Annotated in this window: 36 protein-coding genes and 5 tRNA genes; 32 read left to right on the top strand and 9 right to left on the bottom strand. The window is 39.9% G+C overall.

Annotated features, from left to right (window positions below):
* Positions 1-80: 80 nt before the first annotated feature.
* Genes LBH98_01245 through LBH98_01215 form a run of 7 tightly spaced genes read right to left on the bottom strand, consistent with a single transcriptional unit; the run spans position 81 to position 7,484 of the window.
* Positions 81-398 (bottom strand): hypothetical protein, encoded by a 318-nt coding sequence (locus LBH98_01245; GenBank protein ID MDR0303382.1) that lies wholly within the window; start codon positions 396-398, stop codon positions 81-83.
* A 3-nt stretch (positions 399-401) separates the two neighbouring features.
* A complete protein-coding gene (locus tag LBH98_01240) occupies positions 402-2,327 on the bottom strand; it encodes a hypothetical protein (protein ID MDR0303381.1) in 1,926 nt (641 codons plus the stop codon).
* 1 nt (position 2,328) lies between these two features.
* Positions 2,329-2,928, bottom strand: coding sequence for a V-type ATP synthase subunit D (locus LBH98_01235; GenBank protein MDR0303380.1), 600 nt, complete (start codon positions 2,926-2,928; stop codon positions 2,329-2,331).
* 21 nt (positions 2,929-2,949) lie between these two features.
* Complete coding sequence (locus LBH98_01230) at positions 2,950-4,266, bottom strand: V-type ATP synthase subunit B (protein MDR0303379.1); 1,317 nt, start codon at positions 4,264-4,266, stop codon at positions 2,950-2,952.
* A 4-nt stretch (positions 4,267-4,270) separates the two neighbouring features.
* Positions 4,271-6,049, bottom strand: coding sequence for a V-type ATP synthase subunit A (locus tag LBH98_01225; GenBank protein MDR0303378.1), 1,779 nt, complete (start codon positions 6,047-6,049; stop codon positions 4,271-4,273).
* A gap of 31 nt (positions 6,050-6,080) precedes the next feature.
* A complete protein-coding gene (locus tag LBH98_01220) occupies positions 6,081-6,878 on the bottom strand; it encodes a DUF2764 domain-containing protein (protein MDR0303377.1) in 798 nt (265 codons plus the stop codon).
* Between the two features lie 6 nt (positions 6,879-6,884).
* Complete coding sequence (locus LBH98_01215) at positions 6,885-7,484, bottom strand: hypothetical protein (GenBank protein MDR0303376.1); 600 nt, start codon at positions 7,482-7,484, stop codon at positions 6,885-6,887.
* A 269-nt stretch (positions 7,485-7,753) separates the two neighbouring features.
* Between LBH98_01215 and LBH98_01210 the strand changes: the two genes are divergently transcribed.
* The 9 genes from LBH98_01210 (at position 7,754) to dusB (ending at position 17,614) form a co-directional block, all read left to right on the top strand.
* Positions 7,754-8,176 (top strand): PilZ domain-containing protein, encoded by a 423-nt coding sequence (locus tag LBH98_01210; protein ID MDR0303375.1) that lies wholly within the window; start codon positions 7,754-7,756, stop codon positions 8,174-8,176.
* 14 nt (positions 8,177-8,190) lie between these two features.
* Complete coding sequence (locus LBH98_01205) at positions 8,191-8,340, top strand: hypothetical protein (protein ID MDR0303374.1); 150 nt, start codon at positions 8,191-8,193, stop codon at positions 8,338-8,340.
* A gap of 164 nt (positions 8,341-8,504) precedes the next feature.
* Positions 8,505-12,026 carry a CotH kinase family protein gene (locus tag LBH98_01200; GenBank protein MDR0303373.1) on the top strand — a complete coding sequence of 1,174 codons (3,522 nt, stop codon included), beginning with the start codon at positions 8,505-8,507 and terminating at the stop codon, positions 12,024-12,026.
* A 144-nt stretch (positions 12,027-12,170) separates the two neighbouring features.
* Positions 12,171-13,373: a hypothetical protein gene (locus tag LBH98_01195; protein MDR0303372.1), complete on the top strand. Its 1,203-nt coding sequence runs from the start codon at positions 12,171-12,173 to the stop codon at positions 13,371-13,373.
* 110 nt (positions 13,374-13,483) lie between these two features.
* Positions 13,484-14,713, top strand: coding sequence for a beta-ketoacyl-[acyl-carrier-protein] synthase family protein (locus tag LBH98_01190; GenBank protein ID MDR0303371.1), 1,230 nt, complete (start codon positions 13,484-13,486; stop codon positions 14,711-14,713).
* Positions 14,714-14,716: 3 nt separating this feature from the next.
* A complete protein-coding gene (locus LBH98_01185) occupies positions 14,717-15,913 on the top strand; it encodes a hypothetical protein (protein MDR0303370.1) in 1,197 nt (398 codons plus the stop codon).
* A 27-nt stretch (positions 15,914-15,940) separates the two neighbouring features.
* Positions 15,941-16,192, top strand: coding sequence for an acyl carrier protein (locus LBH98_01180; protein ID MDR0303369.1), 252 nt, complete (start codon positions 15,941-15,943; stop codon positions 16,190-16,192).
* A gap of 74 nt (positions 16,193-16,266) precedes the next feature.
* A complete protein-coding gene (locus LBH98_01175) occupies positions 16,267-16,659 on the top strand; it encodes a hypothetical protein (GenBank protein ID MDR0303368.1) in 393 nt (130 codons plus the stop codon).
* A gap of 4 nt (positions 16,660-16,663) precedes the next feature.
* Complete coding sequence (gene dusB, locus LBH98_01170; GenBank protein ID MDR0303367.1) at positions 16,664-17,614, top strand: tRNA dihydrouridine synthase DusB; 951 nt, start codon at positions 16,664-16,666, stop codon at positions 17,612-17,614.
* On the opposite strand, the gene LBH98_01165 is transcribed toward dusB, so the two are convergent.
* On the bottom strand, positions 17,589-19,808 hold the full coding sequence (locus LBH98_01165; GenBank protein MDR0303366.1) for an NADP-dependent isocitrate dehydrogenase: 2,220 nt from the start codon (positions 19,806-19,808) through the stop codon (positions 17,589-17,591). The two genes, dusB and LBH98_01165, sit on opposite strands and share 26 nt — an antisense overlap.
* Before the next feature lie 120 nt (positions 19,809-19,928).
* On the opposite strand from LBH98_01165, the gene LBH98_01160 reads away from it, so the two are divergent.
* The 23 genes from LBH98_01160 (at position 19,929) to LBH98_01050 (ending at position 40,538) form a co-directional block, all read left to right on the top strand.
* Entirely contained in the window at positions 19,929-21,758 is a 1,830-nt protein-coding gene (locus LBH98_01160; protein MDR0303365.1) for a tetratricopeptide repeat protein, read from the top strand.
* 3 nt (positions 21,759-21,761) lie between these two features.
* A complete protein-coding gene (locus LBH98_01155; protein ID MDR0303364.1) occupies positions 21,762-22,283 on the top strand; it encodes a DUF4416 family protein in 522 nt (173 codons plus the stop codon).
* A gap of 170 nt (positions 22,284-22,453) precedes the next feature.
* Complete coding sequence (locus LBH98_01150; protein MDR0303363.1) at positions 22,454-23,737, top strand: O-acetylhomoserine aminocarboxypropyltransferase/cysteine synthase; 1,284 nt, start codon at positions 22,454-22,456, stop codon at positions 23,735-23,737.
* 370 nt (positions 23,738-24,107) lie between these two features.
* Positions 24,108-24,275, top strand: a complete 168-nt coding sequence (locus LBH98_01145; protein MDR0303362.1) for a hypothetical protein — start codon at positions 24,108-24,110, stop codon at positions 24,273-24,275.
* A gap of 194 nt (positions 24,276-24,469) precedes the next feature.
* Complete coding sequence (locus LBH98_01140) at positions 24,470-25,075, top strand: ATP-dependent Clp protease proteolytic subunit (GenBank protein MDR0303361.1); 606 nt, start codon at positions 24,470-24,472, stop codon at positions 25,073-25,075.
* A gap of 82 nt (positions 25,076-25,157) precedes the next feature.
* Positions 25,158-25,230: transfer RNA gene (locus LBH98_01135), tRNA-Thr, on the top strand.
* Between the two features lie 23 nt (positions 25,231-25,253).
* Positions 25,254-25,339, top strand: a tRNA-Tyr gene (locus LBH98_01130).
* Between the two features lie 4 nt (positions 25,340-25,343).
* Positions 25,344-25,419 (top strand) — tRNA-Gly (locus LBH98_01125).
* A gap of 5 nt (positions 25,420-25,424) precedes the next feature.
* A tRNA-Thr gene (locus LBH98_01120) sits at positions 25,425-25,496 on the top strand.
* Between the two features lie 66 nt (positions 25,497-25,562).
* Entirely contained in the window at positions 25,563-25,715 is a 153-nt protein-coding gene (gene rpmG, locus LBH98_01115; GenBank protein MDR0303360.1) for a 50S ribosomal protein L33, read from the top strand.
* A 9-nt stretch (positions 25,716-25,724) separates the two neighbouring features.
* Positions 25,725-25,797 (top strand) — tRNA-Trp (locus LBH98_01110).
* Between the two features lie 31 nt (positions 25,798-25,828).
* Entirely contained in the window at positions 25,829-26,008 is a 180-nt protein-coding gene (gene secE / locus LBH98_01105; GenBank protein ID MDR0303359.1) for a preprotein translocase subunit SecE, read from the top strand.
* Between the two features lie 30 nt (positions 26,009-26,038).
* Positions 26,039-26,611: a transcription termination/antitermination protein NusG gene (gene nusG, locus LBH98_01100; GenBank protein ID MDR0303358.1), complete on the top strand. Its 573-nt coding sequence runs from the start codon at positions 26,039-26,041 to the stop codon at positions 26,609-26,611.
* A gap of 35 nt (positions 26,612-26,646) precedes the next feature.
* Positions 26,647-27,069: a 50S ribosomal protein L11 gene (rplK, locus tag LBH98_01095; protein ID MDR0303357.1), complete on the top strand. Its 423-nt coding sequence runs from the start codon at positions 26,647-26,649 to the stop codon at positions 27,067-27,069.
* 21 nt (positions 27,070-27,090) lie between these two features.
* Positions 27,091-27,780, top strand: a complete 690-nt coding sequence (gene rplA, locus LBH98_01090) for a 50S ribosomal protein L1 (GenBank protein ID MDR0303356.1) — start codon at positions 27,091-27,093, stop codon at positions 27,778-27,780.
* Positions 27,781-27,797: 17 nt separating this feature from the next.
* Complete coding sequence (rplJ, locus tag LBH98_01085) at positions 27,798-28,325, top strand: 50S ribosomal protein L10 (protein ID MDR0303355.1); 528 nt, start codon at positions 27,798-27,800, stop codon at positions 28,323-28,325.
* Between the two features lie 30 nt (positions 28,326-28,355).
* Positions 28,356-28,742, top strand: coding sequence for a 50S ribosomal protein L7/L12 (gene rplL / locus LBH98_01080; protein MDR0303354.1), 387 nt, complete (start codon positions 28,356-28,358; stop codon positions 28,740-28,742).
* 141 nt (positions 28,743-28,883) lie between these two features.
* Positions 28,884-32,687, top strand: coding sequence for a DNA-directed RNA polymerase subunit beta (gene rpoB, locus LBH98_01075; protein ID MDR0303353.1), 3,804 nt, complete (start codon positions 28,884-28,886; stop codon positions 32,685-32,687).
* A 12-nt stretch (positions 32,688-32,699) separates the two neighbouring features.
* Complete coding sequence (gene rpoC / locus LBH98_01070; GenBank protein ID MDR0303352.1) at positions 32,700-36,905, top strand: DNA-directed RNA polymerase subunit beta'; 4,206 nt, start codon at positions 32,700-32,702, stop codon at positions 36,903-36,905.
* 78 nt (positions 36,906-36,983) lie between these two features.
* Positions 36,984-37,382, top strand: a complete 399-nt coding sequence (gene rpsL / locus LBH98_01065) for a 30S ribosomal protein S12 (GenBank protein MDR0303351.1) — start codon at positions 36,984-36,986, stop codon at positions 37,380-37,382.
* Positions 37,383-37,394: 12 nt separating this feature from the next.
* Positions 37,395-37,865, top strand: coding sequence for a 30S ribosomal protein S7 (gene rpsG / locus LBH98_01060; protein ID MDR0303350.1), 471 nt, complete (start codon positions 37,395-37,397; stop codon positions 37,863-37,865).
* Positions 37,866-37,984: 119 nt separating this feature from the next.
* On the top strand, positions 37,985-39,667 hold the full coding sequence (locus tag LBH98_01055; protein MDR0303349.1) for an ABC transporter substrate-binding protein: 1,683 nt from the start codon (positions 37,985-37,987) through the stop codon (positions 39,665-39,667).
* 7 nt (positions 39,668-39,674) lie between these two features.
* Positions 39,675-40,538, top strand: coding sequence for an ABC transporter permease (locus LBH98_01050; protein MDR0303348.1), 864 nt, complete (start codon positions 39,675-39,677; stop codon positions 40,536-40,538).
* A 9-nt stretch (positions 40,539-40,547) separates the two neighbouring features.
* Here the strand turns inward: LBH98_01050 and dnaE are convergent, their stop codons facing one another.
* Positions 40,548-44,348 carry a DNA polymerase III subunit alpha gene (gene dnaE / locus LBH98_01045; GenBank protein ID MDR0303347.1) on the bottom strand — a complete coding sequence of 1,267 codons (3,801 nt, stop codon included), beginning with the start codon at positions 44,346-44,348 and terminating at the stop codon, positions 40,548-40,550.
* Positions 44,349-44,660: the final 312 nt, after the last annotated feature.

Raw genomic sequence — 44,660 nt, 5'->3', positions numbered from 1 at the left:
AGTATAGTTTCATCTGGTTTGGGGGTGGGGAACGGGGGGGGGTGCGAATCTTAATAGAAAATAAATTTGTGTTTCTTTATTCATTTTATGTCCTTTATCGGCTTAATTTTTTCGATAATTTCATAAGCGGCGTCAAATCCCGCATCAATCGCTTTTACATTAGTTATTCCGTCATAATATCCGTCCAAATGCAAAACATTATAAGCGGCATGCAAAAAAGAAGCCGGTTTTTTGTCCGTATAAAACGAACTCTCTTTTTTTGCCTTTTGCAAAAATTCTTTTGCGTTATCCATATAACGAATCGCTTCCGCGTATTCTCTTTTTAAAAAAATCTGCCGCTCGTCAAACGACATAAAAACGTCTCCTATAAAATCCGGCGGAAAACCCGCCGGATTCAAAAACTATGTTTCCGCTTTTGCAAACGGCTTATACTCCCTTGCTCCGCCTTGGAATTCAAGGTGTTTGTAAAACTCGACAAACGTCAAACGAAGCGGATGCACAAACGCGCCCAAAGCGGCAAGCGCTATGTTTATTACATGTCCCAAAATCAAAATAAGTATCGTAAAAATGACAAGCGGCGTGGAAAAATTGAACTCTCCTCCGCAAACCATAAGCGCTATTTTGTTGAAAGACGCGCCCAAAAGTCCGCCGGCAAGTCCAAGCGCAAACAAACGAATATACGAAAGCACATCGCCCATAAGCCCCGTTACGAACTGATACAATTCCCAAAGACCAAGCGGCAGACGGATAAAAACGGATTTTGACGGATTGTTGAAAAAAAACAGCAAAATAAGTCCTACAATCGCCGGATACATTATCATTTTCATAGTAATCAACTCCGCAATTTGCGGTGCGGTAATATTGAAACATACTTCAAAAAAAGAACCCATATCCAAAAAGTTCATTTGAGTTACCGCAAGGGTTGCCGAAACCGTTAAAAACACTGTGCCGATTGGAAATAAAGCGTATTTTATTTGCCCGTTGTTTTGTATGATTTTGTTGATTATCTTGAGAAACATTCCGAATAAAATTTGAATTACGCCCAAAAACAACGCAAAAGGAATCATAGGCATAATGACTTTTTCCGTCAATTTTCCATTTTCCATCACATGCACCGAAGCGGATTTCAAAAGCGAATACATTCCCAATCCTCCGGCGTCGCCAAGCAATCCGCTTCCATCAGCCGAATTAAAAATCGGTATGCTGAAAAATCCGTTGAGTAAAAATCCGCCGATAATTGTGGAAAATCCAAGCATCATTCCCAAAACCGCTATCGGTTTGAAACTTCCGCTCGCTTTGACGTAAGCCGCAACCGCCGCTGTCAAAATAAGCATTCCGTAACCCACGTCGCCTACGCAAAGTCCAAAGAAAAACGCATAAAACGGCGCAAAAAACGGCGTCGGATCAATTTCACAGTATTTTGGAAGCGTAAAAAGTTTTGTAATCGCTTCGTACTTTTGTGCAAAAGCGTTATTGTTGAATTTCACGGGAACGTCATCGCCGTCTTTTGGTTCGCTAAATTCATATCCGCAAGGAATTTCATCAAATAATTTTTGCAAGTTTGATTTTTTCTCGTCCGGAATCCAACCGTTAATTAAAAGCAATTTTCCTCTTGCCGCTTCATGCATAGAGGAATTCGCCAATTCAAAGTTAAGCGAATCTTGAATTTTCAGTTTATATTGTTCGATTTTTCTGACTTGCGCCGCAATTTCCTTTTGCTCGTTGGTCAATTTATATTTTTCGGCATTCAGAAGCGACTCTTGATTGTTGATTTCCGTAAGTGAAATCTCTGGAAGAACAGAAGGTTCTTTTCCGTCAATTATAATCGGTTCGTTTAATCCGACAATCGCAACCCACAAATTAGACGGCGTTTCTTTTACTGTTTCATAAGTAAAATTTTCTATAAGCGGCTTTTCTTTTGCCGATAATTCGTAAAGCGAAACATAAACGCCGCTCTCTTTGAGCTTTAAAAGCGTTTCGTTTGAAACGTCGCCCCAGGGCTCAAATCGTTTTTTTTCTTTTTCAATTGAAGAAATCTCGTTGTTTATAGAATCGATTCTCGCCGAATTAGCAATATATTTCTTTATCGCCTCGGCCGCCTGAAAATCCGACGCTTCGTTTGTCGGCGATTCTTTGAATAAACGTTTAATTTCCGTAATAATTTTTTCGGCTTCCGTAAGCGTACCGCTCAAAGATAACGCTTTTGCACTTAATTCTTTGTCGGAACTTTCAATATGAACGACTCCGACGTTTCGTAATTTGTTAAGAAAATCTTCCTTTTCACCGTGATACAACAAAACAGAAAGACGGCTCATTTTACTGACCATTTTATGCCGCCTCCTGCTGAGTTAATTTTCCTTTAAGAATTTTCTGCGCCGATTTTTCAAGGTTTTCCTGATCTTCCATAAAGCGCTTGATTTTCAAAATCCCCTCGTTATATTCGGGAATCTGTACTTTTTCGTAAAGATTGACCTTTTGAGTCGTCTTTTTTCGAGCATATTCCAAAATTGAAAGCCGCTGTTTCGCAACATCTATTTCTATTGCCAAACGCGCGGATTCTTTTAGCAGTTTTACTCCGGCGGCAGTCCATCCGGCTCCTCCGAAAAAAGAATCTAATGTTAAAACAAAATCAATATTCTCCAAAATCGGGATTTTCACTCCGGCGATTTTTTTGAAAGACGTTTCGACACCTTTAATTTGCAATATTTCGTTTGGAAATTCCTCCCAAAGTTTCCCATATTTATTCATGGTGTCAGTATGTTCGCCGAAAACTTTTTGAGCGGCGACAAGCTCTTCTTTTGCCTTTTTGACTTCAAGCCGAAGAGCCGTCTCTTTCGCTTTTAGTGTCGGCAAAGCCTTTTGTCTAACTTTCAACTCTTTTTTGAGTTGGGCTAGAGCGGTCTTATTGAACTGAAATTTTAATGCCACAAACCACCTCTTTTGAAAAGATTATTTGCCTTTCCAATATTTGTCCATAAGGACTTTTTTCATAGCGACTTCATCACGGGTAAAGTATTTTCCAAGGATTTCCCAACCCGTATCCAACATTTTTTCGGCGTTGATATTAACGTCAATCGCCAAAAGTTCTCTTGAATAGTCTCGTGCATACGACAAACATCTTTCGTCGTAATCCGTCAAATCAAAACCGTTTTCCTGCTTGGTTTTCGCGTTTGCGGCGTCTGCGAACAAACGAACGCAGGTATTCATCACTTGAGGATGATCTTCGCGAGTCTTTTTCCCTATAACAAGTTGTTTTAAGCGCGATAAAGAGCGAAACGGGTCAATTATGACTTTTCCAATGTCGGTATCCCTTCTTAAATATAGCTGACCTTCCGTGATATACCCGGTATTATCGGGAATCGCGTGAGTTATATCGCCGCCGGAAAGCGTAGTGACGGCAATAATCGTTATTGAACCGCCCTCGGGAAACTGCACCGCTTTTTCATAAATTTTTGCCAAATCCGAATAAAGCGAACCGGGCATACTGTCTTTACTGGGAATTTGGTCCATACGATTCGACACAATCGCCAAAGCGTCGGCGTAAAGCGTCATATCAGTAAGAAGCACAAGCACCTTCATATTTTTCTTTACGGCAAAATATTCCGCCGTAGTAAGCGCCATATCCGGAATAAGCAGCCGCTCGACCGGAGCGTCTTCGGTAGTGTTAATAAAACTTATAATTCTGTCAAGCGCGCCGGCGTTATCAAATGTTTGCTTGTAATATAAATAATCGTCGTTAGACATTCCCATACCGCCCAGAATAATCATATCCGCTTTCGCCTTAAGTGCTACGTCCGCCATAACCATATTGTAAGGTTGATCGGGATCGGCAAAAAACGGAATTTTTTGCCCTGTGACCAAAGTATTGTTCAAGTCGATGCCCGCAATGCCCGTAGGAATAAATTCGCTGGGTTGTTTCCTGCGTACCGGATTAACCGACGGACCGCCGATTTCTTGCTCTTCGCCGTCAATTTCCGCGCCGCCGTCAATCGGTTCGCCGTAAGCGTTAAAAAATCTTCCGCGAAGATCGTCGGAAAGTTTTATCGTCGGCGCTTTACCCGTAAATTTTACTTCTGCGTTCGTGTAAATACCCTGCGTTCCCGGAAATATCTGAAGAGTTACTTCATTCCCTTTAATTTTCACCACCTGCGCCGGACGCCCATCGACGTACGCCATTTCATCGTTTGAAACACCATCGGCTTTCACCGTAATCGTAGCCTTGGTAATATTCTCAACTTTTGTGTAAATTTTCTGAAATGCGCTCATTTATTTACTCTCCTTCTTTCTGATTAAAAGCAACTTTTTTGGCGGATACGAACTCTTTAAGCTCTTTTTCGGCGGCATAAAATTCCTGACTCTCAAAATGCGAATATTTCATTTGGTTTATCAAATTTATAGTCTTTCTGAAAAATCTGCTTACTTCTTCAAAATCTTCAAAGGAATAATTACTTTGACAAATATCCAAAACTATATTCGTAAGTTGCTTTTGACGATGCATAGGCGTTGTTCCGTCGATTTTGTCAAAAGAATCCTGTTGCAAGATTGCAAAATCCACAACCTCAGACTTATTGTATGCCACATGATAATCAAGCGGCACTCCGTCATCCCCCAAGATATTTATTTGATCTTTCGCTTCTTTTCCTCTAAGCAGTATATCTTTGAGGAATTGAACGCCTTTTGCCCAATCCTTTTGAACGTGTTCGTCAAGATACTCTATCAGTTCGGGATATTCGATGTATTTGGAATAACTCTCAATCGGGTCAACCGCGGGATAACGTTTTGAATCCGCACGCGCCTGTTCCAACGCATAAAAGCATCTCGCCGCTTTTTTAGTCGATTCCGTTACGGGCTCTTTAAGGTTTCCGCCTGCGGGTGAAACCGCCCCAAGAAAAGTTATTGAGCCGGTTTTACCGTTATTAAGTTCTACGTATCCGTTTCGAGCATAAAATTGCGCGATGATCGCCGACAAATCCATCGGAAATGCGTCCTGTCCGGGCAATTCTTCAAGACGGTTCGACATTTCGCGAAGCGCCTGCGCCCAACGAGAAGTCGAATCTGCAAGCAAAAGCACTTTCATTCCCATAGAACGATAATATTCAGCGATCGTCATACCCGTATAAACAGACGCCTCACGGGCTGCGACAGGCATATTCGACGTATTAGCGATTATAACGGTTCTTTCCATAAGTTTTCTGCCTGTGCGCGGGTCTTCAAGTTCCGGGAATTCCGTAAAAATTTCTACGACTTCGTTCGCTCTTTCGCCGCAGGCGACCATAACGATAATATCGGCGTTCGCGTTTTTGGAAAGCGAATGCTGCATAACGGTTTTTCCAGCGCCGAAAGGTCCCGGCATAAATCCTGTGCCGCCCTCCGCAAGCGGGTTAAGCGTGTCTATCGTACGGACGCCGGTTTCAAATAATTTGAACGGACGCGGTTTGTGTTTATACGCGGAAACTTCACGTTTTACCGCCCATTTCATTTCCATAGACACCGAAATATCGTTTCCGTCCGCATCGATTAAAATCGCTATTTCACTGTCGGAAGCATAAGAACCTTCAGAGACTATCGATTTAACTTTAGCCGTCCCTTTAAGGTCAAACGGAACCATAATTTTATGATTAAGCCAATTTTCTTTCACTTCGCCAAGCCATGCCGCCGCCTCGACTTCGTCGCCGATTTTCGCCGTAGGCTTAAAATCCCATTTTTGACCCGGATTAAGCGGATGAGTATATTCTCCCCTTTTGAGAAAAACATCTTCCATTTTATGCAAATCGTTCTGCAGTCCGTCGTATGTTTTCGAAAGCATTCCCGGACCAAGCGTTACCTCAAGCATTCGTCCGGTAAATTCGGCCGTTTCTCCGATTCTGAGCCCTCTTGTGCTTTCAAATACCTGAACCGCTACTTTGTCGCCCGTAACTTTAATGACTTCCGCCATAAGTTTTGTTCCTTTAAGGTCGATATAACAGATTTCGTTCTGCCCAACCGGTCCATCAACTTCCAATGTTACCAAGTTTGCGACAACACCGGCAACTTTCCCTTTTGTGCTCATTTATATGTCTCCTCCGTAAGTTATTTTTACTTTATCTTTGACTTTGCACGGATGATTTGAGTTTTTCAATCAAATTATTCGCTCGTGCGATTCCTTTTTCCGTATCCAAACGCAGCCAACGTTCAATACTGTTCGCTTTCACCATAAAACCCAACACGCTTTCGATTCCAAACGTTCTGCTTTCCGAAAGTTCGTCCGCTTTTCTCCAATAAATTGCGTCAATCGCTTCTTCAAGAGCGACGGGATCGTTAATATTTTTGGCAATTTGTTCCGTCCAGGGCAAAGAGTTGCCAAGTCCGAAATCCGTAGCTCTGCTTTTTACTATTTTTTCCGCATTATCATTAAAAGGAATCACGCTTTTTTCTGCGGAAACGCCTAATTCCCTCGCATTTGACGCAGCAACTACATTTTGAATATCAACGGCAAAATCCGTCCAGTTTGCAAACCATTCGTTTTTACTTGAAATTTCACTATAATAAAGATATGACAATTGCTCCAAAAGCCCAAGCCCCGAAACGCTTTCCTTGTCTTCTTTGTAATTTTGCAAAAAAGTTTGAAGATATTGAGGAAGCGTATCGATGTCGTTTACGGCATCCTCGATTTCGGACGGCGAAAACCATCCGCGGGAATCAAAATTTTGCTTTTTATTGAGAAAATTCACGATATTCGCATTGTCAAACTGCAACAAAAACGCTTTAAGCAAGCCGCAGTCGTCGACAGATAATTCTTCAATAATTTCCTGTCGAATCTTTGCGTAATCAAAACCTTTTCCGCCGCCTTCTACAAGATCGGGAAGCCCTGTTACAAGATAATAATAGTTTTGACTCATCGGAAATTATTCCCCAAAAAGAATTGATTTTACTTTTGGACGCAGATATTCTTTAAAATATTCCGCAAAATCGCTGTCGGTAAACGATATTTTGTATGAACCGTCCTTACGACCGATTTGAAAACCGTTTTTTACGCTTTTGGACGCCGAAATAGCGACGCCGCCGTTCATAATTCCCTTTACCGCGGATTCCACGTCTTTGGCAAGAGTGGTTTTTTGTTCCTGCGAAAGCAGAATTTCAATCGCGGAATCATTGCCTTTCCAATTTGATAAAACAGATTTTATATAATCCGGAATATTCTTGGTAAGGGTGTCGCTAACCGCACAATCTACCGCTTTTGCCAAAACCATATCCGTAATTTTGCTTTTCAACGCACTCAACGCCTGCTGTCCAGAAAGATTTATTTCAGAATCCGCATTTTTCTTTGTATCTTCAGCTTTTTGGTTTGCTTGGAAAATAATATTTTCTGCTTCTTTTTTTGCTTTGGCAATAATTTCTTCCGCTTTCTGATTTGCCTCCGCAATAATCTCTTCTCTTCTCTTTTCTCCTTGTTCAACACCTTCTTTGAGCAATTTTTCCGCCAATTGTGAGACTTTTCCTTCCATTGAACCTCCAAAAATAAAATTTTTACGCAAATTAAAAATTTACGAACAGACAACAAAAATATTAGTAAAAATATATTTAGTACAAAATAAATAGGAATTTTTATTATTATTATTTTTTATTTCGTATGTATTTCAAGAGATATAAAACTTCCGTTATTTATACAAAAAACACGATTAAATCAATATATATACACTTATTTTATGCTCAATATTATTTTCTATAGCGCGTTTATAACGCATTTTTGGAAAAGTAAAAATCGGAGGGTTTAATGATCGAAGGTTCTATTCCTGATAAACGACGGCTTATACGAAAAGTTTTGTGCTACTATCTTAAAGTGATAGACCTTGAAAACGGGAAAGAAATAGGGAGAGTCGCCGATATCACAAGTGAAGGTATGATGATTTTCGGCGGTACCGTTTTGGACAAAGAAAAAATCTACCGCGTTCGCGTGATTTTAGGAAAGGATTTTTTTAACGCCGCACTCGGAAATCTTGATGTGAGCGTTCAAATTCGTTGGAGCAAGCCGGACGCAAATCCGTCTATTATTTTGACTGGAACGCTTTTTCAAGATTTAGATGAAAAAGGTAAAAAAATAGTTAAAAATCTCGTATATAAAATTGGAATGAAACGTCGTTTAGATATTACCGAAGAAGATATTGAAGCCGGAATCTTAGACGAAGAAACGTATTGAGATAAGACGCAAATATGGACAAATCGATAATTCTCTCTTTGCTTTTCGTAGCGACGCGAACCGTTTACGCAACAATATCGGCGATGTTTAACGGGCATTGGCATACTTTCGCTTTCGATTCCGCATCCCGAATTATGATTTCGCCCCCCCCCCCCCCCGAATAAGTCGTTATTTTTCAGGGACTTACGTAGGTTCGTCTAATGCGAAACGTTGTCCTTTCCGCTTTTTCGATATTCAGAATTTTACCTTGTCTATGAACAATAAGTCATTGTCCATTCATTACAATATATCGGAATATAAATTCTTATTGAAGGAGTAATTATATATTATGGTAAGAAAAAATAAATTTCTAAAAACGGCGACAGCGATGATTGTCACGCTGTTTTTATCAGGGAATGTGTTGGCGCAGGAAAACGAGGGCGTACTTTTAATTTTGCAGATTGGAGCCGGCTCCGACGGCAACATTTCTCACAGTTTTGTGGAACTGTATAACGCCACAGAATCGCCGATAGATTTGAACGGTTATTCGCTGCAATACGCAGCAGGAACGAAAGTTACAAACGGCGCAACCCAAGACGGAGAATGGAAAACGATAGACTTGTCGGGGAAGATTATCGAACCGAAACATTCGTTTCTTATTCTCGGCAAGAAAGGTACTATGGTTACTCCCGCGTTACTTATTGAAGATGATTGCGGAGATATAAACGATACCGCTTTTGAACTTAGCAATAAGGCTGTAAAGGTTGCGCTTATGAGCGATACGAACTTGCTTAATATGAATAATCCGTTTGATACCGACGGTTCAGGTACAAAAGCGAGCGGTTATATTGATATGATAGGCGTAACCAATGATGCGACCGACCAAATATTGGGACAAGAGGGTAGTATTTCATTTATTGACGGCGAATATCGCATTAGCAAACAGGTGGGCGTTCGTAGAAAGTCTCTTGTCGATACGGATAATAATTCGGCGGATTTTGAAATTGTAACCTACGCCAGCGTTAGTAGTGAAGAAAAGGAACTCAAACGTCCTAAGAACCACAGTTACGGCGCTTGGGAACCAATTCCTGAAAAAGCAGAGCCGGTATTAGACCCGACAGAAGCAGGTCCGGCGGACATACTTGCGGGCAAACTGCTTATTTTGCAGGCAGGCGCAGCTACCGACGGCGCGATTTCTAACAGTTTTGTAGAAATTTATAACAATACCGACCAAAAAGTCAGTTTAACCGGCAAATATTCGCTGCAATACGCAAACGCCACAGGAACGGGTTGGAATGTAATTAAACTTACGGGAACAATTCCCGCCAAAAGTTCGTTTCTTATTCGCGGAAAAACAGGAACGCCGACAGGTTCCCGAACTATTGTCGATTATGACCAGGATGTAGCCGATTTTACCTTAGGTAACAAAAATTTTAAGGTGGTTCTTATGGGAAATCAGAACAAATTGACCGTCGCCAATCCGTTTGATATGGATGAACAGATCGCCATGGATTATGTGGACATGTTAGGTGCGGTCGATACGGCAGGCGCAGATAATATTGACGGTTATGAGAATGAACTTGTAGTAGGAATGACCAAGAATTTTGCCGTCCGCCGCGTATCTCTTACTGATAGCGACAACAACAAAAATGACTTTGAAACAGTTGATTATCGTCCCGCAAATACTAACGATGACAATTACGCCAAATACAAACCTAAAAGCCGCTGTTACGGTGCGTGGGATCCGGTGAGTGGCGAAGGTTCGCTGACAAGCGGTTTGCCGATTATATGGATTGATACGCAAAACGAGGCAGCGATATTGGACAAAATAAATTATGTACCGATGAATTTCGTTTTAACCGACCCGAATAATCCGAACAACAATACTTCTCTTACCGCCGACAACTTTTCTGCCGGAGGAATTAGAGGGCGGGGAAATGACAGTTGGGGTAATCCTAATGCTTATAAGAAGTCGTACAGAGTGAAATTCGACAAAAAGCAAAGTTTGTTCGGTTTGGAATTGGCGAAATCGTGGGTGTTGATTGCTCAATACAGAGACCCTACATTGATGTTTAATACAATCGCATTTGAGTATGGAAATCGTTTTGGTTTGCCATTCAACCATTCTTTTAATTTTGTAGAATTGTATTTGAATGGGGAGTATAAAGGAAATTACCTTTTGACGGAACAAAACCAGGTAAATCCGGGAAGAGTTGATATAAACGAAACAGAAGGATGGTTTGTTGAAATGGACGGATATTATGACGAAGAGCCAAAATTTAAGACTGCCAATTACAATCTGCCCGTGATGATCAAATCGCCTGAATTTGAACCTGCTAATATTAGCAATCCGGCTTTTGATTTTGTCCGAAAAGATTTGAACGAATTGTGCGATTTTATGGCTTCGGTGAATTTTCCAGAAAACGGATACAGAGATTTGATAAATATGAACACATTTGTTGATTTTATTATGATACAGGAAGTAACTCACAACAGAGATGTTCTTGAAGGACCAATGAGTACATATTTATACAAAGATAATAACAATGCAAAAGAGGAATTGAACAGAATTAATATGGGTCCCTTATGGGACTTTGATTGTGGGTATGGTTATGATTATAATTACAATCATTTTAATAATCCAAATAAAGCGTCGTCCAAAATACAATTTTTCAAAAGATTTTTTGATGACCCAATATTTCTTGTAAAATATAAGGAACGGTGGAATGAAAAATATCAAGATATTATTTCTATAAATGATTTTATAGATGCAACAGCCGCTCAAATTGAAATTTCGGCGATTAAAAATTTTGATTCGTGGTGGTATAGAACTTTTCCTGAATGGACAAGAAACCATCCGTACGAGAAAAACGATTTTTGGGAACAAATAGAAAAAATGAAAGATTATTTAACTCTGCGTATTGCTTATCTTGACGTAGAGTTGAATAAAGTCGACGTTATTCCGGCAAACAAAACATTTGCAAGTCAAACATTTCTTTATTCAGAAATTCAGCCACAAAAATTTACTCTTGTCGCATACGACGATATGACCGAATTGTCGGCAACGTTAAAAAATGAGAATCTGTCGGATTTTGAGATTTCAACCGAACTAAGCAAAACCGAAGCAACGGGAGACGGCGGATATTTGGCGACAATAAACGTTAACCCTAAGAATTCACTTTCGGCAGCGACGCATATTGATACGCTTATATTGAGCGGAGAAAATCAAGGAAACCCGTTTACGATTAAAGTACCGTTGAGTTTTGTTGTGAATAAAGAGACTGGTGCGGCAACTGCCGTTCCTGTTTTGGCAAACAAAACGCACAACAGCATAACAATAGAAGCGGTAACCGCTCCCGAAAACGGACAGACGGTAGAATTTGCAATAAATACCGCTAACACTACTCTTGTCGAAGCGAGTGCGTGGAAAACCGATTTGACGTTTACGGGACTTCTTCCGGCAACGAATTATTATATATTCGCCCGTACTGCTGAAAACTCAAATTACAATACGGGTATTGCTTCTTTGTCCTTGCACGTAATAACCAATCAAGAATATTCAAATCCGATTTCTAAAGATAAGAAATCAGACAAGAAGTACGGAATACCGCTTGAAAAGGCAATTGTTTCTCAGACAGCAAAGATTTTGGTGAGAACGCCTGAGCAAGCGCAAGTTACCCTTATTATTTATGATAACATCGGTAATGTGGTATTTGAATCGAAAAGTAGAAATAACAAAGAGATATTATGGGATTTGACGAATAACGCGGGCAGAAATGTGGCGAATGGAACATATCTGATTGTTGTCGAAGCCAAAGGTGCAAGCGGAAAGACATATAAGTATTCGACGAAGTTGGGCGTTAAGAGATAATATGATGATTGGATTGCTATCTAAATATACATTGAATAATTTCTCCGATTCAGTTTTCTTTGAGCGACACAGATTCGGCAAGCAAAAACTTTAGGCGCAAAATTTGCTCCCTTTTGTTTTAGTGAAAATGGTATTTTACTGTGTATGAAAAAAATTATAATTATTACGATTACCATAATTTTTAGCGCTTTTGCCGAGACGCAGGATTGGGCGGCGCAAAGCGGATTTCAACTTCTAAACATTTCGTCCGGCACAAAATTAACCGCTCTTGGCGGCGCGGGAGCGGCTGTTCCGGCAGATTTTTCTATGCATTCAAACCCTGCGAACTACGGAAATTTCAGCCAATATAGATTGTCGTTTGAGCACTTGTGGAAAATAAAATATTCCGATTTGAACGTGAATCGCCTCGAAATCTTTATGCCTGTAAAAAAAACGTTTATGGCGGTTTCGGTACAAAACCATACGGTTGACGACATTTACATACGCGATATTTTTCCGGAAAGTCCGCCGGCGCCCGGCGATTTGTCGTCGAATTGGCAGTTTAGCGAGTTTTCTTATACAATAGGTTTGCATAGAAATAAAAATTTCGACTGGGGGATTAGTTTTGGATTCGCTTTCGATAAATTTATTGATGAAGTAGCATACGCGTTCGTTATGAACGGCGGATTTTTGTGGAAGCTTATTGATGAAAATTTACGGATAGGACTCGCTTTCAACAATTTCGGAACAACTACTCCCATGATTAACGAAAACGGTGAAAAATGGGGTGACGGCGAGAAACTTCCAACTTCAATGAAGACAGGTGCGGCGTATTTTTGGAAAATAAAATCGCTTGATTTTTGCGTTGCCGGCGATATCTTGTATTGGCATATTTACGACCCTAACGGTTCCAAAATAAAAAATGTGAACAAGCGCCTGCAATTTCCTTTGGGTTTTGAATTTTCTCCGACAAATTGGTTAGACTTACGAGCCGGAAAGACCATAAAAGCTGACTATAACGTCATAAATTTTGGGTTCGGATTAGACGTACAATATGTAAATTTGGATTTTACTGCGGCGGTGAACAAATACGAAACAAGTGTCGAATGGGAATTTCTGGCGGGCGTATCGCTTAATTTCGGGACATCAAAAAAGAGTGAAATTAAGGCTAAAAATTCGCTTGAAATAAACGCACAAGAAAAAACCTTACCGCTAAAAGAGATTAAGAAAGAAGCCAAAATAAAAGAAATTCCGGTAGAAATAGATGCGGAAACTATCACAACAGAGGAAATTCAAGACGGAAACAATGAAAAAACAAAAGTTGAAGAAATTATTGAAAGTATACAGGAAGAGTTTGAAGTTTGGTGAGACAATCGCGAATAAACGGGAATAAGTGATAAGTAAAGGAATTTTTTGTTTTTAAGGCGTTTAGTTATTTATATTACAACTATTATTAATTACGAATCTGAGGATGGTTTATGCCAAAAAGAGTTGTCGTAAGCGGTATTGGATTGATAACTCCTATCGGGACCGGAAAAGATAAATTTTGGGCGGCGGCAAAAAAGGGGACTAACGGAGTTCTTCCAATAGTTTCTTTTGATACGACAGATTACAGAAGTAAAACGGGTGGAGAAGTAAAAGATTTTACGGCTAATGATTATCTTCGCGATGAAGAAATAAATTCTATGGGTAAAGCGGGACAGTTCGCTGTGGCGGCGGCAAGAATTGCATTAGACGATGCGAAATTGATTGTTAAAGACGTTAATCCTTATCGTCTCGGAGTTTCGATGGGAACGACGATGGGTGAGCCGCAAGTTATTCAGCATATTTTGGCAAGGCATTCCAAAGACCAAAGACTTATAACCAAATTAGAAAAAAACGAAGCAAGGAAGTATCCCGCAAATACAATTCCTGCGAATGTTTCAAGGTTTATAGGTGCGAAAGGACAAACAATGCTTATTCCTACTGCTTGTGCGGCGGGGAATTACGCATTAGGATATGCGATGGATTTAATTAGAATGGGACGATTAGATTATGCCGTTGCCGGCGGGAGCGATCCTTTCGCTTCAATCGCTTTCTGCGGATTTAATCGCTTGCTTGCGACTACGATGGATGTTTGCAGACCGTTTGATTTGAATCGTGACGGAATGGCTGTTGCGGAAGGCGCAGCCGTATTGGTAATGGAAACTTTAGATAACGCTTTGGACAGAGGCGCACAAATTTACGGAGAAGTTCTGGGTTACGGGCTTGGATGCGACGCTTACGACATGACCGCTCCTCATCCTGAAGGTAACGGAGGAATTTTGGCGATGGAGAGAGCGATTTCACATTCAAAAATAAATAAAAAAGATGTCAGCTATATATGTGCGCACGGAACCGGAACGCCTGCAAACGATGCCTCTGAAACCAAAATAGCAAAATATGTATTTGGCGAAGACGCTTATAAAATTCCTATGAGTTCGCTGAAATCTATGATGGGGCATACTATGGGTGCGGCAAGCGCCATTGAGGCGGCGGCAAGTTTGCTTATGATGAAAAATAACACGATTCTTCCGACAATAAATTATGAAAATCCGGACCCTGAATGCGACTTGGATTATGTGCCTAATATCGCGAGAGAGGCGGAATTAGACATAATTATTTCAAATGCTTACGCATTTGGCGGAAATACGTCTGCAATCGTTCTCAAAAAATTCAGGGGAGAATAAAGAATGTCAAAAGCGGTGATTACAAAAGTCAATACGGTTTGCAGCTGTGGAATAGGTTTTGACGAACTGAAAAAAAATATCGTAAAAGAAATAATGCCGTCAAAAATTCGAGAATTTGATATGTATGATTTGCCGAATGAGCAATATGTTTTTACGATTCCTGATTTTGAGCCGAAAGATATTTTAGGGAAAAAAGGTCTTCGAACGTTAGACAAAGCGACAAAAATATTGATGACGGCGATTGAAACCGGTTTCAAAGAATATTTAGATACGCTTTCTGATGAAGAAAAACCCGGGCTTGTTGTCGGAACGGCGTTCGGTTCGCTTGAGTCCATAGGTAATTTTATTACGGATTCTATTCGTTATGGCGTAAGGGCGGTAAATCCGGCGCTTTTTGGAAACACCGTTATAAATTCGCCGGCAGGAAATGCAAATATACGTTACAATCTTAAAAATCTTTCCGGAACTGTTACTACCGGGGCGACTTCAGGACTTGAAGCGTTGATTTATACCTGTGACCATATTGCACAGGATTATTTGCAATCGATTTTGTATGCCGGTATTGAAGAGGTGTCGTCATATCAATTTATAGCTGCGATTAACAACAAAAATTGTTTGGCAAAAGATAATAAAATACGTCCGTTCGCACAAATTCCGCAGGGACATATTTTAGGAGAAGGCGCTGCCGTAATGCTTGTTGAAAATGAAAATTATGCCAAAAAACAAAATAGAGAAATTATAGTTTCAATAGAAGGATTCGCAAACGGATTTGATCCTAACAATGGAAATTTCGGTTACAACCCAGACGGCGATGTTATGGAATATGTTATTAGAGAGGCGATAAAAAATGCAAAAATTTCGCCTGAAGATATAGCTTTTGTTTCATCGAACGCAAATGGAAGCGATGGTGATTTAATTGAAGCGAGAGTTATTTCTCGTATATTCGGGGATAAAGTTCCCGTAGCATGTTACAAGCAAAAATTTGGAGAAACGTGGGGGGCAGGCGGTGCGTTGGCGGTTGCTGCGGCAATCGCCGATTTACAAAAGAAAAGCGTGTCGCCGATTTTTACGGACGGGTATTCAAAAATTGACGGAATAAACGTTGTAAGGAAATCGGAATTTGCGATAGACAAAAATTATGCAATAGTTTTGTCTTTTTCACATGATGGAAATTGTGCGGCGGTTGTTATAAAAAAATAGGGTAAAATTTAACAAAGGAAGGTTCTTATGGTTTCAATGGAAGAAATTAAAACTAAAATTCGCAGAATCATTCTAAATATCGCAGAAGATATGGAGATTGAAGAGGAAACGGTTACGGACGATGCGCATCTAATTAATGATTTAGGGATGGATTCAATGGCGTTGCTTGAAATTTTAGCCAACATTGAAAAAGAGTTTGGAGTTAAAATTCCGGAATCTGAATTTCCAATGCTTGTTTCCGTAAACGCCAGCGTTGCAATTGTAAAAAAGTACATATAATTTTTACATTTTATAAATAATGGGTGTCAGGAATATTATTTTCCTGGCACCCATTATTTATTGAGAGGTGTTTTATGATTAAAAAATTAACTGTTTTATTATGTGGTTTTTTATCTGTAATTTTGTTCGCACAGGATTCTACCGATGAGTTTATATATCGCGAATCAAAACGACTCAAATCGGCGGGAATTGCCACTGTTATCATCGGAACTGTAACTACTGCGTCGGGCGCTGTCACTATTTTGCAGACTTATAAGGATTCTCACCGAACAAATCGGGCTAACGACGGGAATTCAAACGGCGGGTACGTTGCGGGAGGACTTATTTGCGCGTTAGGTATTGGCATGGATTTGCTTTCTATTCCGATTTTTAAACATAGAAAAGAAATTGTTGATTACACACGTCAAAACGCCAGAATTTCGCTGATTGTCAAACCGAACGGGCTTTCATTTGTTGCAGCGTTTTAACTAAATGATTGATATTTCAGGTAAAATATTTGTTGCTCCTATGGCAGGAGTCGGAGATGCGGTATTCAGAAGAATGTGCAAAGAGTTCGGCGCAGATATATGCGTAAGTGAAATGATCAGCGCGGACGGCTTGTATTATATGAACGCTAAAACAAAAAAAATGATGATGCTTCAGGAATGGGACAGACCAGGCGGGGTGCAAATTTTCGGCAGTAATCCGGACAAAATGGTTGACGCGGCAAAGCAAATTTGTGAAGAAATAAATCCGGATTTTATTGATATAAATTCAGGCTGTCCTGTGAGTAAAGTCGTTTCAAAAAACGGCGGCGCGGCGCTTCTTAGAAATCCGCTTTTGTTCGGACAAATAATGCAAAAAACAGTAAGGGCAAGCAGTATTCCTGTATTTGTAAAAATTCGTGCGGGTTGGGATAGCCAAAATTTCATTGAAAAGGAATTCGGAAAAATTGCGGAAAACAGCGGTATTTCGGCGATTACGATTCACGCTCGAACCAAAACTATGGGATATTCGGGAAATGCGATTTGGGAGAGAATAAAAATTCTCAAAGAGTCGGTGACAATTCCGGTTATAGGAAACGGCGATATTTGTTGCGGAAAAGATGCAGAAGAAATTTACAAACAAACGTTTTGCGATGCGATAATGATTGGACGGGCGGCTTTAGGAAATCCGTTCGTTTTTGCAGAAATAAAACAACATTTGAACGGCGGCAAACCGAAAATCATTACTTTGAAAGAAAAAATTTCAGCGGCAAAAAAACATTTACAATATTTTGAAGAATTTTATGGCAAAAATGCGGTTTTGAGTGAAATGAAAAAACATCTTTCTTGGTATATAAAAGGTTTTGATGGCAGTTCGCAAATTCGTGCGGACATTGTGAAATGTAAAACCGTGAATGAGGTTAGACAAATTTTCAAAAGTTATCAATTATTTCATTAAAAATTTTGCTTGGGCGCATTGCGTTTTTTATTTTTTCGTGATCGCAAAAATAATATCCACCCAAATCAACCGGATTATTTTGAACGGAAAGTAAATCGGAACATATTTCTTTCTCGTTTTGTGATAACTTTTGGGCAATCTCAGCAAAAACTTTTGCAAGTTCGACATCTTTTTCCTGATTTGCAAGCGCCCGCGCCCAATACAAAGCCAAATAAAAATGCGATCCGCGATTATCCAACGAAATAGGTTCTCGATTAGGCGATTTTTGGTTTTCAAGAATTTTTTCAACCGCCTCGTCAAGCGTTTCCGCAAGGATTTTCGCTTTTTCATTTCTATGTACGTGCGCGTATTTTTCCAAAGATGGAACAAATGCCATAAATTCGCCAAGAGAATCCCATCGAAGAAAATTTTGCTCAATAAACTGTTGAACGTGTTTTGGAGCGCTTCCGCCCGCACCAGTTTCAAAAAGTCCGCCGCCTCCCATAAGCGGAACTATCGACAACATTTTTGCCGAAGTGCCGAGCTCAATTATCGGGAACAAATCCGTTAAATAGTCGCGAAGGACGTTTCCCGTTGCCGAAATCGTATCTAATCCCGCCGTCATTCTTTCCACAGAATAAATACATGCGTCTTTCGGCGACATAATTCGAATATTTAAACCTGAAATATTGTAAGTTTTTATTTCTTCTACAATTTTTCGAATAAGTTCTCTGTCGTGAGAACGATAAGCGTCTAACCAGAAAATTGCCGGAACTCTTGTTGTTTTTGCTCTTTCAACAACTAATTTAACCCAGTTTACGACTACGTCGTGCTTTGTTTGACAGGCACGGAAAATATCGCCTTTTTGAACTTTTTGTTCGATGAAAACATTGCCGTTTTCATCAATTATTTTAACGGTTCCGTCGTTTTCAATTTTGAATGTTTTGTCGTGTGAGCCGTATTCTTCCGCTTGTTTTGCCATTAGCCCTACGTTTGAAACGCCGCCCAGTTTTTGCGGATCAAATGCGCCGTTCTTTTTACAAAATTCTACAATCGCCTCATAAACCGCCGAATATGATCTATCGGGAATTATTGCGAGTACGTCGCAAAGTTTGCCGGTTTTGTCATACATTTTTCCGCCGGTTTTTATCATAGCAGGCATAGATGCGTCGATTATAATGTCGCTTGGAACGCTGAAATTACTTATGTTTTTACCGCTATCGACCATTGCGACCGAAATTTCGTCGAACCGTGAATTTATGTCGGCGACAATTTGCTCTTCAAATCGATTCCCTTTTATTTTGGAAAGTAAATCCGAGAGCCCTAAGTCGGCGCAAACTCCGAGATTTTCAAATATGTCGCGGTATTTGTCGAAAACTCGCTCAAAAAACGTTTTAAATATTGTTCCGAAAATTATCGGGTCGCTGATTTTCATCATCGTCGCTTTTAAATGAAACGAAAAAAGCAAATTCTCATTTTTGGCGGCATTAATACAATCTCTCACAAAATTTTCCAACGATTTTGCAGACATAACCGAACAGTCAAGCACTTCAAACGGAAGAAGTTTAAGGTTTTCGCGAAGATATTTTTGCGATTTATTTGTATCGTTTTCAAAAACAAAACCGATTGCCGTTTCTTTGTTCGCGTTTGTCATGGATTTTTCGGAAGCGAAAAAGTCGCCGTATGACATAGAAACTACCTTTGTTTTGGAATTTTTATCCCAAGCGTCCATTTTATGAGGATTTCTTTTGGCATAATTTTTGACAGATTTCGCCGCCCGCCTGTCGGAATTTCCTTCGCGAATTACGGGATTTACAGCCGAACCTAAAACAAGCGAATACATTTTCTTTACGTTTTCTTCCGTTATGTTTCGCGGATTTTCAGGATAGTCCGGGATTGCATATCCTTTTTTTTGTAACTCCAAAATCGCTGCTTTGAGTTGCGAAACAGAAGCCGAAATATTAGGAAGTTTTATTATGTTCGCTTCGGGGTTTAGGCACAATTTTGCCAAAAATTCAAGATCGTCGCTAACTTTTTGCTCTTTGGAAAGGTAATCGCTTGTCGCAGCGAGTATTCTATTAGATAAAGATATGTTTTTCAAAGAAATTTTAATATCGGCTTTTTTAGTGAAACTTGAAAAAATAGGCAGTAAAGATTCTGTTGCCAATGCCGGCGCTTCGTCTGTTTTCGTATATATTATTTCGTTTCTTTCCATCAAATTCTCTCTTGTAGTCTCTCTTATAGTTTCCAAAACTGTGTATTAAAATAATAATTGCCGTTTTCCAAATATTATTTTAACATTTGGATTTCGTAATTTTTGATGAAATTGATTATAATGAAAATCAAATTTATAATTTTTTGTTTTGTGTTGTTGATATTTGGCGGATGTGCGTATGTAAATACTCTTTACAACGGCGGTTATGCGTACAAAAAAGCGCAGCGATTACAAAAACAATATGAAAGAATGTCTAAAGATTCTTTAGACATTGCAAGAGAAACCGGTTCATTTTATAAACGATCCGTAACAAAAGCGGATAAAGTGCTTTTGGAATATCCAAAATCTGAGAAATCGCACGATGCCGCGTATTTTCTTAAAGGAATTTCGCTTTTTGAATTGAATGAATACATGTCTGCGATGAATATTTTTGAGGTGCTTCTGGAATATTATCCGGAAAGTAAATATGAGCCGCGTACATTGCTTTATTTGGCAAGGACTTATGCAAAAATAGAGGACTTTGTCGCGGCGGAAAATTATGTAGAAATGCTTTTGGAAAAATATCCGCAAATGCAGAGTAATTCCGAATTGATTTTTTTGCAGGCGGATTTGGCGGTACAGCTTGAAGGTAAAAGTGCGGCGATTGAAGTTCTTGAGAAACGTCTTGCCGAAACTGCGGATCCGTTTCATAAATTATCTATAATTGAGCGGCTTATGGCGCTTACTATGGAGAATCAAGATTACGAAAAAGCGCTTTCTTATACGGCAAGCATGCCGAGTTTTAACAAAAAATATTCGTCAATTTATTATCGGGTGGAATTTCGCAAACTGCAATGCCTCAGAAAATTATTGGAAAGCGAAGAAGCGATAAAATTTGCCGACTTGATGTTGTCAAACTCAAGTTATTTATATAACAGAACCGAAATTATGTTAGAGAAAGGAATTTCGTTTATTGATATGGGAAAATATGACGAGGCTATTAGAATATTAAAAGATATTGTTTTTGGCGCCGGAAGTGCAAAAATACGCTGCAAAGCGTGGTTTGAATATGCCGGAGTGAGTATAGATATAAAAAACGAATTGGACAGCGGAAGAGTACAATTAGACAGTGCGCTTTTTTGGGTAGGTGACGATAAAGAAATGCGGCTTTTAATAAAAAAACGTCTTGACGGTCTCAAAAAAATCGACGAGTTGCAAAAAACGCTTGAAGATGCGGATCCGTTTACAAAAGTCGATAGTACTTATTATCAATACAGAATCGGTGAAGAATATTGGCTTTCGGCGCAGATTCCTGATTCCGCTTTAAATTATTTTAATATGCTTATAGAGTCGATTCAAACGCCGGACTCAATAAGAGCCAAATCTCTGTATTCAACGGCGTATATTCTCAAAGAAATAAAAAAAGATACCGTTTCGTCGGACAGCATTTTCAGTGAAATAATAAATAAATATCCAAGTTTTGAAGTGGCGAAAGCGTCACAAAACATGCTCGGAATACCTGTAACCTTAATGACTCGCCGCGATTCGGCAACCATCCAATTGGCAATCGCAGAAAAAATGGAGGAAGAAAACGATTTTTCGTATTCGCAGGAAGCGTATTATGCATATTTGTTATGCGCCTTGAAATATCCCGACATAAAAGATATAGCCGCAAAATCGCTCTATGCGGCTGGTTGGGTGGCAAACAAACGTAATAATATCGTTGACGGAATTGTTGATACCGCCGTAGTAAAGATTTATGTGCGCCTGTGTAACGATTATCCTGAAAGCGAGCAATGCCTTAATGTAAAATATATGATGGATATAGGAGAAGTAAAATCATACGCCGTACAGTATTCGTCGCGAATTGAAAAATCGGATTCGTCTGAAATTCAAATGGACGGTACGCAAAGTGAAATATCCGTCGAAAAACGAAAAGCGGTTTTGCCGGATTTTCAGAGTTGGATATAATTTATGGCTGTCGCTAAAGAATATCCTCTTGTAATTGCGTTTTGTGCGATAATGTTTTGCGACAAAAAATTGCGGGAAGAGGCGCTTGAATCGTTGAAAAAAGAACTCGGCAAAATTGCGAAAATCACCGAAGAAATTAATTTTTCCAAAAATACCGATTATTACGAAAACGAGATGGGAGACGACATAAAAAAAATTTATATCGTTTTCGATAATCCGATTAAAAGAGAATTTTTGTCACAATTAAAATTAAAGACGAACGAAATAGAGCGAAATTTTACAAAAAACGGGCGGCGGCAAATAAACATTGACCCGGGATACATTACCGAAGACAAATTTGTTCTTGCAAGCGCAAAAGATTATTTTCACAGGATCGCAATCGGAAATGGAATTTTTGCAGAAACGACAATTCATTTCTCTGCAAATGATAAAATCCGAAGATTTTCTTGGACTTATAAAGATTACTTGACGCCTCAAGTGCGGGAATTACTTATTTTCGGCAGGTATTTGGCGAATAAAATTTAAAAAGAATTTTGAATCTTTATCGATAACAAATAGTATTTTGGACTTGTTTTATTTATAAGTTTAATATGAAAATAACGGGTATCCTTTTTTTGAAGCGGCGGTGTATTGAAAAAAGAGGTTTTTAACGATGAAACAAGTTATTAAAAGGCATTTTAATGGAGATATAAATTATGGCTAAAAAAACAAATACAGATGGATGGGCTTTTGAAACAAAGCAGCTTCATATCGGACAGGAAGAGGCGGATCCGACGACCGAATCGCGGGCTGTTCCAATTTATCAAACGACATCGTATGTATTTCGCAATGCGGCTCACGCGGCCGCTCGTTTTGATTTGACGGACTCGGGAAACATTTATGCGCGATTGAATAATCCGACGCAGGAAATCTTTGAAAAAAGAATCGCCTCTCTTGAATGCGGCGCGGCGGCTTTGGCTGTTGCGAGCGGCGCGGCGGCAATAACTTATGCTTTATTAAATCTTGCCAAAACGGGCGACCACATAGTTTGCGCCAAAACCGTTTACGGCGGAACTTACAATTTATTCGCCCGCACGCTTGACGATTACGGGATTAAAACGACTTTTGTCGAGCCGAAACTTGAGGAATTTGAAAAAGCGATTTTATCAAACACAAAGGCTGTTTTTGTTGAAACGTTTGGAAATCCCCACTCAAACGTCATTGACATTGACATGTTGGCAAAAATCGCTCACAAAAATAAAATTCCTTTGGTCGTCGATAATACCTTTGCGACGCCGTTTTTGTTTCGACCGATTGAACACGGAGCGAACATTGTTGTGCATTCTGCAACGAAATTTATCGGCGGGCACGGAACTACTTTGGGCGGTGTTATAATCGACGGCGGAAACTTTGACTGGGAGGGAAGCGGAAAATTTGCGGAAATTACCGAACCGAATTCGAGTTATCACGGGCTTTCTTTCACAAAAGCGGCGGGGAAACTGGCGTTTATCGTCAAAGCGCGAACGATACTGCTTCGCGATACTGGAGCGGCAATTTCACCGTTTTCTGCATTTTTGCTGCTACAAGGATTGGAAACGCTTTCGCTTCGCGTCGAAAGGCACGTAGAGAATACCAAAAAGGTGATTGAGTTTTTGAGAAGGCATCCGAAAGTCGATAAAGTGAATCATCCGTCGCTTTCAGAAGACAAGCCGCTTTACGACAGATATTTTCCAAACGGCGCGGCTTCGATATTTACTTTTGAGATAAAAGGAGGCAAAGAAGAGACTTGGAAATTTATTGACAAACTGCAGATTTTCTCGCTTTTGGCAAACGTCGCCGATGCAAAATCGTTAGTTATCCATCCTGCCACCACTACGCATTCGCAATTGTCGCCCGAAGAGTTGAAAGAACAGGGGATTAAGCCGAATACCGTTCGTCTGTCGATAGGAATTGAGAACATTAAGGATATAATAGCCGATTTGCAGCAGGCTTTAGAATAAGAGATTTTTTGGACGTATTCTGTTTTTTGTCGAAAGATTGCAAACTTTATGAGGATTTAAAATCCGTTAACATTATTCAAACTGAAGAAATAAGGACGAATATTATGAGATAATTAAATAAAAAGACAATGTGTTTGAATACAGATATGAAGCCGGAAATATAGATTCGACGATAGTGTAATCTACACCTTTGTATAAAGAAATGAAAAGACAAGGAATATTTGATATTGAAACAGAAAAGGTAAGAATACAGTATGAATTTGTCGGGAGCAATCTAACCGATAAAAACGTAACCATAGAATATTATATATAATTATGATTGTGGTTGCGAGTAAACCTGACGAATAGTTGGTGGTAAAGGAGAACCAAAATGAAAAAGTTTTTAGCGCTTTTGTTTTTAGTGTTGTGTTCCTGTAGTAATACAGGAAGAGATGGAAACGTAGATAATGAAAATATTGCGGCGGCATTTATCGAAATCAACGGACTTGACGAAGGTGTTCACACAATAACGGAAGCGGCTGTTTATAAAGATTATTAATTTGTGATTAATAAAATAACTTAAACTTTGACTTGCTTATGTTTTGTGTAGAATTGTATATAGTCGCCAGGATTATATTTCAGGCTGTGAATGTGAATGTTTTCTTTATAAAAAATAAATTTTACCCGCCGTCTATTGGAAAATATTATTTTTGCCTCAATTAATTTTGCAATTGAACCGGAAAAGGAGCGTTTATGTTTTTTTGTAATGAAGACGAAGACGATGAAAAAAAAGAGAAAGAAGATAAAACCGGCGGTGTACAAAATAAAATAGCCGAAAAATTTCTTGAAGACAGAGCGATTTTTCTTTGGGAAGACGTAAACGATAAAACGGCAAAAGCGGTTGTCCAACAAATTTTATATTTTGATTCTTTGAATAACAACGATATAACGTTTTACATAAACAGCCCCGGCGGTTCTATTTCTGCGGGACTTGCTATATATGACGCAATGCAGTTTGCAAAATCCGATGTTCGTACGATTTGTATGGGACAGGCGGCGAGTTTCGGCGCCGTTTTACTTGCCGCGGGAACGCAAGGCAAACGCGACATTTGGGAGAATGCGAGAGTTATGATACACCAGCCGCTCATTATGGGAAATATGGTCGGCGTCGCCTCGGATATTGAGATACAAGCGGAAGAAATGTTGCGTATCAAAGGAATATTGAATGCGATTTTGTCGAAACACACAAGACAGAAAGTAGAAAAAATAGAAAAAGATACCGATCGTGACAATTTTTTGTCCGCACAGGAAACGATTGAATACGGGCTTGCCGATAATGTAATTAAAGTAGTCAAATAAAACTTAGGAAATTAATTTTACCCCTTGACAGGTGTAGTTGCGAAAAATTATATTCACCTTGTTTTTTTGTTTGTTAGGCGTTGCCGGTGTAGCTCAGCTGTTAGAGCATCCGACTTGTAATCGGAAGCGCGGGGGTTAGAGCCCCTCCACCGGCTCGCGTAGTTTAGGTGAGTATGACGGGTAGATGTCCGAGCGGCTAAAGGAGATGGACTGTAAATCCATTGGCGTACGCCTACGGTGGTTCGAACCCACCTCTGCCCACCATTTAGCGGGTGTAGCTCAATGGCTAGAGCCCTACCCTTCCAAGGTAGTTGTTGTGAGTTCGAGTCTCATCACCCGCTCCATTCTTGCCCAAGTAGCTCAGTGGTGGAGCACATCCTTGGTAAGGATGAGGTCGGCGGTTCAATCCCGCTCTTGGGCTCGTAAATGATGTGAATGGTATTAGAAGTTCAAAAAATGTTTCTTAAAATAAAGAAAGTTGGATTGTATGCCTAGAGAAATCGTGATACTTGAGTGTTCTTCTTGTAAGGAACGTAATTATACTACCGACAAAAACAAGAAAAAACAGTCGGGAAGGATTGAACAGACGAAGTTTTGTCCTCGTGAGCGTAAAAGAACGCTTCATAAAGAGACGAAATAGGAAGTTTATAGGTGTGTAGCTCAATCGGTAGAGTAGCGGTCTCCAAAACCGTTGGTTGTGGGTTCGAGTCCTACCACGCCTGCGTTATGGCTGGAATTTGAGAGGAAAAGTTTATGCAACGAATTATTAAATATTTCAGAAGTGTTGCGACGGAAATGAAATTAGTATCTTGGCCAGGACGAAACGATGTCATATCGGCGACCGTTTTAGTTGTTGTGTTTGCCGTTGTTATGGCAATGGTGGTATGGGGTATAGACAAGATAATTGAGTTGGTGATAGGGCTGGTTCTTTAACGCGGGAATGTAAATTCGGAGATTTGAGATATGAGTTCTAATTGGTACGTTATACAGACATATTCCGGGCAAGAGTCAAGGATTGCTACGGATATTGAAAATTCCATAAACACTAAGTTTGAAGCGTTTACGAACGATAAAAAAATTCGCAAGCTTCTTTCGGACAGTATAATTAATGTAAAGAGCCCGCAAAGGGAAGTCGTTTCGGTAAAGAACGGCAAGAAAAGCGTCAGTGTCAGGAAAGATTTTCCTTGTTATGTGCTCGTAGAAATGACGCTTAACGAAGAAAGCAAGTCGTTTGTTCAGCATATAACAGGTGTTTTGGGATTTGTAGGCGGAGTTAGAAATCCGCATACAGTCAAGGAATCCGAAATAGAGCGGATATTAGGAAGAGAAACGATGCATGACAGTATCGTGGAAGCGACTGAAGTTCCGTTTATGGTTGATGACCAGGTGAAAATTACGGCAGGTCCGTTTAAAGGGTTTAACGGCGAAATAAAGAAAGTGAACCCTGAAAAAGGTAAAGCTATTGTCGATGTTATGGTATTCGGCAGGGCGACGCCTGTTGAAGTGGATTTCTCGCAAATAGAATCGGTGTCTTAAAAGATTTTGAAAGTTAAATAGGAGGGTTACCAAAATTGGCTAAAAAAGTGGTGGGGCAAATAAAGCTTGCTCTTGAAGCCGGGAAAGCGAATCCATCGCCTCCGGTAGGTCCGGCGCTTGGACAGCACGGTGTTAATATAATGGAATTTTGTAAAGCTTATAATGCAAAAACACAGGATCAAGCCGGCATGATAATACCGGTTATTATTACGGTCTATGCGGACAAATCGTTTTCATTCATTACCAAAACACCGCCTGTTTCGATTCTCATTAAAAAGGAGTTGAATCTTAAAAGCGGCTCAAAAGTTCCGAATAAGGACAAGGTCGGTAAGCTTGCAAAAGCGCAGATTTATAAAATTGTTAAAATTAAAATGCCTGATTTGAATTGTGACTGCGAAGAGTCGGCGTATAAGATGGTTGCGGGAACTGCGCGCAGTATGGGTGTGGACGTAGAATAAAACTGTACGGAGAATTATATAATGAAAAGAAGTAAAAAGTGGATAGCGGCGCACGAAAAACTTGATGTTAATAAAGAATACGGGTTGAAAGAAGCGTTGCAGTTTGTTAAAGATAACGCAGGGGCTAAGTTTGACGAATCGGTCGATATTTCCGTTGGTTTGGGCGTGGATCCAAAAAAGAGCGACCAAGTAGTAAGAGGTGCGGTAGTACTGCCGGGCGGACGGGGAAAGGTTGTTCGCGTACTTGTTTTTGCACAAGGCGCAAAGGCTGATGAAGCGAAAGCGGCTGGTGCGGATATTGTCGGTGCGAACGATCTGGTAGAAAAAATAAGCGGCGGCTGGGATGAATTTGACTCGGTTATAGCAACTCCAGATATGATGGGGGTTGTGGGAAAATTAGGTAAAATATTGGGACCGCGCGGCTTAATGCCTAATCCTAAGGTAGGAACCGTTACCAATAACTTAACTACGGCTATAAACGAGGTTAGAGCGGGTAAGGTCGAATTCAGAACCGATAAATCCGGTATTATTCACGCTTCGATCGGGAAAGTGTCTTTTGACGCCGATAAACTTTTTTTGAATATAAAGGCGCTTGTGGACGCTTTAACCAAATTAAAACCGTCAACTGCAAAAGGTGTTTATGTTCATACTGCGCATGTTTCAAGTACTATGGGACAAGGCGTTAAAATAAATGTGTCCGATTTGCGATAATAAAGGAGTAATGCGAAGTGTTAACTAAAGCAGAAAAAACAGAAGTCATTGAAATGTTAGACAAAGAATTTTCCGAATCTTCGGGATTATATGTAACTTCATATCAGGGAATGACTGTTGAAAAGTTTAACAATGTAAGAAAAAATCTTAAAGGCGTTGATGCCAAGTATTATGTGGTAAAAAATACGCTTGCCAAAAAAGCGTTGGAAAAGTCTGGAATAAAGGGACTTGCCGATGCTTTCAAGGGACCTGTTGGAGTGGCGATAACTAAAAAAGATATTGCGAGTACCGCAAAAATTATCAGAGATTTTAATAAAGATAACGATAATTTGCTTGCAGTACGGATGGCGTATGCGGACGGAGTTGTGTTTTCAAGTACAGACGCGGAACGATTGGCGAACCTTCCTTCAAGAACGGAACTCCTTTCGATGCTTCTTTCCGCTTTTAACGCCCCGGCGACCAAATTGGCGGGCGCATTGTCAGGCGTTTTGACAAATTTTGTCAGAACCGTAGATGCTGTTCGTGTAAAAAAAGATAAAGAGTAGTTTTATAATTTAAAAAGGAGTAATGTAAAAATGGCTAAATTGAGCAAAGATGAGATCGTAGCGGCGATTGGTGAGTTGACGGTAGTTGAATTGTCGGATCTTGTGAAGGCGATTGAAGAGAAATTTGATGTTAAAGCGGCGGCTCCTGTAGCTATTGCGGCGGCTCCGGCGTCAGGCGGCGCGGCGGCTCCGGCGGCGGCGGAAAAAGATGAGTTCACCGTTGTTCTTGCAGCGTCAGGCGACAAGAAAATTGAAGTTATTAAAGTAGTTCGTGAAGTAACGGGTCTTGGCTTGAAAGAAGCTAAAGAACTTGTTGACGGAGCTCCGAAGCCGGTAAAAGAAAGCGTTTCGAAGGCGGAGGCGGAAACCCTTAAGAAAAAACTGGAAGATGCCGGCGCTAAAGTAGAACTTAAGTAAGCGGCAGGTTAAAGAGCTAATGCCGATCTGGTTTTGATTTTTTAAAGACAACACGATACATCGAAAATTTGATGTTTCGTGTTGTTCATTTTTATTGTGCAGATAATTGATCCAAGGTTTTTAATGAAGGGTTACGAAAGAATGAATATTAAAAGACATAATTACTCCAAGGTGTTGCAAGATTTGGAATTACCGGATTTATTGGAGATACAAACGAAATCTTATAAACAATTTTTACAAGAAAATGTGCCTCATCACAAAAGAAAAAATGTGGGATTGCATAAAGTTTTTTCCGAATCGTTTCCGGTTTCGGATAATAAAGGAATTTATGAACTCACTTATGAAGGATACAAACTCGGCGTTCCCAAATATTCTCTTAAAGAATGTAAAGAACGAGGGTTAAATTATGCTGCGCCGTTAAAAGTTGACTTGTCGTTGATTGTTTATGAAAAGAACGGTAAAGAAAAAGAATTTAAAGAAAAAGTAAATAATAACGTTTTTATAGGTGAAATCCCGCTCATGACCGACAGGGGAACTTTCGTGATAAACGGAGCGGAACGCGTGATTGTAAGCCAGTTACACCGTTCACCTGGTATAGTGTTTAACGAAGGTGAATTTACGGGGACGCAAAAGAAATATATAGGCGCAAGAATTATCCCGCAAAAAGGATCTTGGGTTGAGTTTATGCTTGACGAAGAAAATTATTTGTGGGCAAGTATTGACAGAAAAAAGAAATTTCCGGCTACGATTTTATTGAGGGCGCTCGGCTATGTAACGGATGAAGAAATATTTTCTTTATTCAACGAAATTGAAACCATGTATCTTGATTCGGAAGAATGCCAAACACTTAAGGGAAAGGTGTTGGCGAATAAAGTTATTAATCGGGAAACGGGCGAGATTATAGGAGAGGCGAACAAGATTATTTCCGATGAAGATGTGGAGTCTTTTAATGTCGCCGGCGTAAAAGAAATTAAAATACTCAAAAATTCTGAAGACTATGCCGCGGTGATTCTCAGAAAAACTATGGAAAAAGATACAACGGGAGGCGATAACGGCGAAAAAGCGTTTGCTTATGTTTACGACATATTACGCCCCGGTCAGCAATATACTTCGGAATCAGGAAAACCGTTTGTCGAGAGAACTTTTTTTGACGAGAAACGTTACGATTTGGGCGAAATAGGTCGTTACCGTTTGGATGCACGTTTGAAAATAGAAACTCCGGTAGGCTGTAGAACTTTACAGGTTGCGGATTTTGTTGAAACGTTGCGTTATCTTCTCAAAATAGGAAACGGAGACGGACAACTTGACGATATTGACCATTTAGGTAACAGAAGAGTGCGCTCGGTAGGAGAGTTGATGGAAGTTAATTTCGGTTTAGGCGTTGCCAGAATGCTTAAAGCGATAAGAGACAAACTTAACGAAAACCATGAAGAAGAAATAGTTCCTTATGACGTTATTAACGCCAGAGCGGTATCTACTGTTATTCAGTCGTTTTTTAGTTCTTCGCAGCTTTCACAGTTCCTTGACGAAACTAATCCTCTGTCGGAACTCACCCACAAACGAAGAGTTTCCGCCTTAGGACCAGGAGGACTTTCCAGAGACCGTGCGGGATTTGAAGTTCGAGATGTGCACCATACGCATTATGGACGTTTATGTCCGATTGAATCGCCGGAAGGACCCAATATCGGACTTATAGCATCTCTTTCTACTTATGCGCGTATTAATGAATTCGGATTTATTGAATCGCCTTATAAAGTGGTTAGTGAGGGGAAACTTACGGGTGAAATCAAATATTATTCCGCAGACCAAGAAGACGGGGCTCACATTATTCCGGCAGACACGCAGATAGAAGAAAACGGAATGATAACAGAAGCGAAAAATTTGTTTTCGCGTAACAGAAGCGATTATCCTGTTGTGACAAGAGACGAAATTCAACTCATGGACGTATCGCCGATGCAGATGGTTTCGGTTTCGTCCGCGCTTATTCCTTTTTTGGAACACGATGACGCAAACAGGGCTCTTATGGGTTCAAACATGCAGCGTCAGGCAGTTCCGCTTCTGCAGACCGAGTCGCCTATTGTAGGAACTGGGCTTGAATATCGCGCCGCTAAAGATTCAGGTTGTCTCGTCGTATCAAAAGATGACGGTGTTGTGGAAAAAATCGATGCACAGTCCATAGTTGTTCGTAAAGATGTAGTTAATGAAGAAGACATGCTTTTGGGAATAAATGATATTGATGTTTATGAACTTAAAAAATTTGAACGTTCAAACCAGGATACTTGTATAAATCAACGTATATGCGTTACCGAAGGAACAAAAGTTAAAGCAGGAGACGTGCTTGCCGACGGACATGCAACAAGTAACGGCGAGTTGGCTTTAGGTAAAAACGTTAGAGTTGCGTATATGCCTTGGAACGGATACAACTACGAAGACGCAATAATCGTTTCGGAAGATTTGGTCGCCAACGATGTATATACTTCAATTCATATAGTTGTGTTTGAAACGGAAGTTAGAGAAACTAAGCGCGGTCCGGAAGAATTAACTTGTGAAATTCCCAACGCCGGTGAAAATCAATTAGTGAATCTTGACGAAAACGGAGTTGTTCGAGTAGGAACTGAAGTCGTTGAAGGTAATATCTTGGTCGGCAAAATTACTCCGAAAGGTGAAAAAGAATTATCTCCGGAAGAACGGCTTTTGCGAGCTATTTTCGGAGAAAAATCCGGAGAATTTCGTGACACTTCTCTTGTTGCGCCGACCGGACTTAAAGGCATTGTGATTGATACAAAGGTTTATTCTCACAAAGAACGCGATAAGAAATCCAAAGAACGCGATAATGCGAAGATTAGAGAATTAAATGAAGAAGTAGAACGCAAAGAACAGAATTTAAGAACTAAACTTGTTGAAAGTTTGACGCGGATCCTTGACGGTTGTAATTCTACGGAGATCACGGAATCGCACAGCGATAAAGTACTAGTCGCCGAAGGAACGACATGGACGCGGGATGTTTTAAATTCTTTGGATTTGACTTCAATTTCTTTGAAAAAGGGTTTCTGTAATGACAAAGATAAATCAGATCTTTGCGAAAGAGTCGTTTTTAAAGCGGCCAATATGATTGCTTATCTTGATGACAGGCGCGATAAAGATATTGAAAAAGTTCTTCGAGGCGATGATTTGAAGCCGGGAGTTTTACAATTGGTTAAAGTTTATATAGCCAAAAAAAGAAAACTTTCCGTTGGCGACAAAATGGCCGGACGGCACGGCAATAAAGGTGTCGTGTCTAAAGTTGTTGCTCGCGAGGATATGCCGTTTATGCCCGATGGAACGCCGATTGACATTATTCTTAACCCGCTTGGGGTGCCGTCCCGTATGAATGTCGGACAAATTCTTGAGGCGCATATGGGATTGGTTGCGGAAAATTTAGGAGAGAAAATAGCGACGCCTGTTTTTGACGGTGTATCTTGCGAAGAAGTTATGGAAAATGTTACAAAAGTTGAGAAAAAACTTAATGCCAAATATGAAAAACAATATTATCGTAACGGGAAAGTATTTTTGAGAGACGGTAAAACCGGTGAATTTTTTGATAATCCTGTGACAGTAGGGCCGGTTTACATGCTTAAACTTTGCCATTTGGTTGACGATAAAATGCACGCTCGTTCAATAGGACCGTATTCTTTAGTTACGCAGCAACCGTTGGGCGGAAAATCTCAGGCGGGCGGTCAGCGTTTCGGAGAAATGGAAGTTTGGGCGTTGGAAGCGTATGGCGCGGCATATACTTTACAGGATGTCTTGACCGTTAAGTCCGATGATACTGCTGGTCGTTCCAAAGTTTATGAAGCTATAGTTAAAGGGGATAATACGCCGGAGCCGGGAACTCCCGAATCATTTAATGTTTTGATTCGTGAAATGAAAGCGCTGGCAATAAATGTTGAAACTAATTTGATATAATGGAGTTTACTTGTGAACGGAAATTACACTAAACACACAAAGGAAACGGAAATCCACAATGTTGGGATTTCTATTGCGTCGCCGGAAAAAATTCGCGATTGGTCGCACGGAGAGGTTACAAAACCGGAAACTATAAACTATCGCTCTTATAAGCCGGAAAAAGACGGGCTTTTTTGCGAAAAGATATTTGGACCGGTCCGCAGTTGGGAATGTAATTGCGGCAAATACAAACGTGTACGATATAAAGGTATAGTATGTGACCGTTGCGGAGTCGAAGTTACCGATTCAAAAGTTCGTAGAGAAAGAATGGGTCATATTGAATTGGGAGTGCCTGTTGTTCATGAATGGTATTCTAAAAGCGGGTTTGTTGCGCAAATTCTCGGGCTTAAAAATAACGAAGTCGATAAAATAACGTACTATGAAAATTATATCGTTATAGACAAAGGTGATACCGATTTAATTGAAAATACGCTTATTGACGATGCAACTTTCGATAAGTATGAAAGCGAAGGTAAAAAATTTGTCGCTAAAATGGGCGGCGATGCGATTTTTGATTTGCTTTCCAAAGTCGATTTGGAAGATTTGCGGGATCATTTGTATAATTTGGTGAAAAATACGACCTCAAAACAGAATAAAGCGGATTTGCTCAAACGTTTGAAAGTCGTAAAAGACTTTTGCAATTCCGGCAATAATCCACAGGATATGGTTTTGCAGGCATTGCCTGTTTTACCGCCGGATTTACGGCCTCTTGTCCCGCTTGAAGGCGGAAGGTTTGCTACTTCGGATTTGAACGATTTGTATCGCAGGGTTATAAATCGTAATAACCGTCTCAAAAAAATGAAAGAGATTTCGGCGCCGGAAGTTATTTTGCGCAACGAAAAAAGAATGCTGCAGGAGTCGGTGGATACATTGTTTGATAACAGTAAAAACGGTAGAAAAGCGATGGAAGGTAAAAGACCTCTTAAGTCGCTTACGGATTTACTCAAAGGCAAGCAAGGACGTTTCCGTATGAATCTTCTCGGGAAAAGAGTGGATTATTCCGGACGTTCGGTTATTGTAGTGGGGCCTGAACTTAAAATTTATCAATGCGGACTTCCCAAGCCGATGGCGTTAGAACTTTTTAAGCCGTTTGTTTTTAAAGTTTTGCAAGAGAGAGAACATGTCCAGACTATTAAAGGCGCAAAAAAATTTGTAGAAAAAGAAAGAACTGAAGTTTGGGATATTTTGGAAGAGGTTATAAAAGATCATCCGGTTTTGCTTAATCGTGCGCCCACGCTTCACAGACTTGGTATTCAAGCGTTTTTCCCGATTTTGGTCGAAGGTAAGGCGATTCGTCTGCATCCTCTTGTTTGTACGGCGTTTAATGCTGATTTTGACGGCGACCAAATGGCGGTGCATGTACCGCTTTCGCCCGAGTCTATTGTAGAAGCGCGGCTTCTTATGCTTTCAGCGAATAATATATTGCGTCCGTCAAGCGGGGATCCTGTTATGGTTCCGTCACAGGATATGGTTTTGGGAATTTATTATCTTACCAAAGAAAATAGAGAGAAAAAGACGTTGTTGAAAGGGCTTGCAGGAAAAGACGAATTGAGAATATTTGATTCTATTGATGAATTACAGTATGCTCTTGCAGGTAAAGAGATTGAACTTCATTCTATAATTCGTTATGTTATTCCCGAGAAATGGCGTTTGGAAGGACAACCAAGAATTATTGAAACAACTCCGGGACGAATAATTTTCAATCAAGCGATTCCTGAATCTATCGGTTTCCAGAATGAAACGATGAAAAAAAGTACGATTGAAAAACTTGTAGGGAAAATAATGAAAACTTGCGGAGCGAAAGAAACAACGATTTTCCTTGATAACGTTAAAGATTTGGGCTATAAGTATGCGACGATTTCCGGGACTACTTTCGGAATTGAAGACTTGGTTGTGCCGGACGAGCGGCAAGAGATTATTGAAAAAGCGTCGGAGGAATCCAAAAAGATCCGCAAACAATATCAGCGAGGCGTCATAACCGAAGGTGAACGATACAATAAAATTGTGGATATTTGGACTCACGCTACGGAAAGTATTTCAAACGTGCTTTTTGAAAAATTACAACAAGATAGAAATGGCTTTAATCCGGTTTACATGATGATTGACGCAAAAGCGCGAGGCAGTAAAGACCAGATTAAGCAGTTAGCGGGTATGCGCGGACTTATGCAGAGACCGCAGAAAAACTTAACCGGCAGTGTCGGCGAAATTATCGAAAATCCGATTTTATCCAACTTTAAAGACGGACTTACGGGACTTGAATATTTCATTTCGACGCACGGAGCAAGAAAAGGGCTTGCCGATACGGCTCTTAAAACAGCTGATGCCGGTTATTTGACGCGGCGTTTGGTTGATGTTGTTCAGGATATGGTCGTATCTCAACAAGATTGCGGAACAGTGAGAGGCGTTAACATTACGGCGCTTATTGAAGATGAAACCATAATTGAATCGCTTGCGTCAAGAATCGCAGGAAGAGTTGCGTTGAGTGATATTATAGATCCGAAAAACGGAAATATTTTTGTCAAGAAAAACGAAATGATTTCCGATATCGCTGCGGAACAAATAGAAAAGTCAGGACTTGATTCGGTAAAAGTTCGTTCTGTTCTTACTTGTGAGTCGGATTTTGGTTTGTGCGCAAGATGTTACGGTAAAAATTTGGCTACTCAGAGGTTGGTTGATATAGGCGAAGCGGTTGGAATTATGGCGGCTCAGTCGATAGGAGAACCGGGGACGCAGCTTACTTTGAGAACTTTCCATACGGGCGGCGCGGCTTCTCGTTTAGCCTCAAAATCTGAAGAAATTGCAAATTTTGACGGAAAAATTGAGTTTCAAGACGTTGAAGCGGTTTCTCACAGTTCAGGTAATGTTGTTATTTCTCGAAATGCAACGATTATCTTATCGGCAAACAACGGCGGCAGCCGAAAAGATTATGAAGTTCCTCACGGTTCTATTTTATATGTGGAAAACGGTAAGAGCGTTAAAAAAGGCGATAAACTTTTATCATGGGATTCTTATAACGCGGTTATCCTTGCTACAAAAACCGGAACTATTGAAGGTGTTGATATTAAAGAAGGCATAACCCTTAAAGAGGCGTTTGACGAACTTACAAGAATGACGGAAAGAGTTATTGTCGAAGATAAGGCGCATAAACGTCATCCGCATTTGCGGATTGTTCCCGAAGATGGTTCTGCGTCGTTAAATATTGCGCTTCCTGTGGGCGCTTTGCTGCAGGTGGCGATAGGCAGTAAAGTCACCGTTGGCGATATTCTTTACAAAATCCCCAGAGAGAGCGGGAAGTCAAAAGATATTACGGGCGGACTTCCGAGGGTTGCGGAACTTTTTGAGGCGAGAAAGCCTAAAGACCCAACTATTATTTCCGAAGTAGCCGGCATTGTCGAGTTCAAAATGCGTCCTGTTAAAGACGAAAAGGGGCATATTGTTAAAGGCGGCAACGGAATAGAATTGAGAGAACCGGATATTGAGCGCGGTAACCGTAAAATTTTAGTTCATACGGAAGACGGCGATACCGTTGAATATTCTATTCCCGTGAGAAAACATTTGCGTGTTTATGACGGTGACAGGGTTCATGTCGGCGATAGATTATGCGAAGGTTCAATGGATCCGCATGAAATACTGAGAGTGCTTGGCGAGCATGAAGTTCAAAAGTATCTTATTAACGAAATTCAATCTGTTTATCGTTTGCAAGGGGTTGCAATTGACGATAAGCACGTAGAAGTAATAATATCGCAGATGTTGGGCAAAGTTGAAGTTGAGGAACAATGCGATTCAAAATATCTTGAAGGAGACCAGGTCGATAAAAGAGAGATGCGTTTGGAAATTGAAAGGCTGCGCAGCGAAGGGAAAGAACTGCCCCGTACTCGCGCATTGCTTTTAGGACTTACAAAGGCATCGCTTAGGACAGAATCGTTCCTATCGGCTGCATCTTTCCAAGATACTACAAAAGTGCTTTCTCACGCGGCTATGGAAGCGAAAGTCGATTGTTTGCAAGGGCTCAAAGAAAATATTATAATGGGTAATATTATTCCGGCGGGAACCGGAAGTGTAGAGTTGAGGAATTTACAGGTTCGCGATATTGAAATCGGCGGTTATTCGGACGGTTTCGGAGATTTGGAATCGGAATTGTCTAATGAAGACGATAAATTATTTGGAGAAATTGTATAAATTGAAATAAAATCATTGCAATTTGTATTTGCAATAGAGTATTTTTGCAAAGATTTTTTAATTTTGAGGAGGTTTTTTTTGCCTACTATTAATCAGTTGGTTCGTAAAGGACGAAAGCAGGTTAAAACTAGAAGTAAGACTGTTGCTCTTGACCAATGCCCACAGAAAAGAGGAGTTTGTACTCGTGTGTTTACTACAACTCCTAAAAAACCGAACTCGGCTTTAAGAAAAGTCGCCAGAGTTCGTTTGTCTAATCAAATGGAAGTTAACGCTTATATTCCTGGAGAAGGGCATAACCTTCAAGAACACTCTATAGTTCTTGTTAGGGGCGGTCGTGTTAAAGACGTGCCAGGTGTACGTTATCATATCATTCGCGGAACTTTGGATACTCAAGGGGTTGCGGATAGAAAACAAGGGCGTTCAAAATACGGCGCCGGTAAGAAGAGTACGGCTGCGGCTACAAAGAAAAAGAAATAAGGAGTTTAATAAATGTCTCGTAGAAGAAGAGCGGAAAAAATAGCCGTTGTCGGAGATTACAAATACAATAGCGTATTGGCGACAAAATTCATTAATTGCGTTATGTTGTGCGGAAAAAGAAGGCTTGCCGAGAAAATATTTTATACGGCGCTTGATTATGCTGCGGAGAAAACCGGTTTAGACCAAATGTCTGCATTCAAAAAAGCGTTGGATAATGTACGTCCGGTACTTGAAGTTAAAAGTCGTCGCGTTGGCGGTGCGAATTATCAAGTTCCCATGGAAGTTGACGGGGTGCGTGGAAACGCTTTGGCTATTCGATGGATTATTGAAAGCGCACTTAAACGTAATGAACATTCTATGGTTGATCGGCTTGGGGCAGAACTTGTTCAGGCGTCAAACGGGGAAGGCGGAGCTGTTAAAAAGAAAACCGAAGTCCATAAAATGGCGGAAGCCAATAAAGCATTTGCACATTACAGATGGTAATTTTGTTTTTTTGAATTATTGAAAATGAGTAGTTTTAGAACTGCTCATTTTTTTTATTGCAAATTGCGGTATAAAAAAAGTATTTTGACTTCGGTGGCTTACATTTTGAGGAATTTACAATGAAAAAAATATTATTGTTCTTGTTTTGTTCCGTTTTTTGTAGTTTCGGCGATTCAAACGACAGCGCCGTGAAAAATGCGCGGAAAGCGCTTGCTGCAAAGGATTACGTAAGCGTTGTGGGAATTTATAAATCACTTCGCGAAACGGTAAACGCGGATAACCAATTATTTGAACTTTTGGAACCGATTTATATTGAAGCGTTAACTTTTCAGCGGAATTACGACCAAATTTCAAAATTATCGGCGTCTTATATTGCTAAATATCCAACGAGCAAACAAGTGGTTCGAGTTTATTATTTGTGGGGAGTCGCGCAGGCAAATCTTGGGAATTTTTTACAATCCCTTATCGCTCTTGACGAAGGAATAAAAATAGGTTCGCGCGATAAATATACCGAGAAATCTATTCGTAATCTTATTGAAGATATTGCCGGAAAATATATTTCTTCTGAAGATAGAAATAAGGCGTTGCAATATGACATAAGCGCAGAAACCGTAAATATATTACGCTCTCGTCTTGGTGTTGGCGTTAGTGTGCAGGAAGAAAAAAAAGCGGTTTCAAAGGGAAGCGGTAAATTTGTCGATAGGACAATAGGCCTGCTTGTACCGTTGACCGGGGAATTTGCGCAATTGGGTGAGGCGGCGGTTAATACCGTTAATATGATTTTGGATGAAAACGAAGCCGTTTCCGGAGAAAAATTTGTTTTAAAAATTTACGACACGGAGGGAAATGCCGTCAAGACGGCGCTAAAAACTCGGGAATTGATTAAAGATAAAGTTTCTATGGTAATCGGTCCGATTATGAGTAATACGGCGACGGTAGCGTCGGCGATTTTGTCGGAGTATCCCAATGATTGTATTATGATAACTCCTACGGCTACCGACGATGGGATTGCAATGCTTGGAAGAAATATTTTCCAAATAAATTTAACTACAAGAGTGTTGGCGGAAAAAATTGCAAATTATGCGGTAGAGGATTTAAAAATAAATGAATTTACTATCCTTGCTCCGCTAAATGAGTATGGAAATATGATGACAAATTATTTTACTCTTAGAGTAAAAGAACTTGGCGGTAATGTTGAATTTACGGAGTATTTTTCACCTACAGCCTCCGACCATAGAAAACAGTTTTATGCTATGCGCGAACATTACGCAAATTCAAAATACGGGATTTCTGTAAGCGATGAGAAAACACGGTATTTTTCAGACACTACTATCGTTGTCGGCGGAATATTTTTACCGGTTTCCACTCCGGAAAACGCTGTGCAATTGGCGGCGCAGATTCCGTTTCACAAAATAAGCGGGCAGATATTAGGCGCAAGCGTATGGGATAATCCTAAAGTCATAATTGATGGGAAATCTACCGTTCAAAATGTTTGTTTCTCAACCGCTCATAAGGTTGATAATGAATCCGAAGCGTTTAGAAAATTTGTTGGAAACTATAAAAACAAATATGGTGTAGAGCCGAATCCGTTGGTTGTTCCGCTCGTTGCCGATGCATTGTCTTTAATGTTGAAGGCTTACTCGCAAAGCGGCGGTTCTTTTGATGAATTGTTAAAAAATCTTTCTCATATAAGCGGATATAATGGATTATCTTCTGAGATTTCGTTTGATTCGTTGGACGGGGTAAATACCGGTGCGGTGGTTATAAAAATCAGCGGACAAAAGATGATTAGGGTAAAATAAATTTGCAATGAATATGTTTATTTATTTTTTGGGCGAAATGTGCCGAAATCTTTATCGTTCAAAATTAGTAACGTCTGTTTCGGTTATAACGATAGGCATTCTTCTGTTTTTTTTGATTTGTTTGTCGTTGTTGATGTTTAATATTCGTATATGGGTAAACGACAACGAAAATCAGCCGCAAATGTCGGTTTATTTGGATATTAATCTTTCCCAAGAGCAAGAAAATTCATTGGCTCAAGATATAATATATATTGTAAATGCGCAAAAAATCAATTTTATTTCACGTGACGAATCATATAATATTTTCCGTTCGCTTTACGGTAGCGAGATGTTGAGCGCAGTCGATGAAAACCCGTTCCCCGCGGTTTTGGAATTTAGATTTTCAAATGATTATCCGAAAGATAAGATTGATTTGATATCTAAAGAGATAGAAAAGTTTGACGGTGTCGAATCGCTTGTTTATTCAAACGAGTGGCAGAAAAAATTGGAAAATTTTCGTTTATTGATTTCGCGCGGTATAATTATATTTTCAATAGTTATGATTTCGGTAGTGTTTTTTACGATAATGAATACTATAAAATTAACGGTTTATGCTCGAAAAGACATGATAAAAAATATGCTTTACATAGGTGCAAGCGGGTGGTATATTCGAACTCCGTTTGTGCTTGAAGGCATCGCTCAAGGAACGTTAGGAGCTTTGATTGCGCTTGCCGCAGTCGTTCCTATCAAAATTCTTGCCGTAAATCTTAATTTTTATTGGGGAAATATGCAGTTTATGGCGGCGATTGTACTTTTCGGCGCAATTCTCGGATTTTTAGGAAGTTTCTTTGCCGTAAGAAAATTTATAAATATAGTTCCCAAAGTGAACTGATTAACATTTTTAAGAAAACGTTTTTATCTGTTTTAATCTAACTGAAATTACTGAAGGAAGATCCGTTAATTTTTTTAAGAATTCATTTGAATTATTTACTTTTATGTTTTGGCTTTTTATTTTCAGCTCTCTGTCGTTTTCCGAAACAATATGAAAAAACAAACTACAATCGCCATTTTGTTCGTTACAGCAATTCATCATTTCTTCTATCTCTTTTTCGTTCAGGCTATCTATTGACAATTCGGCATGAACCTCTTTTAGATATTTTCTTACCTCGTTTATGTGAATAATTTTTTCGGCTATCACGCTTACCTTATACTCGTCGTTTTCGGCATCGTCTTCTTCTTTTGAGTCGTCGTCTCTTGTATTCTCAATTTCAACTTTTAATTTTCCCTTTACCGCGATTATATTTCCTTCGTTCAAAACGTTAGAATAAATCTCATATTTATCCGACCAAACCGTAATCTCAAATTTTGTTCCGAAAATATTTTCTATTGTAATAAACGCAAAAATTCGTCCGTCCTTTTTTGAAGAAAGTTCTTTTTTACTTACAACTATTCCGGCAACCGTTTGAATTGTGCCGTTTTTGTTCATCAAATTTGAAGAATATACTTTAGAAGAATCCGAATTTTCCGTATCGCCGTCTTCTTCGGAATCTAATTTAAATGTCGTAATTCCGTCTATTTCATATTTGTATTTGTCTAACGGCGAGCCGCTTGCATAAAATCCGAGAGCGTCTTTTTCTCTTTGAAGTTTATCGTCCATATTCCATTCGATTACATTCGGAAGTTTTGGAACGCCTATTTTTTCGCCTGTTTCACAGAAAATTGAGATTTGATTGCTTTCTTTCTCTTCGCGAATTTTTTTTCCATATAAAATCGCCTCTTCGACTGCCTCGAAATTCTGCGAACGCGCTGAACCGCAACAATCAAACGCACCCGAATAAATCAGCGATTCCAGCGCTTTTTTATTTACGACGCTTAAATCGACGTTGGCGCAAAAGTCGAAAATATTCTCAAAATTCCTCTTGAGTTCGTTTCGGCATAAAACAATATTGTCCGCCGCTTTTTGACCTACGCCTTTTACCGCATTAAATCCGACGACGATGTCTTTTCCTTGAATTACACAAATTTTTAGTGAAATATTGATGTTTGGCGGCAGAATATTTATTCCCATACGCTGCGCTTCGTTTCGCGCCGCGGCAAACTTCTCGTTTTTTCCCATGTGTGAAGTAATTACCGCCGCCATATATTCCATCGGATAGTGCGCTTTCAGATAGGCGCTGTAATAAGAAATATGGGCATATACGCAGGCGTGCGCTTTGTTGAATCCGTAGGAAGCGAATTTTTCCATGTGCGCCCAAATCGCTTCCGCCGTATTTTCGGAAATGTTTTGTTTTTTCGCTCCTTCTATAAATTTCGGATTCATTTCGTCCATTTTCGCCTTTATTTTTTTTCCCATAGCTTTTCGCAGTTCGTCCGCCTGTCCCATAGAAAAACCGCCGATTTCTCTGGCGATGCTCATAACTTGTTCCTGATAAACTATAAATCCGTATGTTACGTCAAGAATTGTGGCAAGTTTTGGATGCGCATAAGAAGTTTTTCGCCTTCCGTGTTTTGTTTCGATTAGCGTTTCTATGCTATCCATAGGACCTGGGCGATACATCGCCGTCATCGCCGTTAAGTCTTCCAAACTGTTCGCCTTAAGTTGTTTAAGATATTTTCGCATACCAGGCGATTCAAATTGAAATATTTCTGCGGTGTTTCCTTTTTGAAAAATTTCTTTGTAAGTCAGTTCGTCGTTTTCCGGAATGTCTTTCCACATGTCTATGGATTTTTTATGATTTATTTTTATTAATTCTATCGCGTCTTTCAAGAGAGTGAACGTGCGCAAACCGAGAATATCCATCTTTATCATTCCCGATTTTTCGATATAGTCCATATCAAACTGCGAAACGATCGGCTTATCGTCGCCGGCTTGTTTTGAAACCGGCGTCCAATTTCTTACGTCGCCGGGAGCGATAACCACGCCAGCCGCATGAACTCCGGGCTGTCTGACCAAACCTTCAAATTTTTGTGCGTATTTGAATAAATTTTTGTAAGACGGATTTTCATCAATCTTTTTTTTTAACTCCGCATTCGCTTCAATCGCATGTTTTATAAATAATTCTTCTTTTTTTACCCGTTCATAACTTTTATCTTTGCGTTCTTTCTCGCTTTCTATAACTTCCGCCGATTTCAACCCTTCGCCGACCATTTTTGCCAATTCGTTTGCCTCGTTAAGCGGAATTTCAAGCGTTCTTGCTACGTCTTTTACCGCCATTTTCGCTTTCATCGTGCCGAAATTTATTATCTGGCAAAAATTTTCTTTGCCGTATTTTTCGCGGCAATAATTTATGATGTCCTGGCGTCTATCTTCTGCGAAATCCGAATCCACATCCGGCAGCGATATTCTTTCGGGATTCAAAAATCTCTCAAAAAACAGTCCGAATCTTAACGGGTCGACACTGCTTATTTCCGTGCAATAACACACAAGCGAGCCGGCTGCAGAACCTCTTACGCCTCTGAAAATCTCCAATTCGTCGGCTTTTTTCAAAAAATCGCGTACAATCAAATAATATCCCTGAAAGCCCATCTTTATTATAGTGTCCAATTCGTATTCCAAACGCTCGACGACGCCGTCCTGAAGCGGTTCGCCGTAAATTTGTCTTGCGCCTTCGTATGCGATTTGCGTCAAATATTCCGCTTCTTCAAGAGCGACTAAAAATTCTTTAGTGCGTTCTTTGTTTTCGCCTGTTTTTTTTGCCCAAAAGCCGTCTTTCATCTTATCGGCTTCAATCCATCCGTTTATTTTTTCTATAACATCCTTGTGTTTTTCTTCGGGAAATTCAAATTTCGGCACGCCGGGACTTGGCATTTGCGGGTCGCTTTTAAGTTTAATTTTTTCACCGCAGCGTTTTGCGATTTCGTAAGTGTTGGAAAACGCTTCGGGGATTTCGGGAAATAATTTTGCCATCTCTTCCGGCGTTTTCAAATAAAACTGGTCGGCGCTGAACTTATATCTGTTAGGGTCGCTCAGTTTTTTTTGCGTTTGTAAAGCGAGCAAAACCTCGTGCGCTTCCGAATCTTGTTTGTCTAAATAATGTGCGTCGTTGGCTACGATAAACGGCACGCCTTTTTTCTTTCCCAATTCTATAACTTTCGGATAGGCTGTTTTTTCCTCGTTAAGCCCGTGGTCCTGCAATTCTAAAAAGAAATTATTTTCGCCGAAAATCTTCAAGTATTCGTCTAAAATTTTTTCCGCCTGGATAAAATTCTCTTCATCGCTCTTTCTGTTTAAAAACGCCGATGGAATCATTCCGGCGATACACGCGCTCGTACCTATAAGCCCTTTTGAACGCTCTCGCAAAATGTCCATATCTATTCGCGGTTTTTTATAAAATCCTTCGGTATATCCTATGCTGGAAAGATACATTAAGTTTTTCCAGCCTTCCTGCGTTTCGGCGAGCAAAATCAAATGATTTCTGCCTCTTTCTTCGACATCGTTGCCGGATGACGCTTCCTGTCTTTTTTCAAACCTGCTTCCCGAAATTATATACGCCTCAAACCCTATTATCGGCGCGATGTCTTTACCGCAGGCGTTGTGAAATTCCATTGCACCGAAAAGTCCGCCGTGGTCGGTAATCGCCGTATATTCCAAACCCTGTTCTTTTGTTTTTTTTACCAAATCTTTTGTTTTTATCATTCCGTCCAAAAAACTGTATTCAGTATGTGTATGCAGATGGGCGAATTTTGTTAAATCAGGCGTCATTTTTTCGTTTCCTACAGGTTATCCTGTAAATCTTTTTAAGTTTCAATTTTTTAATCTTGTCCGAATATACTAAATTGCGGCGAGCAAGGACGACATGTTACCGATAAAAGTAATATCCAAATAAATTTGCCGCTTGATAAATTAAGCGTCGGGTTTTATTTTTGACTCTTTCAAATTTTTCCTTGTATAGCGGGCTTGCTAATTGATTATACCTTTTATTATATTTGTATTGTTTTTTTGTGAGGTGAGTTATGAATTGCAGACATTGTGGAAGTTGTAACACAGTAAAATCCGGCATAGTGTTCAATAAAC

The organism is Chitinispirillales bacterium, from assembly GCA_031254455.1.
GTDB lineage: Bacteria > Fibrobacterota > Chitinivibrionia > Chitinivibrionales > Chitinivibrionaceae > WRFX01.
Note: the sequence above shows the minus strand (reverse complement) of the source record. Positions and strands in the feature narration are given on the sequence as shown.

What these genes read in the sequence shown, in the direction of transcription:
- LBH98_01240 (MDR0303381.1), bottom strand. Translation starts at nt 2,327, where the DNA reads ATGGTCAGTAAAATGAGCCGTCTTTCTGTTTTGTTGTATCACGGTGAA.
- LBH98_01230 (MDR0303379.1), bottom strand. Translation starts at nt 4,266, where the DNA reads ATGAGCGCATTTCAGAAAATTTACACAAAAGTTGAGAATATTACCAAG.
- LBH98_01225 (MDR0303378.1), bottom strand. Translation starts at nt 6,049, where the DNA reads ATGAGCACAAAAGGGAAAGTTGCCGGTGTTGTCGCAAACTTGGTAACA.
- LBH98_01220 (MDR0303377.1), bottom strand. Translation starts at nt 6,878, where the DNA reads ATGAGTCAAAACTATTATTATCTTGTAACAGGGCTTCCCGATCTTGTA.
- LBH98_01215 (MDR0303376.1), bottom strand. Translation starts at nt 7,484, where the DNA reads ATGGAAGGAAAAGTCTCACAATTGGCGGAAAAATTGCTCAAAGAAGGT.
- LBH98_01210 (MDR0303375.1), top strand. Translation starts at nt 7,754, where the DNA reads ATGATCGAAGGTTCTATTCCTGATAAACGACGGCTTATACGAAAAGTT.
- LBH98_01205 (MDR0303374.1), top strand. Translation starts at nt 8,191, where the DNA reads ATGGACAAATCGATAATTCTCTCTTTGCTTTTCGTAGCGACGCGAACC.
- LBH98_01200 (MDR0303373.1), top strand. Translation starts at nt 8,505, where the DNA reads ATGGTAAGAAAAAATAAATTTCTAAAAACGGCGACAGCGATGATTGTC.
- LBH98_01195 (MDR0303372.1), top strand. Translation starts at nt 12,171, where the DNA reads ATGAAAAAAATTATAATTATTACGATTACCATAATTTTTAGCGCTTTT.
- LBH98_01190 (MDR0303371.1), top strand. Translation starts at nt 13,484, where the DNA reads ATGCCAAAAAGAGTTGTCGTAAGCGGTATTGGATTGATAACTCCTATC.
- LBH98_01185 (MDR0303370.1), top strand. Translation starts at nt 14,717, where the DNA reads ATGTCAAAAGCGGTGATTACAAAAGTCAATACGGTTTGCAGCTGTGGA.
- LBH98_01180 (MDR0303369.1), top strand. Translation starts at nt 15,941, where the DNA reads ATGGTTTCAATGGAAGAAATTAAAACTAAAATTCGCAGAATCATTCTA.
- LBH98_01175 (MDR0303368.1), top strand. Translation starts at nt 16,267, where the DNA reads ATGATTAAAAAATTAACTGTTTTATTATGTGGTTTTTTATCTGTAATT.
- dusB (MDR0303367.1), top strand. Translation starts at nt 16,664, where the DNA reads ATGATTGATATTTCAGGTAAAATATTTGTTGCTCCTATGGCAGGAGTC.
- LBH98_01165 (MDR0303366.1), bottom strand. Translation starts at nt 19,808, where the DNA reads ATGGAAAGAAACGAAATAATATATACGAAAACAGACGAAGCGCCGGCA.
- LBH98_01160 (MDR0303365.1), top strand. Translation starts at nt 19,929, where the DNA reads ATGAAAATCAAATTTATAATTTTTTGTTTTGTGTTGTTGATATTTGGC.
- LBH98_01155 (MDR0303364.1), top strand. Translation starts at nt 21,762, where the DNA reads ATGGCTGTCGCTAAAGAATATCCTCTTGTAATTGCGTTTTGTGCGATA.
- LBH98_01150 (MDR0303363.1), top strand. Translation starts at nt 22,454, where the DNA reads ATGGCTAAAAAAACAAATACAGATGGATGGGCTTTTGAAACAAAGCAG.
- LBH98_01145 (MDR0303362.1), top strand. Translation starts at nt 24,108, where the DNA reads ATGAAAAAGTTTTTAGCGCTTTTGTTTTTAGTGTTGTGTTCCTGTAGT.
- LBH98_01140 (MDR0303361.1), top strand. Translation starts at nt 24,470, where the DNA reads ATGTTTTTTTGTAATGAAGACGAAGACGATGAAAAAAAAGAGAAAGAA.
- rpmG (MDR0303360.1), top strand. Translation starts at nt 25,563, where the DNA reads ATGCCTAGAGAAATCGTGATACTTGAGTGTTCTTCTTGTAAGGAACGT.
- secE (MDR0303359.1), top strand. Translation starts at nt 25,829, where the DNA reads ATGCAACGAATTATTAAATATTTCAGAAGTGTTGCGACGGAAATGAAA.
- nusG (MDR0303358.1), top strand. Translation starts at nt 26,039, where the DNA reads ATGAGTTCTAATTGGTACGTTATACAGACATATTCCGGGCAAGAGTCA.
- rplA (MDR0303356.1), top strand. Translation starts at nt 27,091, where the DNA reads ATGAAAAGAAGTAAAAAGTGGATAGCGGCGCACGAAAAACTTGATGTT.
- rplL (MDR0303354.1), top strand. Translation starts at nt 28,356, where the DNA reads ATGGCTAAATTGAGCAAAGATGAGATCGTAGCGGCGATTGGTGAGTTG.
- rpoB (MDR0303353.1), top strand. Translation starts at nt 28,884, where the DNA reads ATGAATATTAAAAGACATAATTACTCCAAGGTGTTGCAAGATTTGGAA.
- rpsG (MDR0303350.1), top strand. Translation starts at nt 37,395, where the DNA reads ATGTCTCGTAGAAGAAGAGCGGAAAAAATAGCCGTTGTCGGAGATTAC.
- LBH98_01055 (MDR0303349.1), top strand. Translation starts at nt 37,985, where the DNA reads ATGAAAAAAATATTATTGTTCTTGTTTTGTTCCGTTTTTTGTAGTTTC.
- LBH98_01050 (MDR0303348.1), top strand. Translation starts at nt 39,675, where the DNA reads ATGAATATGTTTATTTATTTTTTGGGCGAAATGTGCCGAAATCTTTAT.
- dnaE (MDR0303347.1), bottom strand. Translation starts at nt 44,348, where the DNA reads ATGACGCCTGATTTAACAAAATTCGCCCATCTGCATACACATACTGAA.